The 57,145-nt window shown below is 66.5% G+C and carries 49 protein-coding genes and 1 pseudogene (1 of these 50 only partly in view); 22 read left to right on the top strand and 28 right to left on the bottom strand.

Going from position 1 to position 57,145, the window contains the following annotated elements; all coding sequences use genetic code 11:
• Positions 1-66 precede the first annotated feature (66 nt).
• The 14 genes and pseudogenes from CP958_RS18115 to amrB form a co-directional block, all read right to left on the bottom strand.
• Positions 67-1,479 carry a methyl-accepting chemotaxis protein gene (locus CP958_RS18115; protein WP_096703587.1) on the bottom strand — a complete coding sequence of 471 codons (1,413 nt, stop codon included), beginning with the start codon at positions 1,477-1,479 and terminating at the stop codon, positions 67-69.
• A 383-nt stretch (positions 1,480-1,862) separates the two neighbouring features.
• The gene (rsmA, locus tag CP958_RS18105; RefSeq protein WP_096703585.1) at positions 1,863-2,693 is read right to left on the bottom strand and encodes a 16S rRNA (adenine(1518)-N(6)/adenine(1519)-N(6))-dimethyltransferase RsmA; all 831 of its coding nucleotides are present in this window, start codon (positions 2,691-2,693) and stop codon (positions 1,863-1,865) included.
• On the bottom strand, positions 2,686-3,693 hold the full coding sequence (gene pdxA, locus CP958_RS18100; protein ID WP_096703584.1) for a 4-hydroxythreonine-4-phosphate dehydrogenase PdxA: 1,008 nt from the start codon (positions 3,691-3,693) through the stop codon (positions 2,686-2,688). Before pdxA ends, rsmA begins: the two co-directional genes overlap by 8 nt.
• Entirely contained in the window at positions 3,690-4,955 is a 1,266-nt protein-coding gene (locus tag CP958_RS18095; protein ID WP_096703583.1) for a peptidylprolyl isomerase, read from the bottom strand. The genes pdxA and CP958_RS18095 overlap by 4 nt, the downstream gene beginning before the upstream one ends.
• A gap of 17 nt (positions 4,956-4,972) precedes the next feature.
• On the bottom strand, positions 4,973-7,735 hold the full coding sequence (gene lptD / locus CP958_RS18090; protein ID WP_242442975.1) for an LPS assembly protein LptD: 2,763 nt from the start codon (positions 7,733-7,735) through the stop codon (positions 4,973-4,975).
• A gap of 20 nt (positions 7,736-7,755) precedes the next feature.
• Positions 7,756-8,853: an LPS export ABC transporter permease LptF gene (gene lptF / locus CP958_RS18085; protein WP_096703582.1), complete on the bottom strand. Its 1,098-nt coding sequence runs from the start codon at positions 8,851-8,853 to the stop codon at positions 7,756-7,758.
• Positions 8,854-8,949: 96 nt separating this feature from the next.
• A pseudogene (locus CP958_RS18080) lies at positions 8,950-10,457 on the bottom strand (FAD-binding oxidoreductase).
• Positions 10,458-10,765: 308 nt separating this feature from the next.
• Complete coding sequence (locus tag CP958_RS18075; protein ID WP_096703639.1) at positions 10,766-11,737, bottom strand: L-threonylcarbamoyladenylate synthase; 972 nt, start codon at positions 11,735-11,737, stop codon at positions 10,766-10,768.
• A 43-nt stretch (positions 11,738-11,780) separates the two neighbouring features.
• Positions 11,781-13,016: a DUF2325 domain-containing protein gene (locus tag CP958_RS18070; protein WP_096703580.1), complete on the bottom strand. Its 1,236-nt coding sequence runs from the start codon at positions 13,014-13,016 to the stop codon at positions 11,781-11,783.
• Between the two features lie 61 nt (positions 13,017-13,077).
• Positions 13,078-13,674, bottom strand: a complete 597-nt coding sequence (locus CP958_RS18065) for a GNAT family N-acetyltransferase (protein WP_096703638.1) — start codon at positions 13,672-13,674, stop codon at positions 13,078-13,080.
• A 140-nt stretch (positions 13,675-13,814) separates the two neighbouring features.
• Entirely contained in the window at positions 13,815-14,471 is a 657-nt protein-coding gene (locus CP958_RS18060) for a hemerythrin domain-containing protein (RefSeq protein ID WP_096703637.1), read from the bottom strand.
• Positions 14,472-15,097: 626 nt separating this feature from the next.
• The gene (cysQ, locus tag CP958_RS18055) at positions 15,098-15,877 is read right to left on the bottom strand and encodes a 3'(2'),5'-bisphosphate nucleotidase CysQ (RefSeq protein ID WP_096703579.1); all 780 of its coding nucleotides are present in this window, start codon (positions 15,875-15,877) and stop codon (positions 15,098-15,100) included.
• On the bottom strand, positions 15,874-18,072 hold the full coding sequence (locus CP958_RS18050) for a xanthine dehydrogenase family protein molybdopterin-binding subunit (RefSeq protein ID WP_096703578.1): 2,199 nt from the start codon (positions 18,070-18,072) through the stop codon (positions 15,874-15,876). Before CP958_RS18050 ends, cysQ begins: the two co-directional genes overlap by 4 nt.
• Positions 18,069-19,454, bottom strand: a complete 1,386-nt coding sequence (gene amrB, locus CP958_RS18045; protein ID WP_096703577.1) for an AmmeMemoRadiSam system protein B — start codon at positions 19,452-19,454, stop codon at positions 18,069-18,071. The genes CP958_RS18050 and amrB overlap by 4 nt, the downstream gene beginning before the upstream one ends.
• A 48-nt stretch (positions 19,455-19,502) precedes the next feature.
• On the opposite strand from amrB, the gene amrS reads away from it, so the two are divergent.
• Positions 19,503-20,591, top strand: coding sequence for an AmmeMemoRadiSam system radical SAM enzyme (gene amrS / locus CP958_RS18040; protein WP_096703576.1), 1,089 nt, complete (start codon positions 19,503-19,505; stop codon positions 20,589-20,591).
• 7 nt (positions 20,592-20,598) lie between these two features.
• Here amrS and CP958_RS18035 read toward each other — a convergent pair whose 3' ends face one another.
• Both CP958_RS18035 and CP958_RS18030 read right to left on the bottom strand, forming a co-directional pair.
• The gene (locus CP958_RS18035; protein WP_096703575.1) at positions 20,599-20,904 is read right to left on the bottom strand and encodes a hypothetical protein; all 306 of its coding nucleotides are present in this window, start codon (positions 20,902-20,904) and stop codon (positions 20,599-20,601) included.
• A gap of 71 nt (positions 20,905-20,975) precedes the next feature.
• Positions 20,976-22,628: a Na/Pi cotransporter family protein gene (locus tag CP958_RS18030; protein ID WP_096703574.1), complete on the bottom strand. Its 1,653-nt coding sequence runs from the start codon at positions 22,626-22,628 to the stop codon at positions 20,976-20,978.
• Positions 22,629-22,822: 194 nt separating this feature from the next.
• Between CP958_RS18030 and CP958_RS18025 the strand changes: the two genes are divergently transcribed.
• From CP958_RS18025 to CP958_RS18015, 3 genes are all read left to right on the top strand, one after another.
• A complete protein-coding gene (locus tag CP958_RS18025; RefSeq protein WP_096703573.1) occupies positions 22,823-23,818 on the top strand; it encodes a lysylphosphatidylglycerol synthase transmembrane domain-containing protein in 996 nt (331 codons plus the stop codon).
• Positions 23,819-23,931: 113 nt separating this feature from the next.
• Positions 23,932-25,440 carry a leucyl aminopeptidase gene (locus CP958_RS18020; RefSeq protein WP_096703636.1) on the top strand — a complete coding sequence of 503 codons (1,509 nt, stop codon included), beginning with the start codon at positions 23,932-23,934 and terminating at the stop codon, positions 25,438-25,440.
• 3 nt (positions 25,441-25,443) lie between these two features.
• The gene (locus CP958_RS18015) at positions 25,444-26,910 is read left to right on the top strand and encodes a leucyl aminopeptidase (RefSeq protein WP_096703572.1); all 1,467 of its coding nucleotides are present in this window, start codon (positions 25,444-25,446) and stop codon (positions 26,908-26,910) included.
• 264 nt (positions 26,911-27,174) lie between these two features.
• On the opposite strand, the gene CP958_RS18010 is transcribed toward CP958_RS18015, so the two are convergent.
• Positions 27,175-28,113 (bottom strand): glycosyltransferase family 2 protein, encoded by a 939-nt coding sequence (locus CP958_RS18010; protein ID WP_096703571.1) that lies wholly within the window; start codon positions 28,111-28,113, stop codon positions 27,175-27,177.
• A gap of 59 nt (positions 28,114-28,172) precedes the next feature.
• Here CP958_RS18010 and CP958_RS18005 point away from each other — a divergent pair, with 59 nt between their 5' ends.
• Together CP958_RS18005 and CP958_RS18000 are read left to right on the top strand one after the other, a co-directional pair.
• Positions 28,173-28,628 carry a DNA polymerase III subunit chi gene (locus CP958_RS18005; RefSeq protein ID WP_096703635.1) on the top strand — a complete coding sequence of 152 codons (456 nt, stop codon included), beginning with the start codon at positions 28,173-28,175 and terminating at the stop codon, positions 28,626-28,628.
• A 117-nt stretch (positions 28,629-28,745) separates the two neighbouring features.
• Positions 28,746-30,143, top strand: a complete 1,398-nt coding sequence (locus tag CP958_RS18000; protein WP_096703570.1) for a tyrosine-type recombinase/integrase — start codon at positions 28,746-28,748, stop codon at positions 30,141-30,143.
• 268 nt (positions 30,144-30,411) lie between these two features.
• Here CP958_RS18000 and CP958_RS17995 read toward each other — a convergent pair whose 3' ends face one another.
• The 7 genes from CP958_RS17995 to CP958_RS17970 all read right to left on the bottom strand — a co-directional run bounded on the left by CP958_RS17995 (position 30,412) and on the right by CP958_RS17970 (position 36,483).
• Positions 30,412-30,660, bottom strand: a complete 249-nt coding sequence (locus tag CP958_RS17995; protein ID WP_096703569.1) for a hypothetical protein — start codon at positions 30,658-30,660, stop codon at positions 30,412-30,414.
• A gap of 692 nt (positions 30,661-31,352) precedes the next feature.
• Positions 31,353-31,484, bottom strand: a complete 132-nt coding sequence (locus CP958_RS27385) for a hypothetical protein (RefSeq protein WP_277948890.1) — start codon at positions 31,482-31,484, stop codon at positions 31,353-31,355.
• A gap of 229 nt (positions 31,485-31,713) precedes the next feature.
• Positions 31,714-31,920: a hypothetical protein gene (locus CP958_RS17990; RefSeq protein ID WP_096703634.1), complete on the bottom strand. Its 207-nt coding sequence runs from the start codon at positions 31,918-31,920 to the stop codon at positions 31,714-31,716.
• A 55-nt stretch (positions 31,921-31,975) separates the two neighbouring features.
• Complete coding sequence (locus CP958_RS17985) at positions 31,976-34,360, bottom strand: PAS domain S-box protein (RefSeq protein ID WP_242442973.1); 2,385 nt, start codon at positions 34,358-34,360, stop codon at positions 31,976-31,978.
• Between the two features lie 177 nt (positions 34,361-34,537).
• A complete protein-coding gene (bfr, locus tag CP958_RS17980) occupies positions 34,538-35,020 on the bottom strand; it encodes a bacterioferritin (RefSeq protein ID WP_096703567.1) in 483 nt (160 codons plus the stop codon).
• The gene (bfr, locus tag CP958_RS17975) at positions 35,017-35,508 is read right to left on the bottom strand and encodes a bacterioferritin (RefSeq protein WP_096703566.1); all 492 of its coding nucleotides are present in this window, start codon (positions 35,506-35,508) and stop codon (positions 35,017-35,019) included. Before bfr (CP958_RS17975) ends, bfr (CP958_RS17980) begins: the two co-directional genes overlap by 4 nt.
• An 84-nt stretch (positions 35,509-35,592) precedes the next feature.
• Entirely contained in the window at positions 35,593-36,483 is an 891-nt protein-coding gene (locus tag CP958_RS17970; protein WP_096703565.1) for a LysR substrate-binding domain-containing protein, read from the bottom strand.
• Between the two features lie 104 nt (positions 36,484-36,587).
• Between CP958_RS17970 and CP958_RS17965 the strand changes: the two genes are divergently transcribed.
• Positions 36,588-37,481, top strand: coding sequence for a DMT family transporter (locus CP958_RS17965; RefSeq protein WP_242442972.1), 894 nt, complete (start codon positions 36,588-36,590; stop codon positions 37,479-37,481).
• An 8-nt stretch (positions 37,482-37,489) separates the two neighbouring features.
• Positions 37,490-37,951, top strand: coding sequence for a thioesterase family protein (locus CP958_RS17960; RefSeq protein ID WP_242442971.1), 462 nt, complete (start codon positions 37,490-37,492; stop codon positions 37,949-37,951).
• On the opposite strand, the gene CP958_RS17955 is transcribed toward CP958_RS17960, so the two are convergent.
• Both CP958_RS17955 and CP958_RS17950 read right to left on the bottom strand, forming a co-directional pair.
• Positions 37,935-38,393, bottom strand: a complete 459-nt coding sequence (locus CP958_RS17955; protein ID WP_096703633.1) for a hypothetical protein — start codon at positions 38,391-38,393, stop codon at positions 37,935-37,937. The two genes, CP958_RS17960 and CP958_RS17955, sit on opposite strands and share 17 nt — an antisense overlap.
• 11 nt (positions 38,394-38,404) lie before the next feature.
• Positions 38,405-38,713: a hypothetical protein gene (locus CP958_RS17950; RefSeq protein WP_242442970.1), complete on the bottom strand. Its 309-nt coding sequence runs from the start codon at positions 38,711-38,713 to the stop codon at positions 38,405-38,407.
• Positions 38,714-38,848: 135 nt separating this feature from the next.
• Between CP958_RS17950 and CP958_RS17945 the strand changes: the two genes are divergently transcribed.
• The 7 genes from CP958_RS17945 (at position 38,849) to CP958_RS17915 (ending at position 47,378) form a co-directional block, all read left to right on the top strand.
• A complete protein-coding gene (locus CP958_RS17945; RefSeq protein ID WP_008616671.1) occupies positions 38,849-39,283 on the top strand; it encodes a MaoC family dehydratase in 435 nt (144 codons plus the stop codon).
• A gap of 245 nt (positions 39,284-39,528) precedes the next feature.
• A complete protein-coding gene (locus CP958_RS17940; RefSeq protein ID WP_096703562.1) occupies positions 39,529-40,518 on the top strand; it encodes a bifunctional riboflavin kinase/FAD synthetase in 990 nt (329 codons plus the stop codon).
• 9 nt (positions 40,519-40,527) lie between these two features.
• A complete protein-coding gene (gene ileS, locus CP958_RS17935; RefSeq protein WP_096703561.1) occupies positions 40,528-43,374 on the top strand; it encodes an isoleucine--tRNA ligase in 2,847 nt (948 codons plus the stop codon).
• A 1-nt stretch (position 43,375) separates the two neighbouring features.
• Complete coding sequence (gene lspA / locus CP958_RS17930) at positions 43,376-43,894, top strand: signal peptidase II (protein ID WP_096703560.1); 519 nt, start codon at positions 43,376-43,378, stop codon at positions 43,892-43,894.
• Positions 43,895-43,898: 4 nt separating this feature from the next.
• On the top strand, positions 43,899-44,492 hold the full coding sequence (locus CP958_RS17925) for a DUF3035 domain-containing protein (RefSeq protein WP_096703559.1): 594 nt from the start codon (positions 43,899-43,901) through the stop codon (positions 44,490-44,492).
• A 176-nt stretch (positions 44,493-44,668) separates the two neighbouring features.
• Positions 44,669-46,078 carry a pitrilysin family protein gene (locus CP958_RS17920; RefSeq protein ID WP_096703558.1) on the top strand — a complete coding sequence of 470 codons (1,410 nt, stop codon included), beginning with the start codon at positions 44,669-44,671 and terminating at the stop codon, positions 46,076-46,078.
• 1 nt (position 46,079) lies between these two features.
• Positions 46,080-47,378 (top strand): pitrilysin family protein, encoded by a 1,299-nt coding sequence (locus CP958_RS17915; protein ID WP_096703557.1) that lies wholly within the window; start codon positions 46,080-46,082, stop codon positions 47,376-47,378.
• Between the two features lie 40 nt (positions 47,379-47,418).
• Here CP958_RS17915 and phaR read toward each other — a convergent pair whose 3' ends face one another.
• Complete coding sequence (gene phaR, locus CP958_RS17910; RefSeq protein ID WP_096703556.1) at positions 47,419-47,982, bottom strand: polyhydroxyalkanoate synthesis repressor PhaR; 564 nt, start codon at positions 47,980-47,982, stop codon at positions 47,419-47,421.
• Between phaR and CP958_RS17905 the strand changes: the two genes are divergently transcribed.
• From CP958_RS17905 to CP958_RS17880, 6 genes are all read left to right on the top strand, one after another.
• A complete protein-coding gene (locus CP958_RS17905) occupies positions 47,957-48,562 on the top strand; it encodes a hypothetical protein (RefSeq protein WP_141400565.1) in 606 nt (201 codons plus the stop codon). The two genes, phaR and CP958_RS17905, sit on opposite strands and share 26 nt — an antisense overlap.
• Positions 48,492-49,598, top strand: a complete 1,107-nt coding sequence (locus CP958_RS17900; protein WP_096703554.1) for an alpha/beta fold hydrolase — start codon at positions 48,492-48,494, stop codon at positions 49,596-49,598. Before CP958_RS17905 ends, CP958_RS17900 begins: the two co-directional genes overlap by 71 nt.
• A 137-nt stretch (positions 49,599-49,735) precedes the next feature.
• Entirely contained in the window at positions 49,736-50,908 is a 1,173-nt protein-coding gene (locus CP958_RS17895; protein ID WP_096703553.1) for an acetyl-CoA C-acetyltransferase, read from the top strand.
• A gap of 144 nt (positions 50,909-51,052) precedes the next feature.
• On the top strand, positions 51,053-51,775 hold the full coding sequence (gene phbB, locus CP958_RS17890; RefSeq protein WP_096703552.1) for an acetoacetyl-CoA reductase: 723 nt from the start codon (positions 51,053-51,055) through the stop codon (positions 51,773-51,775).
• Between the two features lie 254 nt (positions 51,776-52,029).
• The gene (locus CP958_RS17885; protein WP_096703551.1) at positions 52,030-52,761 is read left to right on the top strand and encodes a hypothetical protein; all 732 of its coding nucleotides are present in this window, start codon (positions 52,030-52,032) and stop codon (positions 52,759-52,761) included.
• The gene (locus tag CP958_RS17880; RefSeq protein ID WP_096703550.1) at positions 52,758-53,885 is read left to right on the top strand and encodes an HD domain-containing phosphohydrolase; all 1,128 of its coding nucleotides are present in this window, start codon (positions 52,758-52,760) and stop codon (positions 53,883-53,885) included. Before CP958_RS17885 ends, CP958_RS17880 begins: the two co-directional genes overlap by 4 nt.
• 8 nt (positions 53,886-53,893) lie before the next feature.
• Here CP958_RS17880 and CP958_RS17875 read toward each other — a convergent pair whose 3' ends face one another.
• Entirely contained in the window at positions 53,894-55,840 is a 1,947-nt protein-coding gene (locus CP958_RS17875; RefSeq protein WP_242442969.1) for a TonB-dependent receptor, read from the bottom strand.
• A 118-nt stretch (positions 55,841-55,958) separates the two neighbouring features.
• Here CP958_RS17875 and CP958_RS17870 point away from each other — a divergent pair, with 118 nt between their 5' ends.
• Positions 55,959-57,145 carry the 5' end (the start) of a 7TM-DISM domain-containing protein gene (locus CP958_RS17870; RefSeq protein WP_096703549.1) on the top strand. It continues 1,261 nt past the right edge of the window, so the window shows 1,187 of its 2,448 coding nt (coding positions 1-1,187); its start codon is at positions 55,959-55,961; its stop codon lies beyond the right edge, outside the window.

The raw sequence follows: 57,145 nt of genomic DNA, 5'->3' as shown, positions 1-57,145 counted from the left end.
CGCGCGCTTGGCCGCCGCCTCAACGGCGGCTGGTCGCACTGTGCGCCAGATTTGGCGCTCGATGCTCTAAATACGGTAGCCCAGGCGAATGCCGCCCCAATGACGTCCCTGCACCATGATGGGGGCCGAGACGTCCTTCATCATGATGAACTGCCCGCCGCCCATGTCGCGGCGGTAGGTCTGCAGCAGGAAGGGCCGGGTATTGCGGCCGGCGGACAGGCCGGTGCGGTCGTTGAAGATGCGCCGGTTGCGGCAATTGGCGTTGTTCCACACCGGGTCGGCGCCCTGGGGGTGCGAGACCTTCTTGTTGTGGGTGGCGATATAGCCGTTGCGATCGATGGTGACGCAGAAGGCCACCCGGCCGTCGAGACCGAGCAGCGGCTCCTGGATGTCGGGCAGCACCTGATCGCTGAACGCTGCGTAGCGCGAGGTGTGCTGCTGGGGGTTGGTGCCGCCGATGGGCTGGTAGGCCTCGTCGAACAGGTCGGAGATGGAGATGCGCCCGCCGGCGACCGCCTGCTCGAACATCGCCGAGACCTTGCGGGCCGCCTCCTGGATCGCCTCGATGAACGGCGTGTCGGCGGTGCGGAAGCCCGAGGCGGCGATATAGCCCATCAGTTCCTCTGAATTGCCCAGCAGCGAGGCGATGCGCTCGTCGGCCTTGCGCAGGCTCTCGCTGGTCATGGCGATGCCCTCGAAGAACTTGTCGATTTCGCCGATCACGTCGCCGCACTGGGACAGGGAGGCCGAGGCGGCCTGGGAGATGTCGCCCACCTTGCTCTCCACGGATTCGATGACGTCGCCGAACACCGAAACCGCCTCATTGATGACGCCCACTCCCGAGCCGACCGAATCGGCCATCTTCAGGGTGTCGGTGGAGGTCTCGATCAGGTCGGTGACCGAGCCCGACAGCTTGTGCACGGTGTCGTCGATGCCGCTGGTGACGTCGGCGGTCTGGCGCGCCAGGGTCTTGACCTCGGTGGCGACCACGGCGAAGCCCTTGCCGGCCTCGCCGGCCCGCGCCGCCTCGATGGTGGCGTTCAAGGCGAGAAGGTTGGTCTGGCGCGCGATCTTCTGGATGTTGCGCGACATGGTGCTGACTTCGCCCAGGGCGCCTTCCAGGCCCTCCAGGCGTTCCTCGATCCCCTGGACGGCGCCGACCAGCTGGTTGACGCCCGACAGGGCCTCTTCGACGGTCCGCAGGGATTCCGAGGATTGATGCCCGGCCTGGATGGTCATGTCGCGGGTTTCGCGCCCGGCGGTGTCGATCAGCCCGATGGTTTCGGCCATGGCATGGGCGATCATCTTGAGATGACCGAACAGCTCTTCCTGGTGTTTGACGAAGCGGGTCAGGCCATCCATGGTGCCGGCGATGTCGGCGACCTCGAGGCTGAGACTGTCGATCTGCTTCAAAACCTCGGTGGCGAACGAGTCAACACTCTCCGCCGTCGGGGAGGCCCCGCCGCGCTCAGCCGTCATTCCGCTTTCTCCCAGATGTACAATTCACCTATTTTACGGCGCCTCTTCCGGGCACCTTTCTTCAATAAAACCTATTGCCAGGGGACGCGTCAACGCTTGCGTTCATATGTATCCATGGCATTTGGTACAAGAAGCTGGTTTTAGGGCGATGAGTCCTCGGCCTCTTCCGGAGTGCCGGCGGCATCATATTCAATTGGAGGTTTTACAGGTCTATTCTTTGCCGGATTGGAAAAACGGAACCGTCCGGCCAGAATGCAGCCCTTCATGCCGGGGTCGCAGGGGCGTCCGGCCACCCGCGTACATGTGCCGTGATCGTCGTGGGCGCAGCCCCATCCGCTCATGGTGACCTCCTGTTCGCTGCGGTCACTATAGCACAGTGGAGTCTAGAGGGTCTGACGCTCGTCAAGGGCGCGGGCCAGGGCGCAAAATCCCTCGACCGGAATTTCCTCGGCCCGCGCGGTGGGGGCGAGGCCGGTCCGCTCCAGCAGGCCCTCGGCATCTCCCAGGGATTTGAGACTGGAGCGCAGCATCTTGCGGCGCTGGCCGAAGGCGGCGGCGGTGACCCGTTCCAGCGTCTCGAAGCGGGCCGGGGCCAGGGGCTCGGCGCGCGGCACCAGTTCCACCACCGTGGAGGTCACGGCGGGCGGCGGGGTAAAGGCGCGGCGGTCGACGTTGAACAGCGGACGCACCTCGCACCGCCACTGGGTGATCACCGACAGGCGGCCGTAATGGTCCGAGCGGGGCGGCGCGGCCAGACGGTCCACCACCTCCTTCTGGAACATCAGGATCAGGCGCTCGAACGCCTCGGCACGGCGCAGCCAGCCCAGCAGCAGGACGGTGGAGATGTTGTAGGGCAGGTTGGCGACGATGCGGCGTGGCGTGTCGCCCAGACCGGCGGCATCGACGGTCATGGCGTCGGCGGCCATGATCTCCAGGCGGCCGGGATAGGCTTCGGCGATCTCGTTCTGGATGGCGATGGCGCGGTCGTCGCGCTCGATGGCGATCACCCGGCGCGCCCCGGCATCCAGCAGGGCGCGGGTCAGGCCGCCGGGTCCCGGACCGATCTCGATCACCGAACCCACCGTCAGGTCTCCGGCGGCGCGGGCGATCCGCCCGGTCAGGTTGAGATCGAACAGGAAGTGCTGGCCCAGGGACTTGCGGGCGTCGAGTCCGTGGCGGGCGATGACATCGCGCAGCGGCGGCAGCTCAGCCATGGTATCCGGCCCGGTTGGCGGCGATGGCGGCGGCCATGGACAGCGCGGCGATCAGGCTGTCCGGTCTGGACCGTCCCGTTCCCGCCAGATCGAAGGCGGTGCCGTGATCAGGCGAGGTGCGCACCAGGGGCAGGCCCAGAGTGACGTTGACGCCGCCGTCGAAATCGATGGTCTTGATGGGGATCAGCGCCTGATCGTGATACATGCACAGCGCCGCGTCATAGCCCTGCCGCGCCCTGGGATGGAACAGGGTATCGGAGGGCAGCGGGCCGAAGGCGTCGATGCCCATGGCGCGCAGATCGGCTACGGCGGGACCGACCACGTCCTCGTCTTCCCGCCCCATGCTGCCGCCTTCACCCGCATGGGGATTAAGCCCGGCGACGGCCAGCCGCGGCCGGGAAATGGCGAAATCCACCTCCAGCGCCCGAGCGGTGATGCGGCCGATTTCCACGATGTCGGCGCGGGTGAGCGTGCGGATGGCCTCGGCCAGGCCCAGATGGATGGTCACCGGTACCACCCGCAACTGGGGGCAGGCCAGCATCATCACCTCGCGCAGGCCTGGACGGTCCAGCAGGGCGGCCAGGAACTCGGTGTGGCCGGGAAAGGCGAAGCCGCCCCGATACATCACGTGCTTGTGGATGGGATTGGTGACCAGACCCGCCACTTCACCGGCCAGGGCCAGGGCGACGGCACGTTCGATGGCCGCCTTGACCGCCGGCACGTTGGCGGGATCGGGCTTTCCCGGCTCGACCGCCACGGGCAGGGGCTGATGCAGGACGGGAAGCGCCGTGGCGAACACGGCCCCGGCCTCGGCGGGAGAGGAGACCTCGCGGATGGGGGCGTCCAGGCCCAGCCGATCGGCCAGAAGCCGCAGCCGCCCGGCATCGTCGATCATTACGAACGAGGGAACGGCACCGGTCGAGCGCTCGCTCCAGGCCCGCAACGCGATGTCCCCCCCGATGCCGGCGGGCTCGCCCATGGTCAGGGCGAGGACGGTCACAGCCGGAAGTCGACGAACGCGGCGCGACGGAGGTCTCGCAGATAGCGCCGGGACAGCATGTCCAGGCGCTCTTCCTCGATGGAACGGCGCATGGCATCGCGGGTGGGCAGACCGCCCTTGGTGACGTTCTCCTCGCGCGAGCAGACCATCAGCACCAGCAGGGCGGTTCCCATGGAGACGGGGGCGCTGGGCTTGTTGAGCGACAGCGAGGCCACGGCGGAACGCAGGTTCTGCGGCAAGGCCGACATCATGACGTCGTCGCGGCGGCCGGACTGCTCGGAATTGAGCTTGCGGCCCAGTTCCTCCATCTCGCGGCACGACTTGAGTGGCGCGGTCAGTTCCGCCGCCTTGGCCGACAGCTGATCGATCGGCGGCGCGCCGGGCGGGATCGGGAAGACGACCTGGACCAGATTCAGCTTGGGGTCCGAGGCGCTGGCCTCGCCGGCTATCCGCTTATCGACCATGGCCAGGATGGTGTAGCCGGAGGCCGTACGGACCAGCGGGCTGATCTGGCCCTTTTCCAAGCGTTGCGCGGAGTCGCGCAGGTCATCGTCCAGCAGGGCCGGGCTCAGCCAGCCGAGTACGCCGCCATTGGCGGCCGAACCGCTTTGCGAGAACTGGCGGGCCAGGGCCTGGAAGGGCGCGCCGGCGCGCAGTTGCTCGATCAGGCGTTCGCCCAGGCGCTTGGCCTCTTCCTCCTCGCGGGGGGTTTCCGCCATCAGGACGATTTCGGCCAGCATGAATTCCGGCTGGCCGAATTGCTGGCGCATGGTTTCAAGGCGTTCGGATATCTCGTCCTCTCCCACCCGGATGGTGGGCTGCAGCGAACGCATGATCAGCCTGACCCAGGTGATGTCGGCCCTGATCTGGTCCTTGGCGGCATCGGGGTCGACGCCGGCCTTGGCCAGGGACGGCAACAGCGATCCGGGCGGCATGTGGTTCTGGTTTTCGATGTTGGCGACGCCGCGCAGCACCTCTTCATTGCCGATGCTGACCTTGAGCCGGCTGGCTTCCTGCGACTGCAGGCGCTCGTCCACCATCTTGCGCAGAACCTGGGGCAAGGCGCGACGGCGGTTCTCGATATTGTCGGGCATTCCCGAAACGGTGACGACCAGTTTCAGGCGGGCGTCGAGATCGCGGATGGAGATGATCTCGTCGTTGACCACCGCGGCGATGCGGTCCACGTCCTGGGCCGCGGCATGCCGAAGGGGGGCGTACGAGATCAGGAGTGCGGTCAGGACGATTGCGGCGCGGGCCAGCATTCTTGGGTTTCCTCCCTCTAGAAGACGCTGACGGGCGCTTCGCCCAGCGATTTCAAGACCACGGTCAGGCTCAGATGATACCCGGACAGCAGACCGTTCAAATCCGATTGGTAGCGGTTGAATGCCCCGATCACGGCAAAGCACTCGTCGCTATACATGGTGTTGGCCGTCCAGCTAACCGTGCCGCCATTGTTGGCCAGATCCTGCTGCAATGAAAAGACGCTCCGCCAATGCTGCGACATCGAGGAACTGAGGCCGTAATTGATGTACTGCCGCTTGGGGTAGATGGCGCTGGTGTTGCTGGTGCCGGGCGACATCATACCGTAATCGGCGCTGAGGACGAAGGCCGGCGGCCCGATGGAGACGCCGGCCTCGTTGCGGCGGACTTCCAGCGTGTCCTTGTCGAGCCGTACCCGATCACGAAGCGTAAAATTGCCGATCGGGGTGATATCGACGCGTCCCACGTAGTCGGAGAGGGTATCGGTAAAGCCGCTGCCGCTTCCGAAGGTCGAGGTTTTGTGCTGGCGCCAGCCCTGGGCGGCCTGGGCGATGATGGCGCCTCCCCGGCTGGGATAGGCGGCCCAGCGCAGCCCATAGGCGCCGCGCGCGCCGCCCTCGACCTGATCCAGGCCGGGCAGGCGGTTGGGGCGCATTATATTGGTTTCGTCCAGTTCGAAGGCCACGGAATCCTCGTTGGGAATTCGGGAATCCACGCCGGCGTTGGGGCTGACCGCCACCATGGCCATGGGCTCGATCACCTGGGTGACCGTGCTGCCGGAGCGGGTGAAGGGGTAGCGCCAGTTGATCGCCACCTCGGGAATGGCGCGTCCGGCGCTTCCCGAGGTCTTGTCCGTGCCGATCAGGTGGTCGGCGTGATAGCCGTCGCCGCGTACGGAGGTGGAAATGGCGTAGACCTGTCCGTCGGGCGAGGTGAGCGGCAGATTCCAGGCCACCTTGGTCGACAGGCGCTGGGCCTGGGTGCCCACATCGCGGGTATAGGCCAGGACATCGGAACTGGTCGACCAGTAGCTGCCGGCCCAGCCGGGCGAGCTGATGGTTTGATAGACCATGTGCGGCAGGACGACCGGCGACTTGCTGGCATCCTCGATCACCCGCTTGCCCTCGAACGACATGGCTTCGACCATGGCATAGCCGCGTCGGCTGAAGCCCTCCACATAGGGACGGTTCATCAGCCAAGGCCGGTCTTCCTCGGTCCGCACGCGGTAGAGCGAGCGGTAGGCGAGATCGGACTGATGCTGGATTTGCCATCCGGCCCGCCAGGTGGTGTCCAGTTCTACCAGGCCCTTGGATTCAATGTGGCCACGGATATCGCTGGAGTTCTTGTCGGCGGTGATGCTGGCCTGGGTGGTGGCTTCACCGTGGATGCCGCGCCAGCGGTGCTGACCCGACAATTGCATCCGCTTCAGCACCGAGGTGGGGACGTCCTTGTCCGGTTTGTCGAAGGTGGCGATCCGGTCCAGCATGAAGCGCGGCGTCAGGGTGAAGTCTTCGTTGTCGTCAACCACCTGGAAATACGGCACGGCGATGGACGGCCCCAGGCTGCTGTTCATGCCGAAGGTCGGGGTCAGTACGCCGCTCTGGCGCTTGATCGTCGGATCGGGATGGGAAAGGTAGGGGGTGTAGGCGACGGGAACGCCCTTGAACTCCAGCCAGGCATCCCGGTATTCCACCTGGGCCTCGGCCTGGTTATGGGTGACGCGCTCGGCCTTGACCTGCCACAGCGGCGTGCGGTCGGGATCGTCACGGCACGGCTCGCAGGCGGTGTAGACGGCGCGGTCGAAATCGGTGCGGTCGCCGCCCACCCGCTGGGCGCTCTGCGCCGCCAGACGGGAGTTGTCGGCCAGGATGGAGCGGATGTCGCGGGCCACGCCGTTCTTAAAGTCACCGGTCAGCTCGAAATAATCGGCGCGGGTGACCTCGCCCGACGGCTCGGTCAGGACCACGTTGCCGGACGCGCCCATGACGTCCTGCTTCATGTTGTAGCTGACCGTGTCGGCACTGATGGTGCGGCCGTCATGCACCATCTCGACGCGGCCCTTGGCGGTGACCACGTTGAACTCGCGGTCATAGATCACCTGGTCCGCCATCATGTGCACCGGCTCGACGTCGCCCCCGGCCGCCTCGGCGCCGCGCATGGCGCCGGGGATGATGCGTGGCGGGCGCTTCAGGCCCACCGCGTCGCCGCTTTCGTCCTCGCCGCGCATGATGACCGAGGCGCGCCGGGTGGCGTCGGAAGCGGTGCGCTGAGCTTCTCCGATGGGGGAGGCCTCGGCCCGGATCGCCGGTTCCTCCCGCGTCTGGCGGGTGCGGCGCGGTTCCGCGGCCGGCGGCGGTTGGGGTGCGACCACGGTCGGGGGGATGGAGCTGTTGCGGGGCGGCGGTGGGGCGGCGGGCTCGTCGTCGCCCCAGGCCTGCCCCCACGATCCGGTCTCGGGATAGGCGGTGCCCATCTCGGTGGCGGGAAGCGGCTGGGCGGTGCGCACCGGGGCCGGGGCCGGCGCGGCCGGCTGGCTGGGAAGGGTGACGGCGGCCGGCGGCGGCACGTAGCCGGGAGCCGCCTGGGGAGCCGGGCGGGGGCGCTGCGGCGCCGGAGCGCGGGCGGCGGCGGCCGGGTCGTCGTCACCCCAGGCCTGTCCCCAGCTTCCCGCCTCGGGCCAGGCCTTCTGCTCGGTGACCACGTCGGCGCGCGCCGGTGCGATCAGCGCCGAGGAGGCCGACAGCAGGGTGATGAGGAGCAGATGGCGGGAAGAAGACTGCACGGTGGTCACCTTCGATCCCGTCACGCGGCGCCCAAGGCCGGGGCTGTCCGGCGGCGCGGCCACGGCGGGCGCGCCAGGACCCACAGGCCGAGGGCGATGGGAAGGGCGGCAATGATGTAGATGAGCGGGACGAAGGCCAGATTGCCGGCCGACAGGTTGGAGGCTCCCAGCGCCAGGGCCTGGACGGCGACCATCAGGGCGGTGGCGACCATCACCTGCATGGTCTGGCCGCGCCGGTCGAAGCCGGAGGTCAGCAGGACGGCGGCGGCCAGCAGCGGAAAGGCCAGATTGTAGAGCGGCGAGGCCAGGCGGGAATGCAGCTCGGATTTGAAGCGGCGGAGATCGCTCTTGTTCTCCACGCTGTCGTCCATGCTTAGCAGCTCCAGGGTCGAGCGCTCGCGGGCGTCGCGGAACCGGTCGGGCTTGGTGCCGGTGGCGGTGTTGAAGTCCACCGTGTAGTTGTCGAAGTAAAGCAGCGACAGCTTGCCGGTACCCGGCGTCACTTCCTGGCGGTTGCCGTTGGACATCAATACGCGGGGACCCTGTTCGGTATAGACCAGGGCGCCGCGCTCGGCCATCAGGGTGACGGGGCGCTGCGGATGGCGCCTGTCATGGACCAGCAGGCCGGTCAGTTCGCCGTTGGGAGTGCGCGAGCGGACGTAGATGGTCAAGCCCTCGCCGAACTTGTTGAACAAGCCTTCCTGCAGCAGCACGTTGCCGATGTCGTTGCGGATGGTCCACTGCATTTCGTGGAAGCTGCGCACGGTGACCGGAATAATCCAGCAACTGAGCAGATAGCCCAGGGCCGTTACCGCCAGCCCCAGAATGACCGCCGGCCGCGCCAGGGCGAGATGGCTGAGCCCGGCGGCGCGCAGAACCACCAGTTCCCGGTCCGCGATCAGCCGGTTGTAGGTGAAAAGCACCACGGCAAAAAGGGAAATCGGGACGATAACCACCAGGAAGCCCGGCATCAGCAGGATGGTGAGCTTGAGGAAGGCGCCGATGGACAGCCCCTTGTTGACGATCATCTCGACGAAGCGCAGCGACTGGGTCAGCCACAGGACGCAAGCCAACGCGGCGGAGACGAAAATCATCCCCACCGCCATCTGGCGCATCATGTATCGCGTGATCCCCGACATGGCGCGGGATTATAGACATGGGGCGGGCGGTGGAACAGCGAAAGGTGAGGGGCTTCGCCGATTCATTCCGGCGGTTCAGCGCAGGATCTTTCCCGGGTTCATCAGGCCCCGGGGGTCGAGCGCCGATTTGACCCTGCGCATCAGGTCGAGGTCCACGCCCGGTTTGTAATGGACCAGTTCATCCACTTTCAGCCGGCCGATGCCGTGCTCGGCCGAGATGGAACCCTCCATCCCCACCACGATGTCGTGGACGATGCGGTTCATCTCGGCCCAGCGGGCCAGGAAGGCGGACTTGTCGGCACCCTCCGGCTGGGTCAGGTTGAAGTGGGTGTTGCCGTCGCCCAGATGGCCGAAGGGCACCACCCGCACGCCGGGCATGGCCGCTTCCACCGCGCCGGTGCAGCGGCGGATCATCTCGGGAACGCGGGAGGTGGCTACCGAGACGTCGTGCTTGATGGAGCCGCCCTCCTTCTTCTGGGCCTCGGGGATGGCTTCGCGGATGCGCCAGAAATCGGCGCGCTGCGAGTCGCTTTCGGCGATCACCGCATCCACCGCCAGCCCCTCCTCGAAGGCCCGGGTCAGCACGTCCTCCAGCGCTTCGCGCAGGCCGCCGGGCCGCGACGACGACAGTTCCAGCAGCAGCATCCAGTCGTGGGGCGCCGCGAAGGGATCGCGCACGCCCGGTACGTGGCGCAGACCCAGTTCCAGTCCCCGGCGCGGTATCAGCTCGCAGGCGGTGACCGAATCGCCGCTGGCCGTACGCGCGCTGGCGAACAGGGGCAGCGCCGTCTCCAGGTCGGACAGCGCCACCAGGGCGGTGACCACTTCGCGCGGGCGGGGAAACAGCTTCAGCACGCAGGCGGTGACGACGCCCAGCGTCCCTTCCGCACCGATGAACAGGTGCTGCAGGGCATAGCCGGTATTGTCCTTGCGCAGCCGTTTCAGCCCGTTCCAAACGGTTCCGTCGGGCAGCACCACTTCGAGGCCCAGCACCAGATCGCGGGTGTTGCCGTAGCGCAGCACGTTGGTGCCGCCGGCGTTGGTCGAGATGTTGCCGCCGATGCGGCACGAGCCCTCGGCGCCTAGGCTGAGCGGGAACAGGCAACCGGCCTCTTCCGCCGCCTGCTGCAGATTGGCCAGCACGCAGCCCGCCTCGGCGGTCAGGGTGAAGTCCACCGGGTCCACGGCGCGGATGCGGGTCAGCCGTTCGGTGGAGATCACCACCCCCCGCCCGTCCTCGGACGGCACGCCGCCGCCGCACAGGCCGGTATTGCCGCCCTGGGGCACCATGGGGATGCCGGCGTCGGCGCAGGCCTTGACCACATCGGCGACTTCGGCGGTGGAGGCAGGGCGGACGACACCCAAGGTGGCGCCGCGGTAGAGGCCGCGCTCCTCCACCAGATAGGGGGCGAGGTCGGACGGATCGGTGATGACGTTGCCCGGACCGACGATGGCGGCCAATCGATCGATGATGCTCATTTCTGTCCGTCCCTCAGGCGCCGGGCGGGCGCCTTGGCGCCCTTGGCTCCTCCGCTGCGCTCCGGGTCGCTCAACGCTCCCGCGCTCGGCGTGGCCTCGCTCATTTCTGTCCGTCCCTCAGGCGCCGGGCGGGCGCCTTGGCGCCCTTGGCTCCTCCGCTGCGCTCCGGGTCGCTCAACGCTCCCGCGCTCGGCGTGGCCTCGCTCATTTCTGTCCGTCCCTCAGGCGCCGGGCGGGCGCCTTGGCGCCCTTGGCTCCTCCGCTGCGCTCCGGGTCGCTCAACGCTCCTGCGCTCGGCGTGGCCTCGCTCATTTCTGTCCGTCCCTCAGGCGCCGGGCGGGCGCCTTGGCGCCCTTGGCTCCTCCGCTGCGCTCCGGGTCGCTCAACGCTCCCGCGCTCGGCGGGGCCTCGCTCATTTCCGTCCGTCCCTCGGTGCCGCCGCGCGCTTCAGGCGGTCGTTGATGGCCAGGCCCAGGCCGCGCTCGGGGATGGGCATCACGGCGATGCCCCGGTAATCGGGGCGGTCCAGGGCGCGCAGCATGGCGAACAGATGGGCGGCGGCCTCGGACAGGTCGCCCTTGGGCGACAGGTTGAGAACGCAATCGGGGGCGGGGCCGAAGCCCAGCAGCGCCTCGCCCGGCTCCGCCCTGGCGGCGTTCAGGCGGACGGGAAGGGCGGGGGCGTAGTGGCTCTCCAACTGGCCGGGCGAGCGCGGCGCGTCGGGCGTTTCCGAGGAGCGGCGCAGCGGACGGCCCAGCACGGCCTCCAACTCCTCGGCGGTGATGCCGCCGGGACGCAGCAGGGTGGGCGGGTCCTCGGACAGGTCGATGACGGTGGATTCCACCCCGACCCGGCAGGGGCCGCCGTCCAGCACCATGGCGATGCGGCCTTCCAGGCATTGGGCCACATGCTCGGCGCGGGTCGGGCTGACCTTGCCCGAGCGGTTGGCCGACGGTGCCGCCAGGGGGCGGCCGGCCGCCTTGATCAGGGCCAGGGCCACCGGATGATCGGGCATGCGCACCGCCACGGAATCGAGGCCGGCCGAGGCCAGCAGCGACACCGGCGAATCGGCGCGCCGCTTCAGGACCATGGTCAGGGGGCCGGGCCAGAAGCGTTCGGCCAAGCGATGGGCGGAATCGGTGATTTCCACCAGGGCGGCGGCCTGCTCCAGGCTGCAGACATGGGCGATCAGCGGATTGAAGCTGGGGCGGCCCTTGGCCTTGAAGATGGCCGCCACCGCGCTGTCCGAGGTGGCGTCGCCGCCCAGCCCGTACACCGTCTCGGTGGGAAAGGCCACCAGCCCGCCCTCGGCCAGCACCCGCCCGGCGCGGGCGATGGCGGCGGACTCGGCGGGCAGGATGAAGGCGGAGGTGTTCGGGCTCATGCCCGGACCATAATTCATTCCCCGCCCGCCGGGAAAGGGGGAGCTATTGCTCCGCTACCGTGGAGAGCGCCCGGATGAAGGCGCCCAGGCCCGAGCGGCGGACCGGGACGAAGGGCTTTTCCCAGCGGCGGCACAGGCGCTTGACCTCGTCGTGGGCGCCGTGGCTGACGCTGTCCACCGGGAACAGCACGGCGTCGGCGCGGCCGAACAGGGAGTGCAGGCGTCCCATGCTCTCCTCGAAGCCGCCGTCGTGATGGGTGAAGGTGCCGCCCGCCTCCTCCACCAGCCGGCGGAAGTGGGGCAGGTGCTGGTTGCGGCCGCCGACGAACAGGATGCAGCGGCCGCACAAATCCAGGCGGGCGCAATCCTCGTCGCATTCACCGAGCCCGTCGCCCGCCTCCGCCGCCGGGGCGAGAGTGGCGGCCAGACGGGATTCCGAGGCGGCCAGCTCGTCGCGCATATCGCGCACGTCACGCTGGAGGCGCTCGTTCTCCGCATCCCGGTCGCGGGCCTGGGCCTGCAGCCGGCGGGCTTCGTCCTCGGCCACCTGACGGAAGGCGGTTTCCACTTCCAGCAGGTGGTGCACTTCGCCCAGGGCACGATGCAGCCGGTCCATTTCCCGGGCCGAGTCGGCGGCGTGGGCGAGGCGGCGGGACTCGGCGGCCTCCTGGTCCAGCAACTGGCGCAATTCGCGGATTTCGGTGTTGCGCCTGCCGATCTCGCCCTTCAGGCGGTCCTGCTGGCGCGCCACTTTGGCCTCCAGATCGGCCTTCTCGCGCTCCAACTGGTGAATGGAGCGCAGATCGGCCCGTGCCGCCGCCCCCACCTGATGGGACAGCATGTGGATATCGCCGAACACCCGGTTGCGCAGGGAATCGGTGGTGTCGGGGTGGCTCATCACCGCCCAGCAGGCGGAGGCCACGTCACCCCTGGTCAGGGCATCCTCCCACCAGAGGGTCAGGGCGTCCTCGCCGGCCAGAGGTTTGGCGCGGTTGATGGCGACGGCGTGCTTGCGGTCCAGCAGCTTAGTCAGCGCCTTGCCAACCTGCCGCTCCCGCGAGGCCAGATGGATCATGGAGGTGTGGATTTCGTAGGCGCCGGGCCGGGCCGAGCGCATCTGTACCTTGAAGCGCGTCGCCACACCTTTCAATTCGCCCAGGCTGAGGCTGGTGCCGATGATGGTGCAGTGCCACTGGTTGTCGATTTCCCACAGCCGGGCGCGGTGGCGGGGGGCTTCCGGCGTGGGTTCGGCCAAAGCGGGGTGGCATTGCTCACACATGGAAAGGCTCCTCAAGTGCAAATGCGAATGACTCGCAATTTGCCCCCGTGCGGGCCTGCTGTCAAGCGGTCTTGGCCAGCCCCGTCGCTTCCAGCAGCGGCGAGACGGCCGAGTTCTCCACCAGCATGGCGCTGTAGGAATCCATCATCTCCGCCCAGTCGTGGAATACCGCGAACAGGCCGCTGCTGATTTCCTCGGTCACCGTCACCGTATCGGGCGGCGGCAGTTCGAGGAAGGCTTCGGCTTCACCGCCCTCGAAATGCACCGTCATGCCGCTGCGCCGCGCCAGGGCGACCATGGAACGGTTGTCGGACAGGCACAGGGTGTAAAGCTTCTCGGCCCGGCGGTTGCGGGCAAACGCCGCCGCCTGGCGCAGCAGCTTGGAGCCGATGCCGTCGGTGCGGTGGCCTTCGTCGACGCTGACCCCCACTTCGGCGAGCGAACCGGTCAGCGCCACATGGGCGGCCCCCACCAGTTCATCCTCGGCGAAAGCGGCGAGAATCAGGTCATCCGCCCCAATGGTGGCGACATAATCGTCGATCACCTGATCCGCCACGCCGGAGCGGGCGAAGCGCAGGCGGCGATCTTCGGGCGACAGGCGCTTCAGGTGGGCGGCATAGGCGGCACGCTCATGGGTGTAAAGTCTGCGGATCAGCATGGCGACCTCCTTCAAGTGGTCTTACCATGAGATGGGGGTTTTTATGCTGCAGTGCAACATAAACTTCTGTGCCAAGGGCTGCATGGAGGCATGCGGGCGGCTCTCGACCGCCGCCTCGGCTCCCGGCCGGGATGGTGTTTTCAGTCGCTTAAGTCGCCTTCATCTTCCCACTCGAGTTCGGTCCACCACTCGGCCTCGAAGCCGTCGCAGGTTTCACCGTAGGCTCGGCACATGAAACAACCGTCACCGCGCGTGAAGGTAACGTCCTCGACCGGCGGATAACGGAGCAGCAGGGCCGCGCCGGCCTCTCGCGCGGCCGCCTCAGCATCGTTCATCGGCCGATCCGGCAACTCGCGAATGCCGCACCGGTAAAGCCGCTCGGCCCCCTCCGGGTACAGGACGGAGTTCTCCGCGTCGATATGGCGCCAGAGCGCGTGCGAGTAGCGAATCGCTAGAGCCTCAAGCCGAACGCGATCGTCCTCGGATTGCGGCCTTTGTTCGAGCAACGGCGTCATCTCGCGCAGCCACCCTCCCATCTCGGCGTGCTCGTGCGCGACGGCATACAATGGCCCGCGGTCGCCCGGCAGTTCCGCCTCCGTCACGAGCGCCTCGAAGAACACGCCCTCCTCACGATCGTGATGGAAATGACCCGCGAACTCGGTGAAGAACGCGGCGAAGCGTCCGCCGTCATCCGGGTCCGCAGTCCCGTTGACGAGTCCGCCGACATACGTGCGAAGGGACCCCAGCATCTGGTCGATCAGCACGTGTTCGTCTTGGAGGGTGTCGATCAGTTTCATCGTCGTTTCATCCTGGTATACCGCTCCGATCCCCATGCGCCACCCCCGGCACTCGCACCGTGCCGCCTCCACGCCGCTTCGGCGCCAGGTATGTTTGATCGGGCCGAGGGAGATATCTATGACGTTCATCAACAGCGCCGCCGCCGGGGGCACCTTGGTTCGCTGTGCCGCGTCATCCGAACATGGCGCAGTCGCAAGCTCGTGGGGGGGGGGGCGGTTTGGGTCGGCTTTTGCCGAAGTGGTGCGCCGCAAGGTATCGGCTGTTGCCCGCTCACTTTCCGAAACCCGCCTATCCGCTTCCGGCTCTTCTGCCCCCCAGCCCCAATTCGACTGCCCCGCATGTGCGGGATCAGTACGGTTCCTTCGAAGGGGGGCGCAAACGAGAAGGCCGCCGGACGAACCGGCGGCCTTTTCTGACGCTCTTGCAGGGACGGTCCCAGGGGCGGTGTCGCGCACCGCCACAACCCCTCTGGGTTGTGAACCATCTCCAAGTCACCGTACGTGCATTACGGCGGCTGTTAGGTGGCGGGAACTCCCGTCACCCGAAAATAGTCGCTCAAATCCGCCAAAAAAGCAAGGTCTTTTCCCTGTGACCATGGTTATAGGGATGGCTCGTAACGGGGGAATTATGCCTTGCCGCGGGCGATGAAGTCGGGATTGAGGAACTTGGGCGCCTTGCCATAGGCCATGGGGGTGCCGTCGAAGGTGGTGACGCTGCCGCCCGCCGCCAGCAGCACGGCGCTGGCCGCCGCGATATCCCACTCGCAGGTGGGGCCGAAGCGGGGATAGAGGTCGGCGGTACCTTCGGCCACCAGGCAGAATTTCAGCGACGAGCCGGCGAAGCCCAGGGTGGCGCCGGGGAACTGCTTCAACCATGTGTCCATGGCTTCGGGATTGCGGTGCGAGCGCGATGTCTGGACCACCGCGCCGGTGGCGGGTAGCGGGCGGCAGGCGATGGGACGGCGGCCCTGGGCGTCTTCCTTGAAGGCGGAGGCGCCGGTGCCCGACCACAATTCGCCGCGCGCCGGGGCCAGCACCACGCCCAGCACCGGGACGCCGTCTTTGATCAGGCCGATATTCACGGTGAACTCGCCGTTGCGCTTGATGAATTCCTTGGTGCCGTCCAGGGGGTCGACCAGCCAGAACGGCCCGGCGCCGATCTCGGGGATGCGTCCGGCGGCCACGGATTCCTCGGCGACCACCGGCACGCCGGGGGTAAGGGCGGCCAGACCGGGCAGGATGATGGCCTCGGCCTTCTCGTCGGCCTCGGTGACCGGCGAGGCGTCGCTCTTGTCGCGCACGGCGAAATCGGCGCTGTCGTAGACCTCCATGATCACCGTTCCCGCCCGGCGGGCCAGGTCTTCCAAGGGGGCGAGCAGCGGGGACAGATCGGCGGGCAGGGTCATTCGAGCTTTCCGTTGAGGATGTTCCAGACCGCCAGCGGCGTGGCGGGCATGTCCATATGGCGGATATCCAGGGCGTTGCATAGGGCGTTGATCACCGCCGGTGCCGCGCCGATGGTCCCGGCCTCGCCGGCTCCCTTGAGGCCCAGGGGATGGGTGCGGCAGGGGATTTCCACCGTGGAGAAATCGAATTCGGGGATATGGGCGGCCCTGGGCACCGCGTAGTCGATCAGGCTGGAGGTCAGCGGCTGGAAGCTTTCCGGATCATACACGGCGTGTTCCAGCAGGGCCTGACCGATGCCCTGGACGGCGCCGCCGACGATCTGGCCCCGAAGCAGCAGCGGATTGAGCACGGTGCCCACGTCGTCGACGATGGTGTAGCGCAGGATCTCGGTCTCGCCGGTTTCGGGGTCGACCTCCACCTCGCAGACATGGCAGCCGTTGGGAAAGGTCGAGGCCGGCGGGCGAAAGCGCAAATTGGCCGCCAGCGGCGCTCCCGTCTCGGCCAGCACCTGGGCGAAGGAGACCGAGCCGCCCGCCGCCCGGTAGTGGCCCGCCTCGAACTCTGCCCGTTCGGCCTGCAGGAGGCTGGCCGCCAAGGGGCGGAGATGCTCGATAAAGGATTCCACGGCGGAGGCGATGGCGCCGCCCTGCTGCGACAGCGAGCGCGAACCGCCGGTGCCGCCGCCATTGGCGATGCGCCGCGTGTCGCCCTGCACCACCCGGATACGGTCGAAATCGAGGCCCAGCTCGGCGGCGACCATCTGGGCATAGGCGGTTTCGTGGCCCTGGCCGCTGGACTGGGTGCCGACCAGGATTTCGGCGCGGCCGTCGGGAGTCAGCGTCAGGCCGACGTCTTCGCCCGAGGTGCCGCCGCAGATCTCGATGTAATAGGCCAGCCCGATGCCGCGCCGCTTGCCCCTGGCTTCGCTTTCCGCCCGCCGTGCCGGGAATTCCGCCCAGGCGGAGCGTTCCAGCGCCACGTCCATCAACCGGGCGAATTCGCCGGAATCATACGTGTGCAGCCCGGCGCTGGCATAGGGGAAGGCATCGGGTGGGATGAAGTTGCGCTTCCTGATCTCCACCGGTGACAGCCCGGTGTCGCGGGCCGCCGCCTCCACCAGCCGCTCGATGAGATAGGCGGCCTCGGGCCGCCCGGCGCCGCGATAGGCGTCGGTGGGGGTGGTGTTGGTGTGGATGCAGCGCACCCGGGCGTGAAAGGCGGGAATGTCGTAGACCCCGGTCAGCATGCCGGTGCCGGCCAGGGTGGGGATATAGGCGCCGTAATTGGAGATATAGGCGCCGAGATCGGCCACCGTTTCCACCTGCAGCCCCAGGAAGCGGCCGTCGCCATCCAGGGCCAGCCGGCCGGTGCTGACATGGCCGCGGCCGTGGGTGTCGGTCAGGAAGCTTTCGGTGCGGTCGGCGGTCCACTTGACCGGCCGGTCGAGCATGCGCGCCGCCACCAGGGCCATGGCCTGCTCGGGGAACGGACTGATCTTCAGGCCGAAGCCGCCGCCCACGTCGGGGGTGATGACGTCCAGCGCCTCGGGCGTGATGCCCAGCACCGGCGCCAGATGGTCGCGGATCTCGTGCACCCCCTGGCTGCCGGCGGTCAGTTCCAGCCGTCCGCCGGGCAGCGGCCGGGCCAGACAGGCGCGCGGCTCCATGGCGGTGGGGGCCAGGCGGTTGTTGATCAGGTCCAGTTCCACCACGCGGGCGGCGCGGCCAAAGGCCTCGGTCACCCTGGGCGCGTCGCCCATCTCCCAGACGAAGGCATCCTCGGCGATGGGGGGCAGGGAATGATAGTCCACCAGCACCGCCTCGGCGGCGTCGCGGGCCTGATCCAGGGTTTCGGCCACCACGAAGGCCACCGGCTCGCCGGCATGGCGGACCCGTGGTCCGGCGATGACGGGCCGCGGCGGCGGCGGCGGAGCGCCGGCCGGCAGGAAGCCGCAGACCATGGGGCCGACGCCCTGTTCCGCCATCTCGGCGCTGGTGAGCACCAGCAGCACGCCGGGCATGGCCCGCGCCGCCTCGGCCTCCACCGCGATATCGGCATGGGGCAGCAGCGAGCGCACCACCATGCCGTATGACTGACCGGTCAGATTGAGGTCGTCGGTATAGCGGCCCCGCCCGGTAAGGAAACGCTGATCCTCGACGCGGACACGGCTTTGGCCGAAACCGAAGCGCTTCACTTGCCGATCTCCACCGCCTGGAAGCGCGAGGCCTTGAAGCCGGGCGACCAGTGATCGGCGGCCATGCCGGCCTTGGCCTTGAGATGGGCGAGGAACTGGTGCTTGTCGGGCAATTGCTCCCACACCGAGGGCAGGAACAGGGCGCGCCGCCCGCCGTCCTCGATGATCAGCCCGTCCACACGGGGGCGAAGCTGTGCCAGCATGTGCTCCTGGTCCTGGAAGGCCATGGGGATTGGAGGCGTCAGCACCGAGAGCGAAAGGGTGAGGCCGTCCATCTCCTCGGGCCTGAGCGGCGGGAAGCGCGGGTCCTTGAAGGCCGATTTGAAGGCGTTGTCCACCACGTCCTCGGCCAGGGGACGCCAGGCGATCACCGAACCGATGCAACCGCGCAGATTGCCGTGGCGGGTCAGCGTCACGAACACCGCGCCGGGCCGGCCCAGGACGCCGGGGCGCCCCTCGGACGTATCGGGAGGCGGCGCGGCGGGGGCGCCGGTCTCCAGCCCGTGACGGATGGAGGCCCAGGCCAGGTCCACCAAAGTGGAACCCGCGGCTTTGATGGCGTCGGTCTGCCCGTCCATGGTCTCCTCCGTCTCGAACAGCGCCCAGGAGCCGTAGCCCACCACCCGGTCCCTCGGCCCGGCGGTATCGCCGGAATTGCGCACGTCAAGCGTTACGATCTCCAGGCCCTTGCGTTTGGCCACGGTCAGCAGGCCACCCACCGGAATGCGGCCGCAGGCTCCCTCGCGGGCGATGGCGGCGGGGTTCATGTGCTCGATGGCGGCGACGGTGGCGCCGTCGGTGCTGCGGCATTGCTCGTAGGGCAGATAGTGGGAGAGGTCGGTGGAGACGACGATCAGGGTCTCCGGCCCGCCCCACAGGGCGTCCAGCAGCCCGGCCACCATGTCGGGCGAGGCGTCGCCGATCACCACCGGCAGCAGGGTGAACTGGCCGAGGGTGGCCTGCAGGAAGGGAACGTGCACCTCCAGGGAATGCTCCTGCGCATGGGCCTGATCCAGCACGCCCACGCCGGGCACGCCCGCCAGACGCGACCAGTCCTTGTCCAGCGCGACGGCGCCCAGCGGCGAGGCCCAGTGGTCGGCCGAGGACAGCGCCATACCCTGGAAAGCCACCCGGTGGCTGGGGCCCAGCAGCACCACGCGGGCATAGCTGCCCCGGAAGGGCTTCACGAGGGCATAGGCGCCGGCCGCCACCGGGCCGGAATAGACCCAGCCGGCATGGGGCGCGATCAGCGCCTTGGGCCGCCGCCCGGCGCAGGGCGCGGCAACGGCACCGTCGAGAAAGGCGGTAAGCTGCCGGTTGGCCTCGGCGAAATCGGCGGGATAGAACTGTCCGGCCACGGCGGTGGGGCGAATGGCGGTCATGGCGACCTCGGGCGCGAAAATGTGATGACGATATGGTACTCTTCCCCCATGAACGACGCCATCCAGGGTTCGCATTTTCCCGGACGCTACTGGCATACCCTCGAGGACGGGCGGGTGCAGTGCGACGTCTGCCCGCGCGAGTGCAGGCTGAACGACGGGCAGCGCGGCCTGTGCTTCGTGCGCGCCAATGACGGCGGCAAGATGATGCTGACCACCTATGGCCGCTCATCGGGGTTCTGCGTCGATCCCATCGAGAAGAAGCCGCTCAACCATTTCCTGCCCGGCACGCCGGTCCTGTCGTTCGGCACGGCGGGCTGCAATCTGACCTGCAAATTCTGCCAGAACTGGGACATCTCCAAGGCGCGTGAGATCGACAAGCTGAACGATGCCGCCGATCCCGACATGATCGCACGGGCGGCGGTGGAGCTGGGCTGCCGCTCGGTGGCCTTCACCTACAACGATCCGGTCATTTTCCTGGAATACGCCGTGGACGTGGCCAAGGCCTGCCACGCGCGCGGGCTGAAGACGGTGGCGGTGACGGCGGGCTACATCAAGCCCGAGGCGAGGGCCGAGTTCTACGCCCACATGGACGCCGCCAATGTGGATCTGAAGGCCTTCACCGAGGACTTCTACCACCGCCTGTGCGGCGCCCATCTGGAGGCGGTGAAGGACACCCTGGTCTATCTCAGGCACCAAACCGGCGTGTGGTTCGAGGTCACCACCCTCCTGATCCCCGGCGAGAACGACTCACCGGAGGAGATCGACGCCCAGAGCCGGTGGATGATGGCGGCGCTCGGTCCCGACGTGCCGCTGCACTTCTCCGCCTTCCATCCCGACTGGAAGATGCGCGACAAGGACAACACGCCGCCGGCCACCCTGACCCGGGCGCGCGACATCGCCATGAAGAACGGCCTGCGCTATGTCTATACCGGCAACGTCCACGATCCGGCGGGCGGCGGAACCTATTGTTCCGGCTGCGGCGCCCTGCTGATCGGGCGGGACTGGTACGAACTGTCCACCTGGGCGCTGACCCCGGAGGGGCATTGCCGCGCCTGCGGCACCCTTCTGCCCGGCCGCTTCGAGGCCCGGCCCGGCACCTGGGGGCGCAAGCGGCAGCCGGTCAGGTTCGAGCGCTGAAGCCTGTTCAGTACCGGCCGGGACGATCGGGAGACAGGCCGTTGACGCGGGGGGCGTCGCCGAAGGAAGAACCGCCGGCCCCCGGAGTCAGGGAAAACGACCACCCGCCATGATCGGCGCGGCCGTCCGAGGCGCGCCCGCGGTTGGGGCTGCCATCCTCGGAGCGGCCGGTCATCGCCTCGACCCGTTCGTCGGGTTCGGCGAGTTCGCGCCCGGAGGGGATGCCGGACGGGACCGAGGAGGTGGACCAGGCCAGCGCCGGATGCGCGGCGACGGACAGGACGAACGAGATGACGAGCAGGCGGCGGACCATGGGGACACCTCATTGAGCGGATGATGCTGTATACCACCGTCTTGCTGACAAGCCCATTGCGGCGGCGGCTATTACTGCAGTTGGGGCCGCAAGCGGGTTTCCTCCAATTCGCCCCGCTGTTCCAGGATGGGATAGGCCACCGACAGGATATGGGCGTTGATCCGCTTGAGGTCGCGCAGGATGTCGAGATGCAGCGCGCTGGTTTCGATACTCTCCTTGCGGCCGTCGCGGATGCGGGCCAGATGGGCTTCGGTGGCGTTACGCTCCAGCGCCCGCAGCTCCACCTTGTCTTCCACCAGTTGCCGGGCGAGCTTGGCATCGCCCGAGACGAAAACGCTCATGGCCAGCCGCAGCTTGGCCAGGGTCTGGACGAACATGGCGTCGATATCGGCGAAGCCCTCGGGGGAGAACGACAGGTGGTTCTTGATCTTGCGCTCCGCCAGATCCTTCAGGTTGATGTCTATGATGTCGCCGATGTGCTCCAGGTTGATTGCGAAGGTCATGATGTCGCTGCTGCGAATCCGCTCCGCCGCGTCCAGGTCGTCATTGGGCAGCCGGCTGAGATACAGCTTCACCGCTTCGTGCAGGGCGTCGACCACATCGTCGCGCCGTCCGATCTCGGCCAGTGGTTTCGGGTCATTGGAACGCAGGGCGTCCAGGCTGAGGCGGAGCATGCCATCGACTGTGTCGCCGATGCGTAGCGTCTCGCGCGTTGCCGCGCTGATGGCGACGGCGGGAATGTCCAGCGCCGTTTCATCCAGGTAGCGCGGCCGCTTGGGGTCCTCTGCGGCGGTTTCGTCGGGCCGCAGCCGGGTCAGCAGCCTTCCCATGGGGCCGACCAGAGGCAGGAACAGCACCGCCAGGGCCAGATTGAAGACGATGTGGAAATTCATCAGCCGGGTGGCCGGATCGTCGCCCAGGTGGCGCAGCAGGTCGGCGCTGGTGTCGAGCCACGGCAGCACCAGAAGGCAGCCGGTGGCGCGGAGCAGCAGGTTGCCCAGCGGAATCCGCTGCGCCGCCGGCTTGTCGTGGCCGGCCTCCAGCGCCGGGGCCAGGGCACTGCCCAGATTGGCGCCCAGGATCAGGGCGATGCCGAAGGGCAGGCCAAAGGCGCCCTTGGCCGCCAGCGGCAGGATCAGCAGGATGGAGGCGACGCTGGAATGGGCCATCATGGCCAGGAGGGCGGCGACCACCAGCCCGGCCAGCCAGATTCCGTCCAGGTCGTGCAGCACCCGGCGCAGTCGGGCCGATTCGCGGATGGGCTCCGACGCGCCGTCCAGAAGATGCAGCGCCAGCAGCATCAGGCCCAGACCGATGGCGATGCGGGCCAGATGGCGCCGCCGTCCCTCGCCCGAGCGGAACAGGATGACGCCGGCCAGCACCAGAAAGGCCGATAGCGGCGCCACATTGAAGGTCAGCAGCTTGGCGATCAGGCTGGTGCCCACATTGGCCCCCAGCATGACCGACTGGGCCATGGCGGTGCTCATCAGGCCGCGCCCGGCGAACGAGGCGGTCATCAGGCAGGTGGCGGTGCTGCTTTGCAGCGCCAGGGTCACCCCCAGCCCGGCGAACATCGCCCTGACCCGGTCGTTGGAAGCCAGGGCGATTCCGCGCCGCAACTGCGAGCCGAAGGCCCGGGTCATTCCGGTTCCGACCATGCGCAGCCCCCACAGCAGCAGGGCGGCGGCTCCCAGAAGGTTGACGAGGATCAGTATCTCGGACATCGCCGGCGCCTCCCGCGGGTCTCTTTGTCATAAAACTGTCATATTTATACGACAAAACGATATCGCATCGATATCATATTTTGGATGTAGGGCGGGTATGGGCGCGAGAGCGGGCTTCCCGCATCGGCCGTATTCACATTCCCGCCGAATGTGGTAAAGCTTCCCGCCTCTCGTCCTGATGGATTTCGAGACATATGGTGAAGCGCTGGTTGCCGTGGGTCCTCAAAGGGGGACTTTCAATCGGACTGATCTGGTTCGTGTTTTCCAAGGTCGATCTGGCGTCCGCCTGGACCCAGGCCAAGACGCTTGATCCCACCATGCTGGTCTTCACCCTGCTGCTCGGGCTGATCCAGGTGGGCATCGGCGCCTTTCGCTGGTGGATCGTGCTGCGTGCCCTGAAGGCGGCATTCACCGCCGTCCAGGCCTTCATCGTCTATTACATCGGCATCTTCTTCTCCATCGTGCTGCCCGGCGCGGTGGGCGGCGACGCGGTGCGCATGTGGAAGGCCCGCCGGTCGGGTCTGGCGCTGGCGGCCAGCGTCAATTCGGTGATGCTGGAGCGGGTGGCCACCGTGCTGGGCCTCGTGTTGCTGGTCACCGCCACCCAGCCGTTGCTGCTGGCCCGGGTCCCCAATATTCCCGGCTCGTGGGTGTTTCCGGCCCTGTCGGTGCTGGGTGTTCTCGGCATCCTGTTCCTGTCGGTGCTCGACCGGCTGCCCCAGCGCCTGCATCACATGCGGGTGGTGCGCGGCCTCTACCATCTGGCCGGCGACACGAGGCGGCTGTTCTTCAGCGCCAAATGGGGCGGTCCCACCCTGATCGTGGCGATCATCGGCCACGTGAATCTGTCGCTGCAGGTTTACTGCCTGGGCAAGGGGCTGGGGCTCGGCATCGACATCATCGACTGCCTGGTGCTGGTGCCGCCGGTGATCCTGATCATGACGCTTCCCATCTCCATCGCCGGCTGGGGCCTGCGCGAGACGGCCATGGTCGCCGCCTTCGGCTATATCGGCGTCGAGGCCCACTCGGCCCTGGTGCTCTCCATCCTGTTCGGCCTGGGCAATCTGGCCACCGCCCTGCCCGGCGGCGTCGTCTGGCTGATGTCCGGCGACCACCTGAAGACCGACGAGATCGAGCACATGGAGCAAGAGGCCGAGGAAGAGGCGGAGCGGCAGGCGGAAAACGTCTAGTTTATCCGGTTCGCCGATCGCCTGAATTTGGCATACCCCCTTTCCTTCCCGGCTCAGCGCGCTACATTGGGACAAGTGAATCCATCCCAATGTCCGTAGCCGCGAGGATGTCCATGAAGATCGCCTTTTCCAAGCCGTCGCAGCCCACCACCGGCGCCATCGCCGTCGGTATCCTTGAAGGCAAGGTGCTGACCGGCGCCGCCCAGGCGCTCGACGCCCAGGCCAAGGGCGGCATCAGCCGCGCCATCGCCGCCTCGGGCCGCTTCGAGGGCAAGAAGGGCCAGACGCTGCTGATCCTCGCCCCCGCCGGGCTGGAATTGACCCGCGTGCTGCTGGTCGGCCTGGGTAAGGCCAAGGATCTGGACGCCCTGGCGGCGCAGGCCTTCGGCGGCACCGTGGTCGGCCAGTTGCAGACTTCGGGCGACGCCGACGTGGCGGTGACGCTGGACGTCATCCCCGGTTCGCCGCTGTCGCCGGCCGAGTTCGCCGCCCAGGCGGCGCTGGGCGCCCGCCTGCGCTCGTACCGCTTCGACAAGTACATGACCAAGCAGAAGAAGGAGGATAAGCCCTCCTTGAAGAAGCTGACCCTGCTGACCGACGCGGCGACCGATGCCAAGGGCGCCTTCGTCACCCTGGACAAGGTGGCCGACGCGGTGTTCCTGACCCGCGACGTGGTGAGCGAGCCCGCCAATGTCATTCACCCCGAATCCCTGGCCGAGAAGGCCGAGAGCCTCAAGGACCTCGGCGTCGAGGTCGAGGTGCTGGGCGAGAAGCAGATGAAGAAGCTGGGCATGGGCTCGCTGCTGGGCGTCGGCCAGGGCTCGGACCGCGAGTCCAAGCTGGTGGTCATGCGCTGGTCCAACGCCGCCAAGAAGGACGAGGCGCCGGTGGCCTTCGTCGGCAAGGGCGTCACCTTCGATTCCGGCGGCATCTCCATCAAGCCGGGCGCCGGCATGGAGGACATGAAATGGGACATGGCGGGGGCCGGCGCGGTGATCGGCGCCATGGCCGCGCTGGCCGGGCGCAAGGCGCGTGTCAACGCCGTCGGCGTGGTCGGGCTGGTGGAGAACATGCCGTCGGGCACCGCCCAGCGCCCCGGCGACGTGGTGACTTCCATGTCGGGCCAGACCATCGAGGTGATCAACACCGATGCCGAGGGCCGTCTCGTGCTGGCCGATGCCCTCTGGTACACTCAGGACCGCTTCAAGCCGAAGTTCATGGTCGATCTCGCCACGCTGACCGGCGCCATCATCATTGCCCTCGGCAATGAATACGCCGGCCTGATGTCCAGCGACGACAAGCTGGCCGACAGGCTTACCGCCGCCGGCAAGGCGGTGGACGAGAAGCTGTGGCGTCTGCCGCTGGGCGAGTCCTACGACAAGCAGATCAAGTCCGACATCGCCGACATGAAGAATGTCGGCGGCCGGGAAGGCGGCTCCATCACCGCCGCCCAGTTCCTCAAGCGCTTCACCAACGACGTGGCCTGGGCCCACCTGGACATCGCCGGCATGGCCTGGAGCAAGAAGGACGCCGCCACCTGCCCGAAGGGCGCCACCGCCTTCGGCGTGCGCCTGCTGGACCGGCTGGTGGCCGATTTCTACGAGGAGAAGGGGGGCAAGTAGCCCTTGCGCATCACGTTCCGCTCCCGTCCCGCCACGCCCGACGGCGCCATCGCCGTCGGGCTGTGGCGGGGGCGTCTCGCCACGCCGTCCTTTACCGCCCTGGACGGCGATGGGTCCCTGTCCAGGGCGCTGAAGCGCCTGGATTTCGACGGCGATGCCGAGGAGACGGAACTGCTGCTGGCGCCCAGGCCGCCGCTCGACCTCCTGGTGGTGTTCGGGCTGGGCAAGGGGCGCAAGCTCACACCCAAGAAGTTGCGCCGCATAGGCGGTGCCCTGCTGGACGAGTTGGACGAGAGCCGCGCCAAGGCGGTCACCGTGTTCGTCGACCTGCCGCCCGATCAGGTGGCGGAGTTGGCCTATGGCCTGCGGCTCAAGGGTTATCGCCCGCTGTCCAAATACCGCACCAAATATGATCCCGACGACGAGGACGATATCCAGCCGGTGCTGGAAAGCGTGGTCATCGCCTGCGCCGAGCCGGAAGAGGCGGAGCGGCTTTTCGCGGCCCGCGAGGCGGTGGCCCAGGGGGTGTTCCTGGCCCGCGACCTCACCGACGAGCCGGGCAACGCCCTGGGGCCGCAGGATTTCGTCGAGCGGGCCCGTCTGCTGACCGCCCTGGGGGTCGAGGTCACCGTGCTGGACGAGGCGGCCATCCGGGATCAGGGCCTCAACCTGCTGGCGGCGGTGGGACAGGGCAGCGCCCGGCCGCCCCGGCTGGTGCTGCTGCGCTGGAAGGGGGCGGAGGGCAGGCCGCTGGTCCTGGTGGGCAAGGGCATCACCTTCGATACCGGCGGCATCACCATCAAATTCGACGACGAGGACATGGACGCCATGAAGGCCGACATGGCCGGGGCTGCGGCGGTGACCGGCGCCATCCGCGCCGTGGCGGGACGCAAGGCCAAGGCCCATGTCTGCGGCGTGCTGGCCCTGGCCGAGAATATGCCGTCGGGCTCGGCCCAGCGGCCCGGCGACGTGGTCATGTCCTTCTCGGGCCAGAGCGTCGAGGTGATCGACACCGACGCCGAGGGCCGTCTGGTGCTGGCCGATGCCCTGGCCTGGGCGGCGGCGACTCTCAAGCCCGCCGCCATGGTGGACATCGCGACGCTGACCGGCACCACCGAGGAATTACTCGACGCTGAATACGCCGGTCTCTACGCCAATGACGATCCGCTGGCCCAGCGGCTGCTCAGGCATGCCAAGGCGGAGGACGAGCCGCTGTGGCGGCTGCCGCTGACCAAGGCCTGCGACGAGGATATCAAGTCGGACATCGCCGATCTCAGGCACTGCGCCTGGGGCGACGTGCCCGACAACGACGACGCGGCCCGTTTCCTCGAGCATTTCGTGCCCGAAGGTCTGCCCTGGGCCCATATCGACATGGCGGGCCGGGAATTCGCCGACGAGGACGATCCGCTGTGCCCCGAGTCGGCGACGGGATATGGGGTCAGGCTGTTCGACGCATTGGCGGGCGGGTAGGGGCAAGGACACACCACGAAGGCTCGAAGGCGCGGCTGTCCGGTTTAATTTTCGGCGAAAGGTTCGAGGGGCTGAGCCAAGGCGGGGTCCAGCCGTTCATAGACACGGATGGACCCGGATGCCGCTTCGCGGCCACGGATTATGAAACTGCCATGCCCGTGTTCATCCGCGAGCGGTGCGAAGCGCCGCATCCGTGCTCTCCGTGTCTTATGACTCCGGTCCGGCCGCCTCAAATTAAACCGGACAGCCGTGGTCGGAAGGCGGCTATGACCCGGGACGGGCCCTTGGCGCCGACTGGACGTCGTGGGCGATGGCCTGCAGCAGCAACTGGAAGCCCAGGATGGTCGGCATGGCGGCCAGCATGACCGTGCCGGCGGTGCGCGGCACGCCGCTGGCCAGCGAGGCGATCCACTGCCCGATGCCCTCGGCCAGACCGAAGGCCAGCAGCGGCACGCCGATCAGCAGATAGAGCGAGGCGATGGTGAAGTCGCTGATGAAGTAGCGGAACAGCAGGCGCTTCAGGAAGCCCCTCAGCAGCAGCGGCGGGAAGTCGCGCAGCACGCTGACCACCGACAGCGAGGATTCCTCGTCGCCGTAGCGGGCGGGCATGGCCACGTCCTCCACCGGCAATCCGGCCATGCCCAACTGGATCAGCATGTCGCTTTCGAAGAAATAGCGCTCGGCCAGACGGCCCAGGTCCAATTCCTCCAGCGCCCGGCGATGGATGGCGGTGTAGCCGTTGGTGGGGTCCATCACTCCCCACTGGCCCGACGCCGCCTTGACCAGGAAGGACAGCGCCGAATTACCGATCAGGCGGACCGGCGGCATGGCCTTCAGCTCGGGCAGGTGGCGGAAGCGGTTGCCCTTGGTGTAATCGACGCGGCCCGAAGCCAGCGGCTCGATCAGCCTGGGCAGCTCCGCCGGGTCCATCTGGCCGTCGCCGTCCATCTTGACGCAGATGTCGCAGCCCAGTTCCAGGGCGCGGACATAGCCGGTGACCACCGCGCCGCCGACGCCCTTGTTGACGGCATGGCGGATCACCTCGACGCGCGGATCGGCGACCCTGGCCGCCACCTCGCCCGAACCGTCGGGGCAGCAATCGTCGACCACCAGGATATGGGTGACGGATCGGGGAATGCCGGCCAGCACCGCCTCCATGTGGCGGGTCACCTTGTAGCTGGGAATGATCACGGCGATCTTCATGACGGCTGGGATTATACCCACGGCTCGCCGGAACGCCATTCCCATGGTAAATGTGGGGCATGACCCAGATCGGCTTCTATCACCTGATGCGCCTGCCGCTCGAACAGGCATTGCCCAAGCTGCTGGACAAGGCGCTGGCCGCCGGCTTCCGTGCCGTGGTGCTGGCCGGTTCCGCCGAGCGGGTGGAGGTTCTGAACGACCGCCTGTGGACCTTCGAGCCGGATTCCTGGCTGCCTCACGGCTCGGCCAGGGACGGCGAGGCGGCGCAGCAGCCCATCTGGCTGACCGACACCGACGAAAACCCCAACGGCGCCACCATCCTGGTGATGTGCGACGGTGCCGCGTCGGAGAAAGTGGCCGAATTCCAACGCTGCCTGGACCTGTTCGACGGCAACGATCCCGAGGCGGTGGAGAAGGCGCGCGAACGCTGGAAACGCTGGAAGGCCGAGGGGCATCAACTGGTTTACTACCAGCAAAATTTTAGCGGCGGATGGGAAGAAAAATCAAGGACTTAGCGATAGAGCAATTCATACACATTGCCCAAAAAGGGGCGTTAAAGTACTGTTTTATACACAGTTTCTACACAGAAATGCGGTTGTGCGCATTAAGTAATTAGCAATTAAAGGTTGTAAATGCCGGAAAAAGGCCGAGCCAAGGGCAAGGGAATGCGGACCAAATACGCATTCCCTGAGTGGCCCGGCCTGGTGATCTATCAGCGCAAGGACGCCGGGGACAATTGGTACGTCCGCTTCCCCCTCAAGGTTAAGGGGTTCCGTCCCTACAAATTCCAGCTTCTCCGCGAGGGGGGCGAAAAGGATGGCGCCCCGACGACGAACATCGACACCGCCAAGCAATGGGCCTTGATGCAGTACGGCGCGGTGCTGAACGCCGTGAAGAAGGGTGACGTCGGATCGCTGTTCGACAAGACCCTCGACGAGGTGATCTCGGAATATGTCGCGGAGGTCAAGATGGACCCCACGCGCGGTAAGTCGGCCATCAAGCGCGCCGTCCATTCGGCCATTCCGCTTCGACGCTATTTCAGGGAATGCGGGATACGGATCATCGGGCGGCTCACCACCGAGATCGCCAAGGGCTACATCAACTGGCGGCTGGCACAAAGTTCCTATCGTGGCACTCCCATCGCGCCAACGACGGTGATGCACGAAATGCAGATCCTCAACCAGATCTTGGATCATGCCGTCGATAAGCGGTACATCCGCTACCAGGATCGCCCCAAGGCGACCTTCAGCGTCAGCCTCAAGAAGCGGACCAAGCGCGACGGCTTCACCTCGGACGAATGGAAAATCCTGGAAGACTGGCTGTGGGAATGGCCCACCTTGACGGTGAACGGTAGAACGCGGGAGCGCCGCGAGCATCTCCGGGATTACTGCATCTTCCTCTATTACAGCGGCATGCGCCCCGGCGAGGCGATGAACCTCCAGAACCGCGACATCCACATTCAGGACGCCGCCAACGGCGAGGAAATGGTCATCCTCGACCTCAATGAAGGCAAGACCGGGGAGCGGGACGTGGTGGCCATGCCCGAGGTCGCGGATGCCATCCGGCGGCTGAGAAAGCGGGAAATCGCGACTGGCCCGAACGACTTCCTGTTCATCAATGAGCACGGAGAGAAGCTCGGGGTGCCCAGCGCCACCTTCTCCCGGATGCTCGAAGACCTTTATCTTGAGAAGGACGCCGATCTGCGGATCGGACGGACGAACCAGAAGCGGACACCGTATTCCCTTCGCCACACCTATGCCGATACCCGTCTCATGGAAGGCGATGTCAATGTCTTCGACCTGTCGGAGAACATGGGCACCTCGGTGCAGATGATCAAACACCACTACAAGCATGCGAGGAACAGCGCCAAGGCCAAGGAGTTGACGCATGTGAAGCCCGAATTCAAACCGAAGACCGGAACCGTCGAGCAGCTCGTTGATGCGGCTCGGAAGGCCGGAAGAAAGACGGAAAAGTCGAAACCGAAGGGGCAGCGATTTCCCTATTTGGTCCTGGCCGAGGATGAGGAATAGACTGTGTTTTTCCCCGTAGACGCTCAGCGCGGCCCGCCGCTATAGCAGCGCAACGGGCGCAAGGCCCATCCCGGATACACGTCTTTGGGGAGCGTGGCGAGGGCAGAGTGGCGTATTTGCTGACTGTTTTGCGGAAACGTACGGACCGCTCTCCAGGTACTTCACGCAAGGAGTTAGCGGGGGCGTTGTTCGGGATGATATTTTGCGGAAGAGTAAGCCGAACCATCATGGCTCTGCCGTGCATGTCGCCACGCACGGCAGTTGAACCTTAAGCGGCCTTGCCGGGCTTCTTGCGCGATGCGAGCGCCGCGTTCATCGCGGCATCCAACTCGCCCGCCTTCACGGCGTCGATCACCGTCTGGATCGTCGGAACCAGCTTGTCCTTGGTCCCGATCTCGATGGCGTTCTGGTCCTTGGCGAGGCTCAGCACGGTGTTGGCATAGCGGAGTTCGAGGAACCACTTGCCGCTCAGGTCGTGCCAGTACCTCCAACTGTCGGGACCTCTTCTTGGGGTCATTCAATAATTCATTGAGGAAATACGCCATCTCCCCATCACCCTCCAATATTTCAGTGTCCAATTCATCGTCACCATCCAGCACTTTCCGAGAGACTAGGCGCCCACTGAGCCCGTGATGAAATGGTACACGAACAGATCGATAGAAGTTGTTGAGCCAATTTTTCTCCATCAAATTTATAACGTCATACCTGTAGAGGTCATCGACACTCTCCGCAAACATATGGCCGCGTCCGGTTCCATCAGATCCTTCGAGTTCTTTATCTATTTTTGCCAGGTCGGCTCGCCCTGTAATGGCCGCGTTGCGCCTGGACACCTGGGTTCCCAACAGATCTCGAAGCCAAAGTTCGAGCAATGTGGTCGAGAGGACGATAGCTGAGAGCAGAAGGCCCGCATCGATCGACCGAGAAATCTCCGCGATGAAAAAGCTCGCGCTCCGGCCATCTGGGCGGACCGCTTTGAAGTTCTGCTGGATTCTGCGAAATCGCTTTGCCTTGGCATGGTGAAGCTGCTGCTCAATAGGACGCGGGTCCATGGTCATGGTCTATAGGCTCCCGATCCTCATGGATATTTCGTCGCATGGCGGCTGATATAGGAGTGAAGCGCCTCGAAACTCATCTTCTGGTGTCGAGTGTCAAGCATCTTGCTCGTTATCGACGATAATGCCTTGGGGGCTTACATCAAGTAAATTCCCCTCACCTCTCCTCCTTCGTCAGCCACACATCGGCGAACTCTGATGTCCGGCTCTTGGTGTTGTCGTGGCCGTAATGGCGGTGGACCATTTCGGGGCTGGTGCCGAGATTGAGCGCCACCAGCCGCACATCCATGCGGAGCGGTTTGTCGGCGGACTTACATGATGTAAGTTGGGTTCTGTTGTGGTCTGAAGGGGCAAAATTAATACGAATTATATAAATTAGTAAATACTAATACACAGTTTTTACACAGTTAACTATTTAGCGCTGTAACTCATTGAAAATAGACATGAAAAATCGCAATGCGGTTTACTACCAGCAGACCGAACGCGGCGGCTGGGAAGAGAAGGCGCGGGGGTAGGCGCTATTCGTAGCGCGTGATGTCCAACTTTTCCGGTGAATCGGCCACCAGTTGCAGGGCGATGGTGCCGTTGCCGGTGCGGATCAGCAGTTCAAGGAACCAGGTGCCGTCTTCCAGTTCCATGGGCTGGGCGGCGCCGATATAGCTGACCCCTTCCACGTCCATGCTCAGGCTGTGGTTGTCGTTGAACGAAATGGCCGCGACCTTCATGGCCGGAAACTCCTTCTGGACGCGGAAATGAGAGTCGCCCAATTGGCCGGCGTCGTCAATGTATCGGAAGGCCTTGGGGTATCGGAAGGCCTTGGGGTATCGGAAGGCCTTGGGGTATCGGAAGGCTTTGGGGTATCGGAAGGCTTTGGGATGCCGGAAGTCCTTGGGATGCCGAGGGGGTAGGGGCCTCGCGGCAGGCCGGCAGCGCCACCAGGAAGCGACAGCCCCGGCCTTCCTCGGACTCCACCCAGATGCGTCCGTGGTGGGTGGTGACGATCTTGCGGCAGATGGCCAGACCGATGCCGGTACCTTCGTATTCCCCCTCGCCGTGCAGGCGCTGGAACATTCCGAAGATGCGCTCGAAATGCTCGGGTCCGATCCCCATGCCGTTATCCTCGACGGCAATCACCCAGTCGGGGCCTTCGCGCCGGGCGCCGATCCTGATTTCGGGCCGGCGGTCGGGGTGGCGGTACTTGACCGCGTTGCCGATCAGGTTCTGGAACAGCCGGGCCAACTCGCTGGGAATGCCGGGGAGGGTGGGCAGCGGGGATTCGACGGTCACCGAGGCCTCGCCGCCGCCGCCGTCGTCCAGGCCGAGATTGGCGCAGGCGGTGGTGACGGTGTCCTCCAGGTTCACATCGGTGAAATCCTCGCTGCCGCGCCCGACCCGCGAGTAGTCCAGCAGCCCCTTGATCAGGGCATCCATGCGCTTCACGCCCGAGACGGTATAGCCGATGAATTCGCGCGATGTGTCGTCCAGGCGATCACCCAGGCGGCGTTCCATCAGGGTGACGTAGGAACTGACCATGCGCAGCGGCTGGCGCAGGTCATGGGAGGCCACGTAGGCGAACTGCTCCAGCTCGGCGTTTGAGCGGGCCAGTTCGGCGGTCCTGGCCTGCAACTCCGCCTCGAAGCGGTTGCGGTCGGAGACGTCGACCACGATGCTGCTGAGATAGGCGCGGCCGCCCACGTGCAGCGGGGAGGTGTAAACCTCCACGTCGCGGATATCGCCCGAGGACAGGCGGTGCCGGAAGCGCAGGAACTTGCGCCCCTCGTGCTCCACCGCCGCCATCTCCCGCTCGATCTCCTCGGGCGTGGCGATGTTGATGTCGCTGATCTGCATCCGCTTCAGCACTTCGACGGGATAGCCGTAGAACAGCGCCGCGGAATCGTTGGCATCGGTGATGGCGCCGGTCTTGGGGTCGATCAGCAGCTTGATGGCCGGGTTGCGGTGGAAACTCTGGCTGTAAAGCTCCTCGCGTTCCGAAATGGCCTGCTGGGCCCGGTGGGAATCGGTAACGTCGCGTCCGACCGTCTGATAGCCGGTCAGGTTGTCCAGCGTGTCGTACAGCGCCGTGGTCCGCCATTCGATCCAGCGCTCCTGCCCATCGGGCATCACCACCCGGCGATGGTCCTCGCGATAGGGCTGGACGTGGTTCAGGGACTGCAGACAGGACAGGATGAAGGGACGTTCCTCCTCGGGGATGAAGGCGATCCACTTGCGGCCGATCAGTTGATCGGGCTGCTCGCCGTAGAAGCGGGCATAGGCCCGGTTGACGGTCAGCAGCGTGGTATCGGGGGCGTAGCGGTGGATCAGGTCGTCCTGGTCGTTGACCAGGATGCGGTAGCTCTCCTCGCTGGCCTTCAGCGCCGCCTCGGCCCTGTGGCGTTCGCGCTCGCGCCGTTCCAGCAGGATCGTGGCCGCCAGGAGCAGGGCGGAGAATAACAGGCCGGCGCCGCCCATGATCAGCGTGTTGATGGTCCAGCGCCGCAGCGCCGCCCGGGTGGTGATGCCCACCGAGATCACGATGGGATGCCGCTCCAGCACCTGATAGGACGCCAGACGCTCCATGCCGTCGAAGATGCTGGGGGCGATGAAGGTGCCGGTGCGGGCCTTGGGCAGATGCTGGGTGAACAGCGGGCCGGAGCGGATGGAACTGCCCATGTGGCGGCCGGGATCGGGCAGGCGGGCCAGCACGTCGCCGTCCAGATTGGTGATCACCGCCCGGTCGATCTCGCCCTCGACCACGCCGCTCAGCGTTTCGGAGAAGAATTCCGGGTTCAGGGCCGCCGCCACCACGCCGGCGAAGGTCCCCACCGGGCTGATGATCGGCCGCGCCACCACCAGGCCGAGCCGGCCGGTGATGGGACTGACGGTGGGAGGCGCGACGATCAGGCCGGCATGGAACGGTGCCTTGGTCGCCGCCTCGAAATAGGGGCGGTTGCGGAGATCGACGCCCACCATGGAGGCCAGGGTGCTGAGCTTGACGCGGCCGTCGGTGCCGATGAGAAAGACGGTGCGGACCTCGGGGAAGGCGCCGCTGCGATAGCTCATCAGGGCCAGCAGGTCCGCTGGATTGGTGCCGTCCAGGGAACGGGCCGCCGTTTCCTGGAACAGCTGATCGACGCCGCGGAGCGAGCCGGATATGCGCTCGGCCACCACGCGGGTCAGCGCCGCGGTCAGGCGGCCGCTGTCGTTGAGCGAATCGCTCCGGTCCCGCCAGGCGAGCAGGGCGCCGCTGACCCAGACGACCAGCAGTACCGCCGTCGTGAAGGCCAGCGGCCGGTATGACCTGGCAATGACGTTCAGCCCATCCCCCTGTCGCTGCGCCTCGGTTCAGTCGCCCTCGATCTCGCCCATGGCCGCCTGCAGATAATTCTGCATCCCCACCTTGGCCATCAGGTCGATCTGGGTTTCCAGCCAGTCCATATGCTCCTCGGTATCCTCGAGGATTTCCGCCAGTTCGTCGCGGGTGACGAAGTCCTGTTTGGATTCGCACAGCGCAATGGTCTCCACCAGCGCCCTGTGCTCGCCCTGCTCCATCTTCAGGTCGGCGGCCAGCATCTCGGCCACCTCCTCGCCGATGTTGAGCTTGCCCAGGTCCTGCAGGTTGGGCAGCCCCTCCAGGAAGAGGATGCGCTCGATGACCTCGTCGGCCTGCTTCATCTCCTCGATGGAGTATTTGTAGATGACCTTGCCCAAATCCTTCAGGCCCCAGTTCTTCAGCATGCGGGCGTGCAGGAAGTACTGGTTGATGGCGGTCAGGTGCAGTTTCAGGACGCCGTTCAGGTGGCGCAGGATCTCCTTGTCGCCCTTCATGACGCACCTCCGGAAATGTCGCCGGCCGCCGATTGCAGGTAGTTCTGCAGGCCCATGCGCTCGATCAGACCCAACTGCTGCTCCAGCCACAGGGTATGGTCCTGTTCGGTATCCTCGAGAATCTTGCCCAGGATACGCCGCGTGTCGTAATCGCCTTCGTCCTCGCAATGGGCGATGGCTTCCTTCAACTCGGCGATGACCTCGATTTCCAGGGCGAGGTCGGCCTTCAGCATGGACGGCACATCCTTGCCGATGGTCGGCGCCGGCCGCTTGGAAATATCGGGAGTCCCTTCCAGGAACAGGATACGGCGAATCAGCAGATCGGCGTGGCCGATCTCGTCCTGACGCTCGTGGTCGATGCGCTCGTACAGTTTATGCAGGCCCCATTCATGGTACATGCGGGCGTGCACGAAATACTGGTCGGCGGCGACCAGCTCTCCGACCAAGAGTTTGTTGAGCCTGGATATGACGCTCTTCTTGCCTTTCATCGGCCGTCTCCTGATCGGGAATTAACCCTATGCCAGCCTAGCATCCCGCCTCGGGAAGGCAAGCGGACTATCGGCGTAGGCCCCTTACGTGGTGACGACCTCGCCCTTGATCCAGTCCCGGAAGGCGCGAATGGCCGGTGACTCGGCGCGGTCGGGCAGGCAGACCAGATGATAGGCGCTGGCCAGCGGGCGGCCGGGAAACAGGGCGACCAGCCGCCCGCTGGACAATTCGTCGGAAACCAGGGTCCGCCAGACCAGGGCGGCACCCAATCCGGCCAGGGCCGCTTCCACCACCAGCGAGGCGTCGCCGAACGGGCGAAGTTTCAGCGGTTCCTCGGGCACCGCCCCCATCTCGGCCAGCCAGCCGGGCCAGGTGGGAAAGGCGGTGTCCCAGCCCATGGACTCGTTGACCAGCAAGGTGGCGCGGGTAAGGTCGGACAGTTCGCCCAGGCTTGCCGCCAGACGGGGTACCGCCACCGCGATCACCTCCTCCAGGCGCAGGCGCTCCACCAGCAGGCCGGGATAGCGGCCCGAGCCGTAGCGGATGGCCACGTCCACCCCCTCGCGGTCCAGGTCCACCAGCCGCAAAGTGGCCGACAGGTGCAGGTCGATGCCGGGATGGGCCTCCTGGAACCGGGTCAGGCGCGGCACCAGCCAACGCCCGGCGAAGGCCGGCGGTGCCGACACCACCAGCGGCTTGGCCGGGCCGTCGGGGGCCAGACGCCCGACGGCCGAGGCCAGCCGATCAAAGGAATCGCTGAATTCCGGGGCGGCCAGGGCGGCCGGGCGGGTCAGCGACAGCCGCGCGCCGCGATGGAACAGCGTGACGCCCAGGATGTCCTCCAACTGCTTGATCTGCTGGCTGATGGCCGCCGGGGTGACGCCCAGTTCCTCGGCGGCGCGGGCAAAGGACAGATGACGGGCGGCGGCCTCGAAGGCATGCAGGGCGCGAAGCGGCGGCAGACGGCGGCGCATGATTAGATTTCCTTAACCCACGGGCGAGAAAAGATCGTTTGAGGTCAAGAGTTTCCAAAGCGTATCGTCGGTGCATGGATTAGTCCACCTCAATGGAGGCTCAGATGGGCCCGACCGCGATTTACGCCCTTGCCGCTTTGTCCGCCCTGTTCTGGGGGGCTAATTTCAACCTGGCCGGCCCGGTGCTGGCCGATATGGCCCCCATGACCGCCGCGGCCGGACGCTTCGTGCTGGCGGCGCTGATCATGGCGGTGCTGGTGGTCTGGCGCGGTGAATTCACCGCCATGCTGGCAGTTGCCCGCCGTCACGGCGGCCGGCTGGCCCTGGTGGGTGTCGTCGGCATCGCCGGCTTCAATCTGCTGTTCTTCGACGCCATGCGCACCACTTCGGCGGTCAACGGCGCCCTGATCATGGCGACCAATCCGCTGCTGACCGCCCTGCTGGCGGCGCTGACCCTGCGCGAGCAATTGCCTGGCCGGCAGATCGCCGCCATTCCGGTAGCCCTGGCCGGGGTGTCCATGGTCATCCTGGGCGGCCGTGTGGGAGAGGGCATGGAGTTCGGATTGGGCGACGTGGAGATGCTGGGCGCCAATCTGGCCTGGGCCGCCTATAACGTTCTGGCCCGCAAGCTGATGCCGCCCGGCCCGCAACTGGCCAACACCACGGTGATGATGGCGGCCGGCGCCCTGGTTCTGGCGGCGGCGGCGGCGGCCAGCGGCTCGGCGTTTTCCGTGCCCGGCCCCAAGGCGGGGGCGGCGCTGCTGCTGATGGCGGTGACCGGTTCGGTGCTGGCCTACCTGTTCTGGAGCATGGCCATCACCCGCATGGGAGCCGGGCGCACCGCCCTGTTCCTCAACCTGGTGCCGGTCTTCGCCGCCACCATCGCCACCCTGGGCGGCAGCCCGCCCAATCCGGCGCAGATGGGAGGCGGTGCCGTGGTGATCGCCGCCGTGATATTCTCCATGCTGCCGTCGCGGCGGCGGACCTGCCCCGCTTGAGAAAACCGATGAGAGACGACCACATGCCCCATGCCGCCAAGCCCGACCTGAAGGACCCCGCCATCTATCCCCATTGGTCGCGCGAGACGTTGCGTTATTGCGATACCGACAAGCAGGGGCACATCAACAACGTGGCGTTCTCGGTGTTCTGCGAGACCGGCCGCACGCAGCTCCTGCTGGAGCCGGGCCGGCCGCTGACGCCGCCCGGCACCTTCATCGTCATCGCCCGGCTGGTGCTGGACTTCATCGGCGAAATCCACTGGCCGGGCGAGGTGCGCATCGGCACCGGCGTGACCAGGATCGGCCGCACCTCGTTCCACCTGGGTCAGGGGGTGTTCGTGGAGGACCGTTGCGTCGCCATCGCCGATTCGGTGCTGGTGCTGGCCGACGAGGCGACGCGGCGGTCGACGCCGCTCACCGACGACCTGCGGTCCCGGCTGGAGGTGAGGGGAATCAGCGTTCCCGTCTGAGGGTCCAGCGAGCGTTCTGGCCGGCCTTGTTGGTGGCGTAGCCGTAGATCTTGCCGTCCTCGGTGCGCACGCCCTCGAAGGCGAAGGCGGTCTCGCCGTTCTCGGTGGCCACCAGATTCATGGTGCAGGGGCTGACGCTCGCCACCTGGCCCTCGATGACCGTTCCCTGCTTGTAGCCGAGGTCGCGGTTGATGTCGGGCTTCTGCTCCAGCTTCCACACCAGCCCCTGGCCCTCGCGCTTGAACTCCCACCTGGAATAGGGCGCCACCCAGCGGCCCACCAGCCAGTCGCCGGAATCGGCCTTGGCGGTGTCGCAGGTGGCGTCGGGCAGCGGCTCGGGCGGCGGGGCCTTGGGGCCCTTGGGAAGCTCCTGGGCCAGGGCTGGCCCCATGACGGAAACGACGGCGAACAGGCAGCAGGCGGCCAGGGCGGCGCGGCGCATGGCGGGCATCCTCACTTCTTGGGGGCGGGGAAATAGCCCAGCCCGCGCATGCAGGCATTGAGCTCGGCATCGTAGATGCGCTTGGCCTGGGCGCGCTCGTAATCGCGCGTCGGGCTGTAGGTGTCGCGGCCGTCGTCGCGGTAGCCGGAATCCCGGTCGGCGGAGCGGCGGCAGGCGGAATAGTCGCGGCTCCACTGGTCCTTGGGCAATTGCGGGTGGACCCAGGGATTGCCGGCGGCGCAGGCGCCGAGCAGCAGCGGCAGCAAAAGGGCGAGGCGGTATTTCACGGGCGGCACGCATTGCAGTTGCAAGGCGGGCATTCGGCCACAGCCCGGCCGCCAAGGCAAGGCTTGAACCGCTCCAAAGCGTCGGTTGAGGATCACCCCCCGTCCGTCTATACTCCGCCCGCGCTTTGCGCTGCGTCGCAGCAACAACCATAAATATGGAGACGAAGGATGAGCGGCGAGTCGCTGAACGGAATGTATTTCGAGGAACTGTCGGTCGGTCAGTCGGCCATCTTCGCCAAGACCGTCACCGAGGCCGACATCGTCGCCTTCGCCGGCGTGTCGGGCGACTTCAACCCGGTTCACATCAACGAGGAATTCGCCAGCCAGACCATGTTCAAGGGCCGCATCGCCCACGGCATGCTGTCGGCGGCTTTCGTCTCCACCGTGTTCGGCACCAAGCTGCCCGGCCCGGGCTGCATCTACGTCTCGCAGTTGCTGAAGTTCAAGGCTCCGGTGCGTATCGGCGACACCGTCACCGCCCGGGTCGAGGTCACCGCGCTGACCCCGGAAAAGAAGTTCGCCACCTTCAAGACCACCTGCTCGGTGGCCGGCAAGATCGTCATGGATGGCGAAGCCACCCTGATGGTTCCGTCCAAGGGCTGATTCCGACGCCGCCCTGAACCGCGCAGGTTCAGGGCGGCGGAGGCAAGGCCAAGGGCCGCCGCCGCTTATGCGGCGAAAGCCAAGCGTGGCGCCGGCGACTGAGGCTCTGGGCGGAGCAATTCATTGATCCGCCGATTTGAAGTCGCATCCCCCTCTCCCGGCCGGGAGAGGGGGAAGTCTTGCGCTTCGAGGCCTTTTGCACTACCCCTTGGCCCTTGGTTTTCCCCTGGGGTCCTGTCCTTAAGATGCGCCTGATCCGGCATTGCGGCGAGCTTTCCCCCGACCACCGCGGTTGCGTGGTGGCGCTGGGCAATTTCGACGGCGTCCATCTCGGCCATCAGTCGGTGATCCTGACCGCGCGCCGCATCGCCCGCGACCTGGGCGTGGCCCATGCGGTGATGACCTTCGAGCCCCATCCGCGCTCGCTGTTCAATCCCGACCAGCCGCCGTTCCGCCTGACTCCCTTCCGCGTCAAGGCCCGCCTGATCGAGGCGCTGGGGACCGATTTCCTGTATCAGCAGCATTTCGACCGCGATTTTTCCGCCATGACGGCGCTGGAATTCGTCGGCGACGTGCTGGTCGGCTGCCTCAAGGCCAGTCACGTGGTGGTGGGCTACGACTACGTGTTCGGTAAGGGCCGGCTCGGCACCGGCGCCTTCCTGCAGAAATGCGGCGAGGAATCGGGGTTCGGCGTCACCGTGGTGCCGCCGGCCATGTCCGGCAGCGGCGAGACCTATTCCTCCACCGCCGTGCGCGACCATCTGGTAGCGGGCCGCCCCGACTGCGCCGCCAGCCTGCTCGGCCATTACTGGGAGGTGGAGGGCCGTGTCGAGCACGGCGACGCCCGCGGCCGCCTGCTGGGCTTTCCCACCGCCAATCTGCGGCTGGGCGAGTACCAGCGCCCGGCCATGGGCGTCTACGCGGTGCGGGCCGGCATCGACAAGGGCGGAGCGACGGTGTGGCACGACGGCGTCGCCAATTTCGGTCGCCGCCCCACCTTCGACAAGACCGACGAGCTGATGGAGGTCCACCTGCTGGACGTCAACGAGGACCTCTACGGCCGCCACCTGCGGGTGGCGCTGGTCGAGCATGTCCGCCCCGAGCGCCGCTTCAGCGGGCTCGACGAACTGACCACCCAGATTACCGCCGATGTGGAGACCGGCCGCCGCCTGCTGGCCGCCCGCAAATTTTCCGCCGCCGCCGGGCCCATGGTGCCCGTCGCCCCTGCCGTTTGAGAGCCTGTCATGAGCGTCGATTACAAGAACACCGTCTTCCTGCCCAAGACCGACTTCCCCATGAAGGGCGAGCTGCCCAAGCTGGAGCCCGAACTGCTGGCCCGCTGGGAGAAGATCGACCTGTTCGGCCGTCTGCGCGCCACCTCCAAGGGGCGCGAGAAGTTCATCCTTCACGACGGCCCGCCCTACGCCAACGGCAACCTGCACATCGGCCACGCGCTGAACAAGATTCTGAAGGACGTCATCACCCGTTCCCAGCAGATGCTGGGCCGGGACGCCGATTACGTCCCCGGCTGGGACTGCCACGGCCTGCCCATCGAGTGGAAGATCGAGGAGAAGTACCGGGACGCCGGCAAGGACAAGGACGAGATCGACACCGTCACCTTCCGCGAGGAATGCCGCCAGTTCGCCGCCAAGTGGATCGGCATCCAGAAGGAAGAGTTCAAGCGTCTGGGCATCACCGGTGACTGGGACCATCCCTACACCACCATGACCAACCACGCCGAATCGGTGATCGCCGCCGAGCTGGGCAAGTTCCTGCTGGACGGCTCGCTGTACAAGGGCGCCAAGCCGGTGCTGTGGTCGGTGGTGGAAAAGACCGCCCTGGCCGAGGCCGAGGTGGAGTACCACGACCACACTTCCGTCACCATCTGGGTCAAGTTCCCGGTGGTCACCGCCAGCCTGCCGGAGATCGAGGGCGCCAAGGTGGTGATCTGGACCACCACGCCCTGGACCATGCCGGGCAACCGCGCCATCGCCTATGGCGCCGAGTTCGACTATGTGGTGGTCGAGGTGGAAAGCAGCGAGTCCGATCTGGCCCTGGTCGGCGAGAAGCTGGTGCTGTGCGCCGATCTGGCGGAGCAGGTGGCCAAGGACGCCAAGTGCGTCTTCAAGATTCTGCACACCCTGAAGGGCGCCGCCCTGGCCGGCACCGTCGCCCATCACCCGCTGAAGTTCCACGAGAAGGCGGCGGGCGGCTATGACTTCCCGGTGCCGCTGCTGGCCGGCGGCTTCGTCACCACCGATACCGGCACCGGCTTCGTCCACATCGCGCCGGGCCATGGCGAGGACGACTGGCATCTGGGCAAGGAACACGGTATCGCCATTCCCGATACCGTGCAGCCCGACGGCAAGTACTTCCCCCATGTGGCGATCTTCGCCGGGATGGACGTGCTGAACCAGGGCAAGAACGGCAAGTACTACTCGCCGGTGGCCAAGCCGGTGATCGAGGCCATGACCGCCTGCGGCAATCTGCTGGCCCACGGCAAGGTCGAGCACTCGTACCCCCATTCCTGGCGTTCCAAGGCGCCGCTGATCTTCCGCAACACGCCGCAATGGTTCATCTCCATGGAGAGCACGGGCCTGCGCGCCAAGGCGCTCCAGGCCATCGCCGAGACCCGCTTCGTCCCCGACCAGGGTCGCAACCGCATCGGCTCCATGGTGGAGAACCGCCCCGACTGGTGCGTGTCGCGCCAGCGCGCCTGGGGCGTGCCCATCACCGTGTTCGTGGACAAGAAGACAGGTCAGCCGCTGCGTGATCGGGCGGTGATGGACCGCATCGTCGAGGCCTTCAAGGCCGAGGGCTCGGACGCGTGGTTCACCTCGCCGCCCGAACGCTTCCTGGGCAACGAGTATGCGGCCGAGGATTACGATAAGGTCACCGACATCCTGGACGTGTGGTTCGATTCCGGCTGCACCCACGCCTTCGTGCTGGAGGGCGAGGAATGGCCGCGCCTGTCCTGGCCCGCCTCGCTCTATCTCGAGGGCTCGGACCAGCATCGCGGCTGGTTCCATTCCTCCTTGCTGGAATCCTGCGGCACGCGGGGCCGCGCGCCCTATGACGCGGTGCTGACCCACGGCTTCGTCCTCGACGAGGACGGCCGCAAGATGAGCAAGTCGCTGGGCAACGTGGTGGCGCCGCAGGAAGTGGTGGGTACCATGGGCGCCGACATCCTGCGTCTGTGGGTGGTGGGGTCCGATTATTCCGACGACCTGCGCATCGGGCCGGAAATTCTCAAGACCCAGGTGGATATCTACCGCCGCTTGCGCAACACGCTGCGCTACCTGCTGGGCGCGCTCGACGGCTTCACCGAGGCGGAGAAGCTGCCGGTGGAGCAGATGCCCGAGCTGGAGCGCTGGGTGCTGCATCGCCTGACCGAACTGGACGTGCAGTTCCGGGGCGCCTGCGACGGCTTCCAGTTCCACGGGCTGTTCACCGAGCTGCACAATTTCTGCGCGGTGGACCTGTCGGCCTTCTACTTCGACATCCGCAAGGACGCGCTGTACTGCGACGCCGCGTCGTCGCTGCGCCGCCGGGCGGCGCGGACGGTGATGGATATGGTGCTCGATACCCTGACCAAGTGGCTGGCCCCCTTCCTGTGCTTCACCGCCGAGCAGGCGTGGCTGGCCCGGCATCCGTCCGAGGACGGTTCGGTCCATCTGGAACTGTTCCCCGAGATTCCCGCGTCGTGGCGGGACGAGGCGCTGGCCGCCAAATGGGCCAGGGTCCGCGACGTGCGCAAGGTGGTCACCGGCGCGCTGGAGATCGAACGGCGCGAGAAGCGCATCGGTTCGAGCCTTCAGGCCAGCCCGCTGCTGACCGTGTCCTCGGACATCCACGAGCTGCTCACCGGCCTCGACATGGCGGAAATCTGCATCACCTCGGGCATCCGGGTGATCGACGGCCTGCCCGCCGAGGGCGAGTTCCAGCTTCCCGACGTGCCCGGCGTGTCGGTGGCGCCCCATCCGGCCGAGGGCGCCAAATGCCAGCGCTGCTGGAAGGTGCTGCACGAGGTGGGAACCGCCGGGCATGAAGGCGTCTGCCACCGGTGCTCCGACGCGGTGGAGGCGGGCTGAGGTGGTTCTGTCCAACGCGCTGCCCCGCGGGCTCTCGGTCGCGACCCTGATCATCGGGCTCGACCAGTTGTCCAAATACTGGATCGTCGAGAAGGTGATGCGGCCCGAAGGCGTGGACGGCACGCCGTTTCACTCCGCCACCCGTATCGAACTGGCGCCGTTCTTCGATCTGGTGATGGCCTGGAACCGGGGGGTCAGCTTCGGCATCGGCAATACCGGCGGCGAGTGGAACGCGCTGATTCTCTCGGCGCTCGCCATGGTGATCTGCGCCGGCATGACCTTCTGGCTGGCCAAGGCCGAGACCCTGCTGGTCCAGGTGGCGCTGGGCGGAATCATCGGCGGCGCCTTGGGAAACGTCATCGACCGGGCCCGTTTCGGGGCGGTGGCCGACTTCCTCGACGTCCACCTGATGGGCTATCACTGGCCGGCCTTCAATGTGGCGGATTCGGCCATTACCGTGGGAGCGGTTTTTCTCGTCGTGGACTCCTTGTTTGCCAGCCGCGATTCGTCTAAGAATTAGGGCCATGAAGACCAACCGCCGCCCCACCGTCCGTCTGATCGCCCCCCGCCTGCTGGCCATGGCCGCCCTGCTGGCGCCGGTGGTGTTGTCCGCCTGTACTGACGTCAAGCGCTCGCTTGGCTACGAGAAGGCGCCGCCGGACGAGTTCCAGGTGGTGCAGCGGGCGCCGCTCTCCATGCCGCCGGAATTCACCTTGCGGCCGCCGCAGCCGGGCGCCGTCCGGCCGCAGGAAGGTACGACGCGCGACCAGGCCCGGCAGATTCTGGTGGGCGGGCGTTCCGGCACTCCCATCTCGACCGACGGCCGCACTTCCGGCGATCTCGCCATGATGAAGCGGGTCGGCGCCGATTCCATCCAGTCCGATATCCGCGTCCTGGTGAACAAGGAAAATCAGGCCTTGGCCGATGCGGACAGAAGCTTCCAGGACCGCATCATGTTCTGGCGCAAGGCCGAGCCGCCGGGCGCCGCCACCGTCGACGCCACCAAGGAGACCCAGCGCCTGCGCGAGAATCAGGCGCTCGGCAAGTCGGTGTCCGATGGCGAGACTCCCCAGGTCCAGCGCCGCAAGAAGGCCTGGCTTGAAGGTATCTTCAACTAGCCGCCTTTCCCGCCTTGATTCTGCCACGATGAGCGCGCAGCCTCGCGACTCCGGGGGATTCGGCTGTCGCTCCGATGGCTCTCCGCCCCGGCTGTTCCCCCCTGGCTCCATCGCTCCATGTGGAGGTCCCCCGCATCGCTCGGGATGACACGGTGAAGCTGCTCTCAGGAGGCCCGATGAGCCCCATCCGTTTGTGCGCGCTGCTGCTGGGTGCGCTGTTGGCTGTCGTCCCCGCCGGTCGTCCGGCCCTGGCTGGAGTCTTCGATCCGGCGACCTTCACGCTGGAGAACGGCATGCAGGTGGTGGTGATCTCCAACCACCGGGTGCCCATCGTCAGCCACATGGTCTGGTACAAGGTGGGCGCCGCCGACGAGGAGCCGGGCAAGAGCGGCCTCGCCCATCTGCTGGAACACCTGATGTTCAAGGGCACGCCCAGCATTCCGCCCGGCGAATTCTCCAAGATCGTGGCCCGCAACGGCGGCCGCGACAACGCCTTCACCTCGTCGGATTATACCGGCTATTACCAGAACGTCGCCGCCGATAAGCTGGAGCTGGTGATGCGCATGGAAGCCGACCGCATGCGCAATCTGGTACTGGACGAGGCCAATTTCCGCACCGAGCTGGACGTGGTGCTGGAAGAGCGCCGCTCGCGCACCGACAACAATCCGGCCGCCCTGCTGTCCGAGCAGATGGAGGCGGCGCTTTACCTCAACTCGCCCTATCACCGCCCGATCATCGGCTGGCCCGACGAGATCGCCGCGTTGTCCCGAGACGATGCCCTGGCCTTCTATCGCCGCTGGTACGCCCCCAACAACGCCATCCTGGTGGTGGCCGGCGACGTGACGCCCGAGACGGTGCGCCCCCTGGCCGAGAAGTATTACGGCGCCATCGCCCGCGCCGATACGCCGCCGCGTGCCCGCACCGAGGAGCCGCCCCACCGGGCCGAACGCCGCGTCGTCCTGAAGGACGGGCGGGTGGCCCAGCCGTCGTGGAGTCGCCTCTACCTCGCTCCCAGCCTGGGGGCCGGGGCACGCGACATGGCCTATCCCCTGGAGGTGCTGGCCGATCTGGTGGGGGGCGGCGCCACCGCGCGGCTTTACCGTTCACTGGTGGTGGAGAAGGGAGCCGCCGCCGCCATCAGCGCCGATTACGATCCGGTGGCGGTGGGGCGGACGGTGTTCCGGGTGGCGGCGACGCCGCGCCCCGGCGTGCCGCTGGACAAGCTGGAAGCGCTGATCGAGCAGGAACTGGCCCGCATCGTCAAGGAGGGCTTTACCGCCGACGAGATCGAACGCGCCAAGACCCGCCTGCGGGCCAGCGCCGCCTATGGCCGCGATTCGCTGCATACCGGGGCGCAGACCCTGGGCCAGGCCCTGGCTTCGGGCGTTTCGGTCGAGGAGGTGGAAGCCTGGCCCGACCATATCAAGGCCGTGACGCCGGAACAGGTCGCCAAGGCGGCGGCTTCCGTATTCAACCCGATTTCCTCGGTCACCGGCCTGCTGTTGTCCGACCCCGCCGCCGCCAAGCCGGGGCAGGGCCGTGCCGTGATGCCGCTGCCCGATCGCTCGACCAAGGGAGTGCATTGAGATGCTGCGCCGTATCGTCATCCTGCTGGCGCTGCTGTTGGTCTCCCTTCCGGCCGGTGCCGTCACCGTCGAGAAGGTGACCAGCCCCAAGGGGATCGAAGCCTGGCTGGTCCGCGACCACTCCAATCCGATCATCGCCATGGAAGTCGCCTTCAGGGGCGGTGCCGCCCATGACCCGGCGGCCAAGGCGGGGCTGGCCGGCATGATGGCCGCCCTGCTGGACGAAGGGGCCGGTCCCCACGATTCCCAGGCTTTCCAGCAAATCCTCGAGGACAAGGTCATCACGCTGGGCTTCAATGCCGGCCGCGATTCCTTCGCCGGGCACCTGAAGACCCTGTCCGAGAACCGCGACACCGCCTTTGATCTGTTCCGGCTGTCGCTTTCCCAGCCGCGCTTCGACAAGGAGCCGGTGGAGCGTATTCGCGGCCAGTTGCTGGCCGGGTTGATGCGCGAAAGCCAGGACCCCGGTTCCCAGGCGTCGCGCCGGCTGTTCGAGACCACCTTCGCCGGCCATCCCTATGCCCGCTCGCCGCGCGGCACCGTCGAGACGGTCAAGACCATCCAGGTGGCCGATCTGCGGGCCCTGGCCAAGGCGCAACTGACCCGCGACCGGCTGGTGGTCGGCGTGGTCGGCGACATCACCCCCGAGGAACTGGGGCGCCGCCTGGACGAGGTGTTCGGCGCCCTGCCGGCGTCCAGTCCGCTGGGCGACGTCGCCGATGTGGCGGCACGGCCGCCGGCCGGGCTGGCGGTGATTCCCAAGGACAACCCCCAGACTACGGCGCTGTTCGTGCTGCCCGGTCTGCGCCGCGACGATCCCGACTGGTACGCCGCCTATGTGGTGAACTACATTCTGGGCGGCGGCGGCTTCTCGTCGCGCCTGACCGAGGAGGTGCGGGAAAAGCGCGGCCTGGCCTATTCCGTCACCTCGTATCTGTCGCCCTATGCCCATTCGGGGCTGATCGTCGGCTCGGTGGCCACCGAGAACTCGCGCTTTCCCGAAAGCGTCCGCCTGATCAAGGAAGAGTTCCGCCGCATGCATGACGAGGGACCGACCGAGAAGGAACTGGCCGACGCCAAGACCTATCTCAACGGCTCGTTCCCGTTGCAGCAGGATTCCACCACCGCCATCGCCGGGCTGCTGGTCCAGATGCAGGTGGACCACCTGGGCATCGACTTCCTCGACCGGCGGGCCAAGGTGATCGATGCCGTGACCATGGATGACGCGCGCCGCGCCGCCAAGCGTCTGCTCGACGCGGACGGTCTGTCCTTCGTGGCGGTGGGAAAGCCGGCGCGGTAGAAAAGATGAGGGGAAGCGGGCGAGACGCCCGCGCCCCTTCTTACTTCTGCTTGGTCAGTTGGTCGATCTGCTTCTGCAGGGCCGAGACGCTGGCCTGCAGGTCCTCGACCTTGGGCGAGGAGCCGTCGGCGCCCTGAGGGTAGAAGGGAGAGAACATCTTCATGGCGCTTTCCATGAAGGCCATGTTCTTCTTGCCCATGTCCTCGAACGGGCCGAAGGGGAACATCCCTTCGAGCGCGTTGCGCATGTAGTCGCGCATCTGCTGCTCGTTGTGGGAGAACGCCTGCATGGAATATTCCAGATAGCGCGGCACCAGCCCACCCAGGGAATCGCCATAAAAGCCGATCAACTGGCGCAGGAAGCTGATGGGCAGCAGGTTCTGCCCGCCCTTGGACTCTTCCTCGACGATGATCTGGGTCAGAACCGAGCGGGTGATGTCCTCGCCCGTCTTGGCGTCATAGACCACGAAATCGTCGCCGTCCTTCACCATCTGCGACAGGTGATCCAGGGTGACGTAGCTGCTGGTCGCCGTGTTGTACAGACGACGGTTGGCATACTTCTTGATCGTGATCGGGGCCTTGGCCGAGGTCTGGGACTCTGACATCTGCGTTTTCGTCTCGATTCTGTCGGGCGGGCGGCATTGCCCGCTGCATTGCACCAATAGTAACAGAATTTTACGCGGCGCGTCGATTGGCAACAATTTTCTTTCGCCGCCGCCCTATGCCCCGCTCCGTATGGTCAAGGGGGGGAGGCTGGGCTATGATCTGGGCATGTCAGATGGGCCGCCCGATTTCAAGGCGCTCGCGCGCCGTTATCTCGACCTGTGGCAGGAGCAGGTGGCGGCCGTGGCCGCCGACCCCGCCCTGGCCGAGGCCGTTGCCCGCGGGGTCGCCATGATGACGCAAAGCGCCGCCGCGGTGGCCCAGGCCACCGGGCTGAAGGTGAACCAGACGGACGGTGGGCCGAAAGCGGATGAGCGGACAGAGCAGCCCAATGCCAAGAACGGGGCCGCGCCCCCTGGCCCTGCACCTCATGACTCACGCCTCGACCCTGATGAGCTCGCGCACCGCGTTGCCGCACTTGAAGGACGGGTCGCTCGGCTGGAGGCCGCCCTTGGCGGAGGCGGGGCGGAGCCTGGAACAAAGCCTCGCCGAAGCCGGACCCGACGCCTGGACCCGGCTTGACGAGGCGGTCGCCGCCGAGGCGGCGCACCGTCACGATACCTTCCTGGCCGGCATAGAGGCCTATCGCCACCATCCCTACCACCGCTCGCTGGAGCCGGCCCCCGAGGTCTGGCGCCAGGGTACCACGTCCTTGCGCGACTACCGGCCGCCGGGCGGCGGCGATGGCCTGCCGGTGCTGGTGGTGCCCTCGCTGATCAACCGCGCCTATATCCTCGACCTCACCGAGAGGCGCAGCCTCATGCGCTATCTGGCCGCCAAGGGGATGGCGCCGTTCCTGGTGGATTGGGACGCGCCGGGCGAGGTGGAGAAGGCCTTCACCCTGACCGACTACATCGCCGGGCGGCTGGAGGCGGCGCTCGACGAGGTGGTGCGCCTGACGGGCCGCAAGGCGGCGGTGGTGGGCTATTGCATGGGCGGACTTCTGGCCCTGGCCCTGGCCCAGCGCCGCCCCGACGCGGTATCGGGGCTGGTGCTGCTGGCCACTCCTTTCGACTTCGTCACCGGGCGCGAGGCCAATGCCGTCCTGATGAAGGCCCTGACCCAGCCCATGGGGGCGCTGATCGACGGAGTGGGCGAGGTGCCGGTGGACATGCTGCAGGCCATGTTCGCCGGTCTGGACCCCGGCCTCGCCGCCCGCAAGTTCATGGCTTTTGCCCGTTTGAAGCGCAGAAGCGCCAAGGCCCGCGACTTCGTGGCGCTGGAGGATTGGGCCAATGACGGCGTTCCCCTGGCCGGTCCGGTGGCGCGGGAATGCCTGTTCGGCTGGTACGGGGAAAATGATCCTGTGGAGGGGCGGTGGTGTATCGAAGGCAAGCCCGTCAACCCTGAGAGTGTTACGGTTCCCACCCTGGTCATGATCCCCCGGCGCGACAGGATTGTGCCGTCCGCTTCCGCTTTACCATTGTGGGAACGCATCCCAAGTGCCAAGCTGATGAGGCTGGCCGGTGGGCATGTGGGCATGCTGACCGGACCGCGCGCCAAGACCGAGGTCTATGGCCCGCTCATGCGTTGGCTGCACCGCAGGGCAGGCCCATAGACCGGTTGCATAAGGGGTAACCGAAGCGCTATGACAGCGGGGAAAGATATATTTCTGGAACCATGCCAGAAATACCCCTCTCTCGAGCGGTTCTGCCTCTGAGCGGCCCCATATCCACCTTAGGAGACTCCAAGCTCATGACCGACATCGTTATCGCCGCCGCCACTCGCACTCCCGTCGGCTCGTTCAATGGCTCGCTGGCCGGGTTGCAGGCGGCCCAGCTGGGCGAGATCGTCATCCGCGAGGCGCTGAAGCGCGCCGGGGTGGAGGCCGAGGCCGTTGACGAGGTTCTGCTGGGCCACATCCTGACCGCCGGCTGTGGTCAGAACACCGCCCGCCAGGCCGCCATCAAGGCCGGCATTCCCAACACCGCCACCGCCATGGCCATCAACCAGCTGTGCGGCTCGGGCCTGCGCGCCGTGGCGCTCGGCTTCCAGGCCATCAAGCTGGGCGATGCCAGCATCATCGTCGCCGGCGGCCAGGAGAGCATGAGCAACGCCCAGCACGCCATCTACATGCGCGGCGGCGTCAAGATGGGTGATGCCGCCCTGGTCGACACCATGATCAAGGACGGCCTGACCGACGCCTTCAACCCCATCCACATGGGCATCACCGCCGAGAATCTGGCCGAGAAGTTCCAGATCAGCCGCGAAGAGCAGGACGCCTTCGCGCTGGCCAGCCAGAATAAGGCCGAGGCCGCCATCAAGGCCGGCAAGTTCAAGGACGAGATCACTCCCGTGACCATCACGGTCAAGCGGGAGGAGAAGCTGTTCGACACCGACGAGTTCGTCCGCATGGGCGCCACTCTCGACCAGATCGCCAAGCCCAAGCCGGCCTTCAAGAAGGACGGCACGGTGACCGCCGCCAACGCATCGGGCATCAATGACGGCGCCGCCGCCCTGGTGCTGATGACCGCCAAGGAAGCCGACAAGCGCGGCATCAAGCCGCTGGCCCGCATCGCCGGCTGGGCCACCGCCGGTGTCGATCCCAGCACCATGGGCTATGGCCCGGTTCCCGCCTCGCAGAAGCTGCTGGCCAAGCTGGGCTGGAAGCACGAGGACCTGGATCTGATCGAAGCCAACGAGGCTTTCGCCGCCCAGGCCATCTCGGTCAACAAGGGCATGGGCTGGGATACCTCCAAGGTGAACGTCAACGGCGGCGCCATCGCCATCGGCCATCCCATCGGCGCCTCGGGCGCCCGCATCCTGGTCGGCCTGCTGCATGAGATGGGCAAGCGCAATGCCAAGAAGGGCCTTGCCACCCTGTGCATCGGCGGCGGCATGGGCATCGCCCTGTGCGTCGAGCGTTGATGCCATAAGGTTTTGAAAAAAGGGGAGCCGCGCCCACCCGGCGGCTCCCCGGTTTTTTCACAGGGTGGAAATACAGATCGGACACGCCGGAGCATACCGGCATCAAAGATCCGACCGGAGACACAGTGATAAGAGGAGAAGTCCATGGGTCGTTTAGCAATTGTGACCGGCGGCACCCGCGGTATCGGCCGCGAGATTTCGTTGACCCTGAAGAAGGCCGGCTACAAGGTGGTGGCCAATTACGGCGGTAATGACGAGGCGGCCGCCAAGTTCACCGCCGAGACCGGCATTCCGTCCATGAAGTGGGATGTCGGCAGCTATCCGGCCTGCGAGGCCGCCATCGCCAAGATCGTCGCCGAACACGGCCCTGTCGAGATCATCGTCAACAATGCCGGCATCACCCGTGACGCCACCTTGCACCGCATGAGCTATCAGATGTGGGAGGAGGTCATTCACACCAACCTGACCTCCTGCTTCAACATGGCTCGCCTGACCATCGATTCCATGCGCGAGCGGGGCTTCGGCCGCATCGTCAACATCGGCTCGATCAACGGCCAGGCCGGCCAGTACGGCCAGGTCAACTATGCCGCCGCCAAGTCGGGCATCCACGGCTTCACCAAGGCCCTGGCCCAGGAAGGCGCCGCCAAGAACATCACCGTCAACGCCATCGCGCCCGGCTATGTGGATACCGACATGGTCCGCGCCGTGCCGCCGGCGGTGCTGGAGAAGATCATCGCCAAGATTCCGGTGGGCCGTCTGGGCCGTGCCGAGGACATTGCGCGCTGCGTCATGTTCCTGATCGCCGACGAGGCCGATTTCATCACCGGCTCGACCCTGTCGGTCAATGGCGGTCAGCACATGTACTGATCGGCTTTCGTTTCAAGCGAAATGCTGGGGCCCTCGTCCTTCGGGACGGGGGCTTTTTTATTGTGGTCGAAAGTATGTCGGGTTGTTTACTGATGTGGGGCGGTGTGGGTCAAAGGATTGCTTTGACAATAGTCAATCGCAGTCTTCCCAAGATGTAAGATTCGGTTGAATTTCGTCACCCTCTGCCTGTTGCATATTGTCAATGGTATTCCCATACTCATGTTAGGGGATTGGGGCTAACATGAGATTGGGTTATGAATAGTTCAAGCGGCAAACCGCCGGTTTCCGGGGAAGGCGCGGCGGCCGGGTCGTCCTGCGGCACCGGGCGGCGCGGCTGTTACGACGTGGCGGCGGTGGTCTCCGATGTGCTGGAGCGGCTGCTGCGTGAAACATCCCGTGACGGATTGGTGCGCGTCGAGGATGCCATCAAGATTCTGAAGCTGGTGGGGCGCGGCACCTATGAACTGGATGTCGCCTTCGACTCCCAGGAAAAGTCCTGCCGCCAGAGGTTTCAGCCGGGCCGGGGCAAGGCGTCCAGCCGCGACAATCCCTTTCGCCGCCTGATGGTCCGCCCGTTCGAGACCTTGCTGTCGGGCGAGCCGCCCGCCTATCCCCGTCCCTTCCTGACCAATTACTTCGAGGTGGTGGAGGCGGCGTGCGGCGACAAATACGCCGAATATGACCGCCACAGCCGGGCCATCCTGCAAAACCTGCTGGTGGCTCACGGTCACAATCTGGTGTGGGACACCTTCTATGCCGAGACCCGCACCGCGCAGATCCTGGCCCATGCGCTGCGCCGTCTGCTGCGCTTCCTCGAAACGCCGCCCGGTCAATGGGTCTGGGTACAGGCCATGAGCAAGCCCAGCCCCACCGGGGCGCGGCCCAGCGCCGAGCAGACCGACCGCATCCGCGAGACGCTGCAGCACACCTTGCGCGGCTTCGATCTCGGTCCTGCGGTCAATGTACGGCAGGAGGGAGGGCCATGATGGCCGCAGCCGTTTCCTCCAATCCCGACATGGCCGCCCAGTCCCGCAAGATCCTGGTGGCGGTGGTGGATGCCCATCCCGGGCATCGCCAGCAGGTGGCCTCGGCCCTGACGTCGTTCTATCAGGTGGCCACCTTCGACCAGTTCGACCTTGCCATGGATACCTTGTCCAGGACGCCGCCCTGCGTGGTGCTGCTGGACGAGAAGGCGCAGCCGCGCCTGGGCGGCGACCCCATCGCGCTCGCCCGCAAGCTGCTGAAGGGCGTGCCGATCATCCGCACCATGGCGCGGCCGCCGTCGCAACTGGGCAGCGCCGCCTTCGATACCGACGCCTGTCTGGAAAAGCCCTATCGCCGTTCGACCCTGATCAAGACCATCTCGGGGCTGGTCAACAAATCGGTGGAGGCGGGATGGGAGAATCTGGCCCCCCATTACAAGGAATCGCTGCGGCGCACGGTGGACAGCTTCAACAACATCTCCGACCTGATCGACAAGGGCGAGCCCCTGGTCTACCAGGAGATCACCGAGGCCTGCGGCCCGCTGGTGGACGCGGTCAGCAACCATGACTTCAAGGTGATCCTCAACGGGGTCAAGGGCCACGACAACTACTCCTACGTCCACTCGCTCCGGGTCGCGACGTTGCTGTCGCTGTTCGGCCATACCATCGGCCTGAAGGGCGAGGATCTCAGCCTGCTGGCCAGCGGCGGCCTGCTGCACGACATCGGCAAGATGACCATCCCGCACGAGGTGCTGAACAAGCCTGGCCGCCTGGACGACGGCGAGCTGCAGGTGATGCGCAGCCATGTGCCGAAATCGGTGGATTACCTGAAGCTGTGCGAGAGTCTGCCCAAGGGGGTGCTGACCATCGCCGCCCAGCATCACGAGAAACTGGACGGCCAGGGCTATCCCAGCGGCCTCAGGGGCTCGCAGCTCAACGAGCTGGCCCGCATGGCCTCCATCGTCGATATCTTCGGGGCGTTGACCGATCGCCGGGTCTACAAGGAACCCATGTCGCCGGAGGACGCGCTGGCCCTGATGAGCGAGCGCATGGGCGGCGAGATCGATCAGTCCCTGCTGGCCCTGTTCCGCGCCATGCTGCTGGATGCCGCCACGCCGTCGGCGTGACCGGAAAATCAGAAGCCGACCGTCGCCTGGATGAAGGCGCTGCGGCCCGGAGCCCATTGCAGCCGGGTGGTGGGGCTTTGCGGCAGCGGATTGACATGCTGGTGGTAATGCTTGTCCAGCACGTTGGCGATGCCGGCGGTGACGGCGGCGCGATCACCCAGCGCCGCGCCGGCGAACAGGTCGAGCAGCGCCCAGCCCGCCGTGCCGCCGGCCGTGTCCTGGCCCGAGCCCGTGGCGGCATAGGGATCGACACGGTTCTGACTGGCGGCGAAGCTGAGGCGCGCGCCCACCGATCCCACGGTATCGGGGGCCAGTTCGCGGCGATGCTCGATCACCATCTCGCCGTCCAGCGGGGGCACCTGATAGAGGGGGCGTGAATCGGTGAGATTCTCGCCACGGGTCCAAGAGAGCTTGGCTCGGGCACCAAAACTCTCCGATATCTGCCACCAGCCTTCCAGCCCGCCCCCGGCCAGATAGGCGTCCACGTTGCGGTAGATGACCGCGCCGTCGCTTTTCAGGATGCCGGGCTGCCCATGGGCGCGGTCGGCGGTGATGAAATCCTCCACCCGGTCGGCATAGCCGGTGGCCGCCACCCGCCACGATCCCGCCGGGTTGCCCGGCGCGAAATTGCCCAGAAAGCCGCCGCCGTCGCGCCGTGCCCCGATCTCGAAGCGGTGATGGACCTCCGGGTTCAGTTGCGGATTGCCCACCTGTATGAGGGCGGTGGGGCCGGAACTGGCATAGAAGCGTTCGCCGGCGTCGGGACTGCGCACCGCGCGGCGCAGATCGGCATGCAGGCGTCCACCCTTGTCCTCGGTGTCATGGGTCAGCAGCAGACGGCCGCTGACGTTGAGGTTGGTGGGGCGCGAATCGTTGCCGTTGCCGTAATAGCTGTTCCACAATTGCTGCGGCGAGACCTGGAAGGACGAGGCCCCGCTGCCCGAAACCGCCGGCAGGTTGCTGCGGTCGTTGGGGTCGGAATGGATGGCGTCCAGGCGCAGGGCGGCGGCCAGGCCGTCCTGCGGCGACAGCTTGGTGGCGGTGGCCAAGGTCAGGCCGGCCTGCAGCGTCTGGACATCGGGCATGCGGTGCACCGCCTCGCCCTGGGCGGGATACAGGGCGTCGATGTCGATGTTGTAGTTCAGCACACCGAAATCCGCCGTCACCGTGTTGCGGAAGGTGCCGGTGGTGAATTCGCCGCGCACCGTGCCGCGGGTGGTGGTCCACAGGCCGTTGTACTTGAGGCCTCCCTGGCTGCTCCGGTCGCGCAAGGTGACATTGTCGGCGTCATAGCTCAGCGCGTCGAAGACCAGGCCGGCCTCGACCCGGTTCACCGCCGAATCCTGCGGCGCATGCTCGAACACCGTCGAGGCGATGTAGCGGTCCAGGCGGGTGGCGTCGATGCCGTAATTGGGAATGCGATGGTTGTTGAAGGCGTCGCGCATGACGAAGCCGGACAGGCGGCTTTGAGGGGCGGGGCGCCAGTTGGCGGCCAATTGGGTGTTGATGCGGTCGTAACCGTAATTCACCCGCTGGCCGGCACCGTCCTCGTAGGGCTTGACGTGGTCGTGGCGCGCGCCACCCCACAGCGTCGTGTCACCGACCTCCATGTTGGTCAGCCCGGCCTCGGTCGAGACGACGCCGTTGCCCTGCAGGCCGCCGGTCAGGGCCACGTTGCCGGCCGCCGCCACCGCCCGGCGCTGAGCGAAGAATTCGGTCGGCCAGGCGGTCTTGGCCGGCATCAGCGGCTCGGCCACCGGCAGGTCGGCGAGCAGCATGGTGGGCGGCACATCCTGGCCGGCATGGCGGCCCATGTAACGGGTGTCGATGAACGACTGGTCGGGGAGCACCTTGGGCAGTTCGGCGGCCCTCGATGATTCGGCAAGCGCCTGTACCGCCGCCAGCAGCGACAGAAAGCGCAGAAAGTACCGATTTTGAGCATGCCCCCATGTCATGGATATAGAACTAATCGGATCGGTCGTTCAAAGGCAAGCCAATCCGGCTGCGGCCATTGCGCTCGTGGGCACTTCGGTGTACCGGTTTGAGAGGGTGAGGAGGGGAGGCAAGGCGGCCATGCGGTTGAAGGGGGCGGGAAGGCACGCGCTGGTCTTGGTCCTGGCGCTGATGGCCCTGGTTGCCTCGGGGCTGCCGGGGGCGGCCGCCGTCGTGTTGTCGCCCCACGCCGAAGTACAGCCGCTGGGCGGTCACTGGTCGGTGTTGCGCGACCCTTCCGCCGCTCTCGACATCGACGACGTGACCCGCTCCGAGGCGGCGGTCGGTTTCACGCCGCTGGATGGCGATCTGGCGGCGGGTTTCGACCGTGGCGCCTGGTGGCTGCGGACCGAAATCAGGCGTGGCGCCGACGCGCCGGCCGACTGGCTGCTGGAGGTGGAGCCCGCCTATCTCGATCAGATCACTCTGTTCGTGGAGGACGAGCGGGGCGCATTGCGGGCCTTCGCCGCCGGGGATCGCGCCGCTTTCGCCGCCCGCCCCCTGCCGTACCGCAGCTTCGTCTTCCGCGTCCATCTGGCCGACGACCTGCCCCACCGCGTCTATCTGCGGGTCAAGTCCACCAGTACCATCAGCGTGGCGGCACGACTCTTGTCGCCCGAGGGATTCGCGCTCAGGGTCGCCCATCGGGATCTGGCCCACGGTTTCGCCCACGGTGCCTCGATCACCATCATCCTGTTCGCCCTGGTCCAGTACGTCGCCGGGCGGGATCGGCTCTATCTCGGCTTTCTCGCCTATGCAATTCCGCTGGAGACCATGTATCTGGCCCTCGGCGGCTTCGCCTCGCAGTTCCTGTTTCCCGAAAGTCCCCTGCTGGCCGATCATCTGCTTGGCATCTCGGCGTGCATGGCCATCGGCGGCGGCATCGTCTTTGCCGCGCGTCTTCTGGATTTCGAGCAGCACTTCCCGCTGATGGAGCGCGTCTACCGTCTGGCGGGGCGCGGCTGTCAGTGGGCGGCCCTGTCGGTGCCGTTGGGGTTCTACTGGCTGGCGGCGCCGGCGGTCCAGTCGGTGGTCCTGGTCTCCTTCTTCGTCACCACGGCCCTGGCCGTGCGGCGGGTCATGGCCGGCGATGCCATGGCCCGGTGGTATCTGGCGGCCTTCTTCATCCAGATTCTGGTCAACATGGCGGTGGTGGCGCGGACGCTGGGCCTGCTGGTCACACCCATCGAGATGGATCTGGCCGCCCATTTCGCGGCCGGCGCTCATATGCTGCTGATCGGCTACGGTCTGGTGTGGCGGGGCGCCGG

The sequence above is a fragment of the Magnetospirillum sp. 15-1 genome (assembly GCF_900184795.1).
Taxonomy (GTDB): Bacteria; Pseudomonadota; Alphaproteobacteria; order Rhodospirillales; family Magnetospirillaceae; genus Phaeospirillum.
The sequence above is the reverse complement of the archived record's forward strand: the minus strand, read 5'-3'. Positions and strand labels throughout refer to the sequence as shown.

Excerpts from the sequence above, each read along its gene's own strand:
- CP958_RS17965 (WP_242442972.1), top strand. The coding sequence starts at position 36,588 with ATGGGCCCGACCGCGATTTACGCCCTTGCCGCTTTGTCCGCCCTGTTC.
- CP958_RS18075 (WP_096703639.1), bottom strand. The coding sequence starts at position 11,737 with ATGAGCCCGAACACCTCCGCCTTCATCCTGCCCGCCGAGTCCGCCGCC.
- cysQ (WP_096703579.1), bottom strand. The coding sequence starts at position 15,877 with ATGACCCTGCCCGCCGATCTGTCCCCGCTGCTCGCCCCCTTGGAAGAC.
- ileS (WP_096703561.1), top strand. The coding sequence starts at position 40,528 with ATGAGCGTCGATTACAAGAACACCGTCTTCCTGCCCAAGACCGACTTC.
- CP958_RS17915 (WP_096703557.1), top strand. The coding sequence starts at position 46,080 with ATGCTGCGCCGTATCGTCATCCTGCTGGCGCTGCTGTTGGTCTCCCTT.
- CP958_RS17940 (WP_096703562.1), top strand. The coding sequence starts at position 39,529 with ATGCGCCTGATCCGGCATTGCGGCGAGCTTTCCCCCGACCACCGCGGT.
- CP958_RS17960 (WP_242442971.1), top strand. The coding sequence starts at position 37,490 with ATGAGAGACGACCACATGCCCCATGCCGCCAAGCCCGACCTGAAGGAC.
- lptF (WP_096703582.1), bottom strand. The coding sequence starts at position 8,853 with ATGATGCGCCAGATGGCGGTGGGGATGATTTTCGTCTCCGCCGCGTTG.
- CP958_RS27385 (WP_277948890.1), bottom strand. The coding sequence starts at position 31,484 with ATGGATGTGCGGCTGGTGGCGCTCAATCTCGGCACCAGCCCCGAAATG.
- CP958_RS17945 (WP_008616671.1), top strand. The coding sequence starts at position 38,849 with ATGAGCGGCGAGTCGCTGAACGGAATGTATTTCGAGGAACTGTCGGTC.
- CP958_RS18060 (WP_096703637.1), bottom strand. The coding sequence starts at position 14,471 with ATGAAACTGATCGACACCCTCCAAGACGAACACGTGCTGATCGACCAG.
- amrB (WP_096703577.1), bottom strand. The coding sequence starts at position 19,454 with ATGACCGCCATTCGCCCCACCGCCGTGGCCGGACAGTTCTATCCCGCC.
- CP958_RS17950 (WP_242442970.1), bottom strand. The coding sequence starts at position 38,713 with ATGCCCGCCTTGCAACTGCAATGCGTGCCGCCCGTGAAATACCGCCTC.
- CP958_RS18000 (WP_096703570.1), top strand. The coding sequence starts at position 28,746 with ATGCCGGAAAAAGGCCGAGCCAAGGGCAAGGGAATGCGGACCAAATAC.
- CP958_RS17925 (WP_096703559.1), top strand. The coding sequence starts at position 43,899 with ATGAAGACCAACCGCCGCCCCACCGTCCGTCTGATCGCCCCCCGCCTG.
- CP958_RS17990 (WP_096703634.1), bottom strand. The coding sequence starts at position 31,920 with ATGAAGGTCGCGGCCATTTCGTTCAACGACAACCACAGCCTGAGCATG.
- CP958_RS18095 (WP_096703583.1), bottom strand. The coding sequence starts at position 4,955 with ATGCTGGCCCGCGCCGCAATCGTCCTGACCGCACTCCTGATCTCGTAC.
- CP958_RS17970 (WP_096703565.1), bottom strand. The coding sequence starts at position 36,483 with ATGCGCCGCCGTCTGCCGCCGCTTCGCGCCCTGCATGCCTTCGAGGCC.
- amrS (WP_096703576.1), top strand. The coding sequence starts at position 19,503 with ATGAACGACGCCATCCAGGGTTCGCATTTTCCCGGACGCTACTGGCAT.
- CP958_RS18025 (WP_096703573.1), top strand. The coding sequence starts at position 22,823 with ATGGTGAAGCGCTGGTTGCCGTGGGTCCTCAAAGGGGGACTTTCAATC.
- CP958_RS18065 (WP_096703638.1), bottom strand. The coding sequence starts at position 13,674 with ATGCTGATCCGCAGACTTTACACCCATGAGCGTGCCGCCTATGCCGCC.
- CP958_RS17885 (WP_096703551.1), top strand. The coding sequence starts at position 52,030 with ATGAATAGTTCAAGCGGCAAACCGCCGGTTTCCGGGGAAGGCGCGGCG.
- bfr (WP_096703567.1), bottom strand. The coding sequence starts at position 35,020 with ATGAAGGGCGACAAGGAGATCCTGCGCCACCTGAACGGCGTCCTGAAA.
- phaR (WP_096703556.1), bottom strand. The coding sequence starts at position 47,982 with ATGTCAGAGTCCCAGACCTCGGCCAAGGCCCCGATCACGATCAAGAAG.
- CP958_RS18010 (WP_096703571.1), bottom strand. The coding sequence starts at position 28,113 with ATGAAGATCGCCGTGATCATTCCCAGCTACAAGGTGACCCGCCACATG.
- CP958_RS18070 (WP_096703580.1), bottom strand. The coding sequence starts at position 13,016 with ATGTGTGAGCAATGCCACCCCGCTTTGGCCGAACCCACGCCGGAAGCC.
- CP958_RS18005 (WP_096703635.1), top strand. The coding sequence starts at position 28,173 with ATGACCCAGATCGGCTTCTATCACCTGATGCGCCTGCCGCTCGAACAG.
- CP958_RS18035 (WP_096703575.1), bottom strand. The coding sequence starts at position 20,904 with ATGGTCCGCCGCCTGCTCGTCATCTCGTTCGTCCTGTCCGTCGCCGCG.
- CP958_RS18115 (WP_096703587.1), bottom strand. The coding sequence starts at position 1,479 with ATGACGGCTGAGCGCGGCGGGGCCTCCCCGACGGCGGAGAGTGTTGAC.
- bfr (WP_096703566.1), bottom strand. The coding sequence starts at position 35,508 with ATGAAAGGCAAGAAGAGCGTCATATCCAGGCTCAACAAACTCTTGGTC.
- rsmA (WP_096703585.1), bottom strand. The coding sequence starts at position 2,693 with ATGGCTGAGCTGCCGCCGCTGCGCGATGTCATCGCCCGCCACGGACTC.
- CP958_RS17895 (WP_096703553.1), top strand. The coding sequence starts at position 49,736 with ATGACCGACATCGTTATCGCCGCCGCCACTCGCACTCCCGTCGGCTCG.
- CP958_RS17880 (WP_096703550.1), top strand. The coding sequence starts at position 52,758 with ATGATGGCCGCAGCCGTTTCCTCCAATCCCGACATGGCCGCCCAGTCC.
- CP958_RS17955 (WP_096703633.1), bottom strand. The coding sequence starts at position 38,393 with ATGCGCCGCGCCGCCCTGGCCGCCTGCTGCCTGTTCGCCGTCGTTTCC.
- CP958_RS17875 (WP_242442969.1), bottom strand. The coding sequence starts at position 55,840 with ATGACATGGGGGCATGCTCAAAATCGGTACTTTCTGCGCTTTCTGTCG.
- phbB (WP_096703552.1), top strand. The coding sequence starts at position 51,053 with ATGGGTCGTTTAGCAATTGTGACCGGCGGCACCCGCGGTATCGGCCGC.
- CP958_RS17995 (WP_096703569.1), bottom strand. The coding sequence starts at position 30,660 with ATGACCCCAAGAAGAGGTCCCGACAGTTGGAGGTACTGGCACGACCTG.
- CP958_RS18020 (WP_096703636.1), top strand. The coding sequence starts at position 23,932 with ATGAAGATCGCCTTTTCCAAGCCGTCGCAGCCCACCACCGGCGCCATC.
- CP958_RS18030 (WP_096703574.1), bottom strand. The coding sequence starts at position 22,628 with ATGTCCGAGATACTGATCCTCGTCAACCTTCTGGGAGCCGCCGCCCTG.
- CP958_RS17920 (WP_096703558.1), top strand. The coding sequence starts at position 44,669 with ATGAGCCCCATCCGTTTGTGCGCGCTGCTGCTGGGTGCGCTGTTGGCT.